This window comes from Pandoraea terrigena, from assembly GCF_902459705.1.
Taxonomy (GTDB): Bacteria; Pseudomonadota; Gammaproteobacteria; order Burkholderiales; family Burkholderiaceae; genus Pandoraea; species Pandoraea terrigena.
Genome location: NZ_CABPRU010000012.1, coordinates 1 through 57671, shown reverse-complemented (window position 1 = coordinate 57671; position 57671 = coordinate 1). Strand labels below are relative to the sequence as shown.

The 57671-nt window shown below is 63.6% G+C and carries 37 protein-coding genes and 1 tRNA gene; 19 read left to right on the top strand and 19 right to left on the bottom strand.

Annotated features, from left to right (window positions below; genetic code table 11):
- Nucleotides 1-64 precede the first annotated feature (64 nt).
- Entirely contained in the window at nucleotides 65-223 is a 159-nt protein-coding gene (locus tag PTE31013_RS24915) for a hypothetical protein (protein WP_174978646.1), read from the top strand.
- A gap of 88 nt (nucleotides 224-311) precedes the next feature.
- Here the strand turns inward: PTE31013_RS24915 and PTE31013_RS20145 are convergent, their stop codons facing one another.
- Nucleotides 312-1694 carry a sensor histidine kinase gene (locus PTE31013_RS20145; RefSeq protein WP_150614416.1) on the bottom strand — a complete coding sequence of 461 codons (1383 nt, stop codon included), beginning with the start codon at nucleotides 1692-1694 and terminating at the stop codon, nucleotides 312-314.
- A gap of 2 nt (nucleotides 1695-1696) precedes the next feature.
- Nucleotides 1697-2356 (bottom strand): response regulator, encoded by a 660-nt coding sequence (locus PTE31013_RS20140; RefSeq protein WP_150614415.1) that lies wholly within the window; start codon nucleotides 2354-2356, stop codon nucleotides 1697-1699.
- A 143-nt stretch (nucleotides 2357-2499) separates the two neighbouring features.
- On the opposite strand from PTE31013_RS20140, the gene PTE31013_RS20135 reads away from it, so the two are divergent.
- From PTE31013_RS20135 to PTE31013_RS20120, 4 genes are all read left to right on the top strand, one after another.
- Complete coding sequence (locus PTE31013_RS20135) at nucleotides 2500-2916, top strand: PepSY domain-containing protein (protein ID WP_174978651.1); 417 nt, start codon at nucleotides 2500-2502, stop codon at nucleotides 2914-2916.
- A 112-nt stretch (nucleotides 2917-3028) separates the two neighbouring features.
- Nucleotides 3029-3496 carry a DUF2271 domain-containing protein gene (locus PTE31013_RS20130; RefSeq protein WP_150614414.1) on the top strand — a complete coding sequence of 156 codons (468 nt, stop codon included), beginning with the start codon at nucleotides 3029-3031 and terminating at the stop codon, nucleotides 3494-3496.
- Between the two features lie 25 nt (nucleotides 3497-3521).
- Nucleotides 3522-5732, top strand: a complete 2211-nt coding sequence (locus tag PTE31013_RS20125; RefSeq protein ID WP_150614413.1) for a PepSY domain-containing protein — start codon at nucleotides 3522-3524, stop codon at nucleotides 5730-5732.
- The gene (locus PTE31013_RS20120; protein ID WP_150614412.1) at nucleotides 5713-6705 is read left to right on the top strand and encodes an FAD:protein FMN transferase; all 993 of its coding nucleotides are present in this window, start codon (nucleotides 5713-5715) and stop codon (nucleotides 6703-6705) included. Before PTE31013_RS20125 ends, PTE31013_RS20120 begins: the two co-directional genes overlap by 20 nt.
- A 413-nt stretch (nucleotides 6706-7118) precedes the next feature.
- Here the strand turns inward: PTE31013_RS20120 and PTE31013_RS20115 are convergent.
- From PTE31013_RS20115 to PTE31013_RS20100, 4 genes are all read right to left on the bottom strand, one after another.
- A tRNA-Val gene (locus PTE31013_RS20115) sits at nucleotides 7119-7193 on the bottom strand.
- A gap of 257 nt (nucleotides 7194-7450) precedes the next feature.
- A complete protein-coding gene (gene dnaQ, locus PTE31013_RS20110; protein WP_150614411.1) occupies nucleotides 7451-8191 on the bottom strand; it encodes a DNA polymerase III subunit epsilon in 741 nt (246 codons plus the stop codon).
- Nucleotides 8192-8294: 103 nt separating this feature from the next.
- Nucleotides 8295-8744, bottom strand: coding sequence for a ribonuclease HI (gene rnhA / locus PTE31013_RS20105; protein WP_150614410.1), 450 nt, complete (start codon nucleotides 8742-8744; stop codon nucleotides 8295-8297).
- Nucleotides 8745-8755: 11 nt separating this feature from the next.
- Entirely contained in the window at nucleotides 8756-9616 is an 861-nt protein-coding gene (locus PTE31013_RS20100; protein WP_150614409.1) for a methyltransferase domain-containing protein, read from the bottom strand.
- A 14-nt stretch (nucleotides 9617-9630) separates the two neighbouring features.
- Here PTE31013_RS20100 and gloB point away from each other — a divergent pair, with 14 nt between their 5' ends.
- Together gloB and PTE31013_RS20090 are read left to right on the top strand one after the other, a co-directional pair.
- On the top strand, nucleotides 9631-10458 hold the full coding sequence (gene gloB, locus PTE31013_RS20095) for a hydroxyacylglutathione hydrolase (RefSeq protein WP_150614408.1): 828 nt from the start codon (nucleotides 9631-9633) through the stop codon (nucleotides 10456-10458).
- Between the two features lie 325 nt (nucleotides 10459-10783).
- On the top strand, nucleotides 10784-12448 hold the full coding sequence (locus PTE31013_RS20090) for a transglycosylase SLT domain-containing protein (protein ID WP_150614407.1): 1665 nt from the start codon (nucleotides 10784-10786) through the stop codon (nucleotides 12446-12448).
- A gap of 330 nt (nucleotides 12449-12778) precedes the next feature.
- On the opposite strand, the gene PTE31013_RS20085 is transcribed toward PTE31013_RS20090, so the two are convergent.
- From PTE31013_RS20085 to PTE31013_RS20060, 6 genes are read right to left on the bottom strand one after another with little or no spacing between them, the layout of a single operon-like run.
- Nucleotides 12779-14356, bottom strand: a complete 1578-nt coding sequence (locus PTE31013_RS20085; protein ID WP_246174753.1) for an efflux transporter outer membrane subunit — start codon at nucleotides 14354-14356, stop codon at nucleotides 12779-12781.
- Nucleotides 14357-14362: 6 nt separating this feature from the next.
- A complete protein-coding gene (locus tag PTE31013_RS20080; RefSeq protein WP_150614406.1) occupies nucleotides 14363-16312 on the bottom strand; it encodes a MacB family efflux pump subunit in 1950 nt (649 codons plus the stop codon).
- A 3-nt stretch (nucleotides 16313-16315) separates the two neighbouring features.
- A complete protein-coding gene (locus PTE31013_RS20075; RefSeq protein WP_217426246.1) occupies nucleotides 16316-17563 on the bottom strand; it encodes an efflux RND transporter periplasmic adaptor subunit in 1248 nt (415 codons plus the stop codon).
- Between the two features lie 8 nt (nucleotides 17564-17571).
- A complete protein-coding gene (locus PTE31013_RS20070) occupies nucleotides 17572-19062 on the bottom strand; it encodes an efflux transporter outer membrane subunit (RefSeq protein ID WP_281351841.1) in 1491 nt (496 codons plus the stop codon).
- A 5-nt stretch (nucleotides 19063-19067) separates the two neighbouring features.
- Nucleotides 19068-22208: an efflux RND transporter permease subunit gene (locus PTE31013_RS20065; protein WP_150614404.1), complete on the bottom strand. Its 3141-nt coding sequence runs from the start codon at nucleotides 22206-22208 to the stop codon at nucleotides 19068-19070.
- Nucleotides 22209-22214: 6 nt separating this feature from the next.
- Nucleotides 22215-23471, bottom strand: a complete 1257-nt coding sequence (locus tag PTE31013_RS20060) for an efflux RND transporter periplasmic adaptor subunit (RefSeq protein WP_150614403.1) — start codon at nucleotides 23469-23471, stop codon at nucleotides 22215-22217.
- Between the two features lie 174 nt (nucleotides 23472-23645).
- Between PTE31013_RS20060 and PTE31013_RS20055 the strand changes: the two genes are divergently transcribed.
- The 3 genes from PTE31013_RS20055 (at nucleotide 23646) to PTE31013_RS20045 (ending at nucleotide 27963) form a co-directional block, all read left to right on the top strand.
- Complete coding sequence (locus tag PTE31013_RS20055; RefSeq protein WP_150614402.1) at nucleotides 23646-24347, top strand: response regulator transcription factor; 702 nt, start codon at nucleotides 23646-23648, stop codon at nucleotides 24345-24347.
- 42 nt (nucleotides 24348-24389) lie between these two features.
- Nucleotides 24390-25736 carry an ATP-binding protein gene (locus PTE31013_RS20050; RefSeq protein ID WP_150614401.1) on the top strand — a complete coding sequence of 449 codons (1347 nt, stop codon included), beginning with the start codon at nucleotides 24390-24392 and terminating at the stop codon, nucleotides 25734-25736.
- Between the two features lie 325 nt (nucleotides 25737-26061).
- The gene (locus tag PTE31013_RS20045; RefSeq protein WP_150614400.1) at nucleotides 26062-27963 is read left to right on the top strand and encodes a propionate--CoA ligase; all 1902 of its coding nucleotides are present in this window, start codon (nucleotides 26062-26064) and stop codon (nucleotides 27961-27963) included.
- A gap of 83 nt (nucleotides 27964-28046) precedes the next feature.
- Here PTE31013_RS20045 and PTE31013_RS20040 read toward each other — a convergent pair whose 3' ends face one another.
- Nucleotides 28047-28964 carry a LysR family transcriptional regulator gene (locus PTE31013_RS20040; protein ID WP_150614508.1) on the bottom strand — a complete coding sequence of 306 codons (918 nt, stop codon included), beginning with the start codon at nucleotides 28962-28964 and terminating at the stop codon, nucleotides 28047-28049.
- 216 nt (nucleotides 28965-29180) lie between these two features.
- On the opposite strand from PTE31013_RS20040, the gene PTE31013_RS20035 reads away from it, so the two are divergent.
- Both PTE31013_RS20035 and PTE31013_RS20030 read left to right on the top strand, forming a co-directional pair.
- Nucleotides 29181-30578, top strand: a complete 1398-nt coding sequence (locus tag PTE31013_RS20035; RefSeq protein ID WP_150614399.1) for a M20 family metallopeptidase — start codon at nucleotides 29181-29183, stop codon at nucleotides 30576-30578.
- Nucleotides 30575-31930 carry an MFS transporter gene (locus PTE31013_RS20030; RefSeq protein ID WP_246174752.1) on the top strand — a complete coding sequence of 452 codons (1356 nt, stop codon included), beginning with the start codon at nucleotides 30575-30577 and terminating at the stop codon, nucleotides 31928-31930. Before PTE31013_RS20035 ends, PTE31013_RS20030 begins: the two co-directional genes overlap by 4 nt.
- Nucleotides 31931-32153: 223 nt before the next feature.
- Here the strand turns inward: PTE31013_RS20030 and PTE31013_RS20025 are convergent, their stop codons facing one another.
- From PTE31013_RS20025 to PTE31013_RS20005, 5 genes are all read right to left on the bottom strand, one after another.
- On the bottom strand, nucleotides 32154-32390 hold the full coding sequence (locus PTE31013_RS20025; RefSeq protein WP_150614398.1) for a hypothetical protein: 237 nt from the start codon (nucleotides 32388-32390) through the stop codon (nucleotides 32154-32156).
- Nucleotides 32387-34636, bottom strand: coding sequence for a hemagglutinin repeat-containing protein (locus PTE31013_RS20020; RefSeq protein WP_174978645.1), 2250 nt, complete (start codon nucleotides 34634-34636; stop codon nucleotides 32387-32389). Before PTE31013_RS20020 ends, PTE31013_RS20025 begins: the two co-directional genes overlap by 4 nt.
- A gap of 213 nt (nucleotides 34637-34849) precedes the next feature.
- Entirely contained in the window at nucleotides 34850-35137 is a 288-nt protein-coding gene (locus tag PTE31013_RS20015) for a hypothetical protein (protein ID WP_150614396.1), read from the bottom strand.
- A 6-nt stretch (nucleotides 35138-35143) separates the two neighbouring features.
- Nucleotides 35144-45715: a two-partner secretion domain-containing protein gene (locus PTE31013_RS20010; RefSeq protein WP_150614395.1), complete on the bottom strand. Its 10572-nt coding sequence runs from the start codon at nucleotides 45713-45715 to the stop codon at nucleotides 35144-35146.
- 9 nt (nucleotides 45716-45724) lie between these two features.
- Nucleotides 45725-47554, bottom strand: a complete 1830-nt coding sequence (locus PTE31013_RS20005; protein ID WP_246174751.1) for a ShlB/FhaC/HecB family hemolysin secretion/activation protein — start codon at nucleotides 47552-47554, stop codon at nucleotides 45725-45727.
- Between the two features lie 460 nt (nucleotides 47555-48014).
- Here PTE31013_RS20005 and PTE31013_RS20000 point away from each other — a divergent pair, with 460 nt between their 5' ends.
- From PTE31013_RS20000 to PTE31013_RS19970, 7 genes are all read left to right on the top strand, one after another.
- Complete coding sequence (locus PTE31013_RS20000; protein ID WP_150614394.1) at nucleotides 48015-50357, top strand: bifunctional salicylyl-CoA 5-hydroxylase/oxidoreductase; 2343 nt, start codon at nucleotides 48015-48017, stop codon at nucleotides 50355-50357.
- 9 nt (nucleotides 50358-50366) lie between these two features.
- Nucleotides 50367-51179: an SDR family NAD(P)-dependent oxidoreductase gene (locus PTE31013_RS19995; RefSeq protein ID WP_150614393.1), complete on the top strand. Its 813-nt coding sequence runs from the start codon at nucleotides 50367-50369 to the stop codon at nucleotides 51177-51179.
- A gap of 35 nt (nucleotides 51180-51214) precedes the next feature.
- The gene (locus PTE31013_RS19990) at nucleotides 51215-52078 is read left to right on the top strand and encodes an enoyl-CoA hydratase family protein (RefSeq protein WP_150614392.1); all 864 of its coding nucleotides are present in this window, start codon (nucleotides 51215-51217) and stop codon (nucleotides 52076-52078) included.
- Nucleotides 52079-52091: 13 nt separating this feature from the next.
- Nucleotides 52092-53276: an acyl-CoA dehydrogenase family protein gene (locus PTE31013_RS19985; protein ID WP_150614391.1), complete on the top strand. Its 1185-nt coding sequence runs from the start codon at nucleotides 52092-52094 to the stop codon at nucleotides 53274-53276.
- Nucleotides 53277-53335: 59 nt separating this feature from the next.
- Entirely contained in the window at nucleotides 53336-54979 is a 1644-nt protein-coding gene (locus PTE31013_RS19980) for an AMP-binding protein (RefSeq protein WP_150614390.1), read from the top strand.
- Nucleotides 54980-55058: 79 nt separating this feature from the next.
- Entirely contained in the window at nucleotides 55059-55529 is a 471-nt protein-coding gene (locus PTE31013_RS19975) for an acyl-CoA thioesterase (RefSeq protein WP_150614389.1), read from the top strand.
- 2 nt (nucleotides 55530-55531) lie between these two features.
- Nucleotides 55532-55939, top strand: coding sequence for a RidA family protein (locus PTE31013_RS19970; RefSeq protein WP_150614505.1), 408 nt, complete (start codon nucleotides 55532-55534; stop codon nucleotides 55937-55939).
- A 524-nt stretch (nucleotides 55940-56463) separates the two neighbouring features.
- On the opposite strand, the gene PTE31013_RS19960 is transcribed toward PTE31013_RS19970, so the two are convergent.
- Complete coding sequence (locus tag PTE31013_RS19960; protein WP_150614388.1) at nucleotides 56464-57477, bottom strand: IS110 family RNA-guided transposase; 1014 nt, start codon at nucleotides 57475-57477, stop codon at nucleotides 56464-56466.
- Between the last annotated feature and the right edge of the window lie 194 nt (nucleotides 57478-57671).

Here is a 57671-nt window from a genome sequence, read left to right as displayed (position 1 = left end):
GATCACAATGTGGCGTTCGATCTGTCGAATCGGTCCGGATGGCGCGCGGGGGACGTTCAGCACCATGACGCAGAACGTGAATGGTGGCGCGTGCGCGGGCAATGCCTGCACGTTTTCGACGCAGGGCGTGCTCAGGGGCGCGGCGGCGAACAACGCGGGGATCGTCTATTCGCTGACGGGGCCGGAGGCACGAGTGATCGGCGCCGCGGGGTTCAAGCGCTGATTCCGGTGAAGGTTGGCCATTCCTTCGCATCGATCCCGGTATCGTTCAGTGGAATCCGGGTTGTCTCGCGTCACACCATCCCAACGGATCACGCTGGACCGGTGGTCTCGCGCATCGGCCTCGCGGACGCAAGCGGCAAACCATCGATGCTCACCTGCAGGCCGTCCTGCCAGCCCGGAACCGGTGAGCGCAGCGTAAGGACCGAACCCGCGCCGTGGACAATCGCTTCGACGATCGCCAGACCCAGCCCGCTGCCTGTGGCGATCGTCGCGCCGCGCTCGAACGGCTTCGTCAGACGCTCAAGTTCATCGTTCGGCATCACTGGTCCTTGATTCCTGACACTGAGCGTACCGGTGACCGACAGCACAATCTCCACCGGTTTCCCGGGCGCACCGTGCTTGAGCGCATTCTCAACCAGATTGCGCACGACGATGGCGAATGCGTCCGCGTCGATCCACGACGACACGGGCTGGTCGGGCACGTCGAGCTGGATCGGCTTCGCAGATGCAACGCGCCGAAAATCCTCGACGACAAGCTCCAGTACCGGGCGTAGATCCTGCGGCGCGTCTCCGAGCACGCGTCCATTTTCGGCCTTCGCGAGTTGCATGAGCCTTTCGCTGACCCGCGACAAGGTGTGCAGCGCTCTCTCGACATTCCGCACGCGTTCCCGCGTGGCGGCGGAAGGCATTTCGGCCATGAGGCGCTGCGTCTGCGCGAGGGCTGCGGCAATTGGCGTGCGCAACTCGTGCGCGCTGTTGGCAGTGAAGCTGCGCTCCGCAGCCAGCGCGCGGTCCAGGCGGGCCATCAGGTCATTGACTGCATCGGCGACCGGAGCGACCTCCGTCGGCAGTTCCTTCTTTTCGAGCGGCGTCAGGTCGTTCTGGCCACGTGCAGCGATGCTGTCGCAGAAGCGCCGGATTGGCCGTAGCCCGGTGCGGACAATCAGCCAGATGCCACACAGGCCGACGGGCAGAAACAGGATAAGGACCCTGGCGACCGCGAGCGCGGCTTCAATCACCGCATGCCGGCGCGTGGCGAGCGGCTCGGCGATCATCAGGGAGATCGTGCCCTGCAAGCCCGGTTCGGCGTAAATCCGGTGCGACGCCGTGGAAGTGAAACCCGCTTTCAGGTCTGGCGGGAAGATGGCGATATCGGCATCGTGCGATCGCAGCAGGAGCTTGCCGCTGTCATCGCGAACCGCGTAGGTCAACAATTCGTCGTGCGGGCGCACGGCTGCGATACGGCGGCTGCCATCGCCATCGCCATCGTCATCGCCATTCGCGTCGCGCCCGACGATATCCATGATGGCGAGCGGCAACAGGCGCTGCGCCGTTTCCTGCAACGCACTGTCCGACATCTGATCGACTTCGTGGCGCAGCACGAAGAATGAAGCGGCCGCAGCCGCGAGCGACAGTACGGCGAGCCCTGCCACCAGTGCTGCCGCGAATCGACTTTGTAGGCTGCGCAGCATGGTCAGTCCAGTTTCAGCCGATAGCCGAGCCCACGCAAGGTCTCGATGACATCGGCACCAAGCTTCTTGCGCAGCCGGCTCATATGTACCTCGATGGCGTTGCTGCCAATTTCCTCGTTGAAGGAATAAAGGCGATCCTCCAGCCGGCTCCTTGATACGATCATCCCCGGATGCTGGATCAGGGCTTCGAGGAGCGCCCACTCACTGGCCGTCAGGTCGATGCGCGCGGCATCGCGCATCACGCTGCGCCCTGCCGTATCGATACGCAGTTCGCCGAGCTTGACCAGGGGATTCGGATTGCCCGAATACCGGCGCGACACCGCGCTCACTCGCGCGGAAAGCTCGGACAGGTCGAACGGCTTGACGAGATAGTCATCCGCGCCGGCGTTCAGACCGGCGATACGGTTCGACACCTGATCGAGCGCTGTCAGGATGATGACGGGCACGGTGGATCCACTCGTGCGAAGCTGTCGCAGGAAGTCGAGTCCCCTACCGTCGGGAAGCAGCAGATCGAGCAGGAGCAGGTCGTAGTTGGCGGCCGCAAGGTGTCGGCGTGCCTCGGCGAGGGTGGTGACGAAGTCGGTCGGATGTCCGTCTTTCTCGATCTGGTCGCGAACGGCCTCCCCGAGCCAAGGCTCATCCTCGATGAGAAGGACTCTCATTAAGATCTCCCTGATGGGTGTCTCGCGTGACTTTGCCACGCTAACCTGTCGCGAACATGACGAAAATTTTCTGTGTCCGCAAGCTTGGCTTCAGGTTTCGGGTGCATTGTGGAGTCCAAGGATGCGAACGGGAGATGTTAGTCATGAAACAGTTGCGAATCGCCAGAGGCCTGGTGCTCACGATGTTTGCGTTTGTCGGCGCCGTCGGCATCCACCATTCCGCACAGGCACGCGACAGCGACGATTGCGAGGCGCCGGTCAACGCCTGGAAGCCGCGTGACGCCGTCCGGACGATGGCGCAGCAAAAGGGGTGGCAGATCGACAGGCTCAGGATCGACGACGGTTGCTACGAGGTCAAGGGGCGTGATGCCGATGGCCGGCGTTTCAAGGCGAAACTTGATCCCGTCACCCTTGATGTCGTCCGCACGAAGCGTGAAGACGACGACCACGACGGAGCACGCGGACGCCTGCCGGATGCGAATTCTGGCAAGCCACCGGCTGACGCACCCCCCGAAGGTTTGCTGAAGCCCGGCACGAAGCCCCAGGTCCAGATCCGCTGACCCTTTATTGCCGACGCACCGCGTACCTCATCGGCGTTGGCCCTGCTGAAGCAGCGGCAGGCCAATGCGATGGGTGCGATGCCCCCCTTTTGCCCAAATCAGGAGAATCCAGATGAAACACGCATTCCCGATCGCCGTGCTTGCCGGTGCGCTTGCTGCGCCTTCACTTGCATCCGCGCGTCAGGTTTCGTTCGAAACGCAACTGTCGAACTATGGGGGAGATGGCGCTTACGTTGCCATGTATGTCACCGATCGCACCGGACGGTATCAGGGCACGCTGTGGGTGGCGGGGCGCAAAGCCAAGTACTACCGACACCTGCGCGACTGGTATCGCGCCACCGGCGGCACCGCAAAGGTGGACGGCATTACGGGCGCCAGCGTCGGCGCAGGCAAGACGCTGCGTGCGACGCTGGATCTGTCCGACACGCTGCTCGACGCCGGATATGAGGTTCACATCGACACTGCGGTCGAGGACATGAACGAGTACCCATCCGAGGTCGTCGTGCCGTTGACCACCTCGGGCGCAAACAAGGCGGTCAAGGGGAGCGGCTATGTGAAGTCGTTCCGCTATTCACTGTAGCCAGGGGCCGGCGAGGAGGTGCCCGATGTTACGCAAGCTCCATTCAATCCCCGGTCTCATCGCTGCATTGCTGATGACGATCGTCGCCATGACAGGCGCGGTGTTGTCAGTGAATCCGGCGATTGAGCGCGCAAGTGCCGTCCGCTCAGACCTGACGCCGGTGAGCGTTGCAACGCTCGCCAGCCGCGTGAGCACCTCGGTGCCCGACGTCGAAACACTCATGCGCCGACCGTCAGGGGAGATCATCGCGTACTACCAGGCCGGCGGCGAACAGCATGCATCGATCATTGATCCCGCTACCGGCAAAGCGGTCGGTGATTATCGTTCATCGCCTGTCGAGCGTTGGGTGAAGAACCTCCACCGCAAGCTCTTTCTCGGTGACGCTGGCCGGATAGCAACAGGCGCGACTGCTGCCTTCATGCTGTTCGCGGTGTTGTCCGGGCTTGCATTGCTCGCACGCCGGATGGGCGGGTGGACACATATTCTGGCCCCGATCCGGGGTGACGGGTTGCAGCGACTGCATAACGAAACTGCACGAGCCGTGCTTGCCGGGCTCACGCTGTCGGCGATGACCGGGGTAGTCATGTCGTTGACGACGTTCGGCGCGATCCCGGAAGGTGGCGCGCAGGAGCCCAGCCTCAGCGTTTCGGCGATCACCAGGCCCCCGATGCCGCTGCGGCAGTTGTCTGCACTGGCAATCGACGTTTCCAGGCTGCGTCAGTTGACGTTTGCCAACGCGGCCGACCCGAGCAGCGTCATCGAAGTGAATACGACGGATGGCGCCGGTTATGTCGATCCATCGTCAGGCAAATGGCTTGCCTTTCAGCCGGTCGACGCCTGGCAACGTTTGCACGGGATGGTCCGAATGCTGCACACGGGCGAGGGGCTATGGTGGCTCGGGCTGATCCTCGGCGCATCGTCGGCATCGGTGCCGTTGTTGGCCACCACCGGCCTGTTGCTGTGGCTGCGTCGTCGACGGGGCATGCCGAAGCTCGCCTGCAACGTGCCGGCACGCGACGCAGATACTGTGTTGCTAGTGGGCACGGAGGGCAATAGCACGTGGGGCTTTGCTTCGGCACTGCATGCAGCGCTGACCCGGGCTGGCTTTCGCGTGCATGTTGCGCCGATGAACGATTTTGCTGTCGGTTACCGCAACCTGCGACGTCTGCTGGTCCTGACGGCGACCTACGGTGACGGCGATGCCCCGGAAAGCGCTATACGATTCCTGCCGAAGCTCGAGCGTCTGACGATCCCTGGCGGGGTGGCGTTCGGGGTTTTGGGTTTCGGCGACCGTCAGTTTCCTCGTTTTTGCGGGTATGCGCGAACGGTTCATGACGCGTTGACCGCCAAGGGGCTGGGCGCACTGACTGATCTGGGCACGGTTGACCGGCAGTCTGAACCCGAATTCCGGCAGTGGTGCACAGGGCTCGCCGAAAGGCTCGGTACGTCGCTCGATATTCGCTACACACCATTGCTGCCTCCCACAATACCGCTCAAGCTCGTCTCACGAGACGACTATGGCGCCGATACAGAAGACATGACTTCGGTGCTGCGCTTCATGCCTGCCGAGGGGACAAGCGTCTGGACCACCCTGCTACGGCCGCGGCTGCCTCGTTTCGAGACGGGGGATCTGCTCGGTGTCGTGCCGCCGGGCGCCACCTCGCCCCGGTACTACTCGCTCGCGAGTGCGACGGCGGACGGCTTGGTCGAGATCTGCGTTCGGCGTCACCCGAACGGCGTGTGCTCCGGGTATCTCACAGGCCTGCGGCCCGGCGAAACGATCGAGGCATTCATGCGGCCGCACGCGTGCTTTCGGCCGGGTGCCGGCAGCGCGCCCGTGATCCTGATCGGGGCCGGGACTGGGATCGGTCCGCTGATCGGTTTCATCCGGCACAACGCGTCCCGCCGTCCGATGCACCTCTATTTCGGTGCGCGCGATGCTGACGATGGTTTCTTGTATCGCGACGAACTCAAGCACCTGGTAGCCGACAGGCGACTGCAGGCGCTCACGACTGCCTTCTCACGTTCCGGGAGCCGGAGTTATGTGCAGGAGCGCCTTGCCGCCGATGCACAGAGCCTGCGCACTCTGGTTGCGCACGGCGCGCAAATCATGGTGTGCGGCGGCCGCAGGATGGCGGAGGGTGTCGCGCAGGCGTGGGAACGTATTCTGGCGGATACCGGCTTGTCCGTCGAACAACTGAGAGCGCAGGGACGCTATGTCGAAGATGTCTATTGAGGCGTTGCCAGACACGCAACTTAAGCTCTGGCGCGTGAGCGGCGCGACAATGGGAACCCGCTACACCGCGGCCTTCCATGCGTCGCCGAAGACGGACGAAAAGGAACTGGCGGCCCGGCTTGCGGCGGCGGTTGGCGCGGTTGACGAGCAGATGTCGAACTGGAAGGAAAGCTCCGACCTGTCGCGGCTGAATCGTGCCGAGCTGGACTGCTGGGTGCCGGTGTCCAGAAGTCTCGCGGTTTTGCTTGCACGTGCGCTGGAGATTGGCAGTGATACGCACAACGCCTTCAACATCGGCGTCGGCGACCTTGTCGGTATGTGGGGTTTCGGTCCATCGGGCGAGCGGCGTGCCCATTGTTCGGGCTCGGTGGATACGTCGCAAGCGAGCCCATGTTCGTCTGCGAGCGATCTGATCGACGTGGACGTGCAACAGTGCCGGGCGCGCAAGCGTGGACCCGTTGCGCTGGATCTGTGTGGCATTGCAAAAGGATTTGGCGTCGACGAGTTGGCACGCGTGTTGAACGAGCACGAGATCGACTCATGGCTTGTCGGCATCGACGGTGAAATGCGCGCGCGCGGAAGCAAGCCGGATGGGTCGCTGTGGGCGATTGCGCTTGAGGCCCCGGATGACGAGCGGCACTCAGCAATGGGCGTGATCGAATTGAGCAACGCCGCCATTGCGACGTCCGGCGACTACCGCCACTGGGCCGACATCGACGGTGCGCGTGTCTCGCACACAATGGATCCCAGAACCGGCAGGCCACTGTGCAGTTCTGTTGCGTCGGTGACGGTCATTGCACCGACATGCGCGGACGCGGACGCTTACGCGACAGCCTTGCTGGTGCTAGGTGTGCAGGCGGGGCGAGATTATGCTCAGCGCCGGCGCCTCGACGCACTCTTCGTCGTACGTGACGGCGATGCACTGCGCATGATCGGGACTGGCTGCTTTGCCAACGTGCAGCCGACAGATTGACAGCAAATGCGTCTGCCGACAGGGGAGCGGGCATCGATCTCGAGGCCTCGTTTTCCGCTTAGCCCGGGAGCCGCCGCGAAGTGAGGGGGCGCCTTGGGCGATGCGGCTTGAAGCCGGCCGGTGTGAAGGCAGGATGACGCGGTGGCCGGTGCGGTCTGCGATCTCAATCTGTGCGATAAGGGCGGCTTTGAATTTGCGGAGCTACAAGTTCTCCGGCGGGTCCCCCTTTTCCTTTGAGGAGATACCGCTTTTGCGCATCGCTGAAATGGATCTTTGAGTGAGCGTCGCTTTGCTAGCGATCTGCCGATGAAGCTGCCACGATCCATTTCAGATTCAATATGACGAGCCCATGTAAAAGAAAAAGGCCCTCGGCATTTGCCTGAGGGCCTTATTCCGCGCGGTTTGCGCAAATTTGGTGGGTGGTACAGGGATTGAACCTGTGACCCCTGCCGTGTGAAGGCAGTGCTCTACCGCTGAGCTAACCACCCAAATCATTAACTAAATCAATGACTTAGTGCTGATTGCTGAAGGTTTTGTCTCGCAATCAGGAGCAGAACTTTAACTGTTTTCGCAGAAGTCTGCAACGTTTCTTTTGTTCTTTTTTGCTGCCGCCGTGACGATATCTCTCGATCACTTCACGCCGTTTCTTGCGATGACTCGCAAGCAGCAAAGACAGCGATTATAGGGATGTTTTCTTTGCTTGGGAAGGCCTTCGCGCGAATTTTCCGTCTTGCTCGGCGCAAACTCACGCCGACGGTGCCGTGTCGCCTTCAGGGGCCGCCGGTTCGGTACGCCACACACACGTTCCCTTCATCCCCTTGTCGATGTCGTTGAGCACGCCGGCATGTTGCGCCACCTCGTCGTCTGCCGCCGCAATCACCGGCAGATCGAACTGACGCAGCGAAATCTTTTCTCGATGGCCACCCGCGTCGCCGTCGCCGTCGTCGCCGATCTCGATGACAAGGCTCTCCTGGCCGCGCGTCATGGCGAGATACACGTCGGCAAGCAGCTCGGCGTCGAGCAGTGCGCCGTGCAACGTGCGATGGGCGTTGTTCACGCCGAGACGCTCGCAAAGGGCATCCAGCGAATTGCGTCGACCCGGGAACATCTCCCGGGCCCGCAGCAGCGTGTCGATCAGGCTCGAGCAGTGCTGCATGAACGGCGGCCAGCCGAGGCGGCCGAACTCCATATCCAGGAAGCCCAGGTCGAACGCCGCGTTGTGGATGATGATCTCGGCGTCGCGGCAATACTCGCGCAACTCTTCCGCAATCTCCACGAACTTGGGTTTGTCGGAGAGGAATTCGGTCGTCAGTCCATGCACCGCCAATGCGCCCGGATCACTGTCGCGCTCGGGATTGATGTAGAAGTGCAGGTTGTTGCCGGTCAAGCGGCGATTGACCAGTTCGACGCAACCGATTTCCAGCAAACGGTCTCCCGTCTTGGCATTCAGGCCCGTGGTTTCGGTATCGAGGATCAGTTGTCGCATGCTGTTCGATGAATCTCGTGTGCTTTCGGAATTGACGCGCTGCGAGCCATGTCGTCTCACGCAATGCGCGGATGATGCTCAAGCGGCGGCGCTGGTCGCCGCCTCACTGGCCGCGACGCAGGCTGTCCACGCCGCGATTGGCCAACTGGTCGGCGGCCTCGTTGCCGTCGTGCCCGGCGTGGCCTTTCACCCAGCGCCAGTCGATCTCGTGTTTCTGCGAGACGGCGTCGAGTGTCTGCCACAGGTCGGCGTTCTTCACCGGTTCCTTGGCGGCCGTTTTCCAGCCACGGGCCTTCCAGCCGTGAATCCACTCGCTGATGCCTTTCTGCACATACTGCGAGTCGGTGTGAAGTACCACGCGACAGGGCTTGTTCAGGGCTTCGAGCGCGCGAATGACGGCCAGAAGCTCCATGCGGTTGTTGGTTGTGTTGGCTTCGCCGCCGAACATTTCCTTGCGGTGTTTGCCCGCGACGAGCAGGGCGCCCCAGCCGCCGGGGCCAGGATTGCCTTTGCAGGCACCGTCGGTGTAGATCTCAACTTGCGGCAAGGTCATCTCTCAAACAATCAATCGGGCGTGTCGGCCGCTTCCGCCATCTGGCGATGCGTGGTGTTGGGGGTGGCCACCGGTGCCGCCGCCGGCTGGAGGCCGAGTATACGCTTGCGCACTTTGCCGACCAAGCGCATGCCGCGCACGCGCTTGACCGCGCGTACCGCATAGAGCGCTCCGAAGATCGGCCACCAACGATCGCCGGCCGGTTCCATGAACTCGAAGCGCTGCAGCCAGTGCTCGCCGCGCAGGGGCGGGCGGTAGCAGCCGAAGCGGCCGCGATCGATGTCAAAGGACAGTAGCTTGAGCCAGTCCTTCAGACGCGTGAAGGCGATGAGATCGGCACCGGGCGGCAGGAACGGTGCGCCGGCCAGTCGGCCCAGCTCCTCGCGCGCGCCCCACAGGCTCAGATTGTTGAAGCCAGTGATGATGACCTGCCCCTCGGGCACGAGAATGCGCTCGACTTCGCGCAGGATGTCGTGAGGATTCTCGGCAAACTCGAGCACGTGCGGCAGGACCACGAGATCGGTGCTCGCCGTGGCGATGGGCAACTCGTCAAAGCGACTCACGAGAATGTCGCGCGCGACCGTGTCGGCCGCGCCCGCGTGGCACGATGGCGTGCCGCCAGTCGTGTCGCTGGCGGCCTTGGTGACGAGCGACGGGGCGTCGGGGCTGCGCGCAGCCGTCAGGATGAGGCCGCGATAGGGCATGCGGTTCTCGCGCAGCGTATCGAGTTCGGGCCGGCCGAGTTGCAGCGCGTGATAGCCGAACAGATCTCCGACCCACTGGTCGAAAAGGGCCTGCTCCCATGCGAGCGCGTAGCGGCCTGGCGGTGAGACGAGCCAGCGGGGCCAGTCTATAATCGGACGTTCTGACATGGTGGCGAGTATATATGGATGCGCACGCAGATGCGGTAAGTGAGGCGTCGGCCGGAACAATGACCGTCTTCCCCGTCCCCGCGTTCCAGGACAATTATCTCTGGGTCATCGACAACGGCAAAGATGCCGTGGTGGTCGACCCGGGCGACGCCGCACCGGTGCTCGCCTATCTCGATGCGCGTGGTCTCACGCTGCGCGCCATTCTCATCACGCACAAGCATGCCGATCACGTCGGCGGTGTCGATGCGCTGCTCGACCGGTTCGATGTTCCCGTGCACGGTCCGGCCGGCGAAGCGATCGCCTGCGTCGATCATCCGCACCGCGGCGGCGAGACCGTTCACATCGCTGCCCCGGCCTTGACGCTGGAAGTGATCGACGTGCCAGGCCATACCGCGGGGCACATCGCCTATTTCCTCGGCGCCGGTGTCGCAGGCGCACCGCATCTGTTCTGCGGCGACACGCTGTTCTCTTGCGGCTGCGGACGTCTGTTCGAGGGTACGCCCGCCCAGATGCTCGCTTCGCTGGACGCGATCGCCGCGCTGCCGCCTGCGACGCTCGTGCATTGCGCGCACGAATATACGCTATCGAACATTCGCTTCGCGCTGGCGGTCGAGCCGGATAACGCGGCGCTTGCGGCATGGCATCGGGAGGCAACGGCGCTTCGCGCTGCCGACCGTCCCACGCTGCCCACGACACTGGCCCAGGAGCGTCTGACGAACCCCTTCCTGCGCAGCGACGCGCCAGCGGTCATCGCGTCTGCCGAGCGCCATGCGGGACGCGCGCCGCTCACCCGCGAGGCGGTATTCGCCACCGTGCGCAGCTGGAAAGACAGCTTCCGTTGAACGTGACTCCGCCACGCTGTCAACAGCGTGTCGTGGCATGACATTGTCACAAAGCAGGCGTTGACAGGATCGTTCGTGCCTGCTCAGCCTTGCAGCATCCCAGCCCTGTGATGTTTTGGTCCGTTATCCATCGCATCGTGTACACCGTTGGGGCGTCTCGTTTCAGCCACATCGTGATCCATCAAGATCAGGGATAACCCTGGAAAACGGGGTGTATTTGCGTAAATTTTGCAAAAAATTTAGGCAGAATGGTTGACGCATCTGAAGGGTTTCCTTAACATCCTTGCCAATTTCATGAAGATGCAACCCAATTCGAGCCCGATCAATGCGACTTATCGTTAGCTTGCTACTGACGCTGCTTCTGGCGGCGTGTGCCGGCACAGCACCGACCAACGGTGCGTCGAGTTCCACGCCGACGGCGCAAGGCCAATCGCCTCTCGTCACGTCCGCCAAAGGCAAGCAGCGCGTCTCAAGCGATCAGACCATCGACCTCGACAACGACTCGATCAACGACCTGGCCTACGGCAGCGACGACGCTGATCTCTGGTCACGCATCCGCCACGGTTTCGCCATCCCCGACCTGGACACCGACCTTGCGCAGGACCGCACGCAGTGGTACGCGCAGCGTCCCGAATATGTCGAGCGCATGATCGATCGCTCGAGCAAGTACCTGTTCCACATCGTTGAAGAACTCGAGCGGCGTCACATGCCGACGGAACTCGCGCTGTTGCCCTTCGTGGAAAGCGCGTACAACCCGCAGGCGCTCTCGACGGCCAAGGCCGCGGGCATGTGGCAGTTCATTCCCAGCACCGGCAAGACCTACAACCTCAAGCAGAACATGTTCCAGGACGAGCGCCGCGACGTGCTCGCCTCGACGACTGCAGCGCTCGATTACCTCTCGAAGCTCTACGAGATGTTCGGCGACTGGCAACTCGCGCTCGCGGCCTATAACTGGGGCGAAGGCAACGTGCAGCGTGCGATCGACCGCAATCAGGCGCAAGGGTTGCCGACCGATTACCTGAGCCTGCGCATGCCGACCGAGACGCGTTACTACGTGCCGAAGCTGCAGGCGATCAAGAACATCATCGCGCACCCGGACATTTACAACGTCAAGCTGCCCGAGATTCCGAATCACCCGTACTTCGTCAGCGTGACCACCAAGCGCGACATCGACGTGGCATTGGCCGCGAAGCTGGCCGACCTGCCGCTCGACGAATTCCGCGCGCTCAATCCGTCGTTCCGCAAGCCCGTGATTCTGGGCTCGGCGCAGCCAAAGATTCTCCTGCCGTTCGATAGCGCCGAAGTGTTCCAGCGCCGTCTGAAGGGCTATGACAAGCCGCTGTCGAGCTGGACGACCTACACGTCCGCATCGCGTGAGCGTCCGGAAGACGTCGCGCGCAAGCTGGGGGTTGACGCTGCCGTCATCCGCTCGGTCAACAACATTGCGCCGCGCATGCGTCTCAAGGCGGGCTCGACGCTGCTGGTGCCGCGTTCGGACGACATGGACCAGGACATCAGCGCTTCGGTTGCGCGCAATGCCGTGCTCGCGCTGGAGCCGGATCTTCCCGATACACGCAAGGTAATGGTGCGCGCCCGCAAACGCGACACGCTTGCTAGCGTTGCGTCGCGCAATGGCGTGAGCGTTGCGCAGATCAAGAGTTGGAATCGTCTGCGTCGCAATACGTTGACGTCGGGCCAACTGCTGGTGCTCCACGTACCGGTCAGGGAGGCCACGCGCGTGGCTGCGGCGTCCGAGGCGCCGGCGGCCAGGAATGACGGCGAAGCACCGCGTACGCGTCTCGTGCGAGGCAAGCACGGCAAGATGATTCGCGTGGTCGAACGTCGGCCGACGAAGGCTGCCGTTGCCGGCAATCGGACCGCAAAGACCCGGGTGGCATCGAAGGCCCCTGCGAAGTCGGTCACCAAGGTGGCTGCGAAACCCGCCGCCAAGAAGGCGCCTGCTAAGGTGACCAAGACGGCACAGCGTTGAGCGCACGTTTTCCTGTTCGTTGGGGGGATCACTTCCCTGCCAGCGTCAGGCAATGCGCCTGCGAGGATTTCCCTCTCTGGCCTCAATGAGAGGGTCTGCGGCATACACGGTTCTGGCAGCGCTGGAATCGGGTGACGTGAACGGCTTTTCGGGGTGATGGATAACCCGTCAAAGCCGTTTGCTCCCGAAGCCGCGTCGTTTCTTGGGGCTGTACGCCTTGTGGTGCTAGCCCCCGCCGATAATGCTGCCGATCGGTAATCTCTCTTCTGGCCGCACATCCCGACATTACGTTGCCGCATGCCCCGCACGCGGCATCGCACTGTTGCCCGGCTACATCGCCGCCTCGGCGGTGGTCACCGGTAAAGCCAGCGAAGCCTGCGAGGCCCCCGTCACCACATCGCCGCCGAGCGCCTGATAGAGCGTGACCGTTTCGGTCAACTGATTGTAGCGGTTCTCGGCGAGCGTCCGCTCGGCCGAACGCACGCTCTCCTGTGCGTCGAGCCACACGCGCAGCGTCACCGCGCCGGTACGGTAACGCACGGCGTAGATCCGCTCGACTGCCCGGGCAGCCGCCAGCGACCGCGCCAACTGCTCGCCTTGTTGCAGGTATTGCGTGCGGGCGGACAGCGCGGTCTCGACATCGGTCAAGGCCGCATACAACGTCTGCCGGAAGGTTTGTACGGCCCTGTCGTAAGTGGCCTGGCTGGACTTGATGTTCAGATCGCGTTGATGCCAGTTCAGGAACGGCAGTGCAATGGTCGCCCCAAGCGTGCCCACGGGATTCTTGAGCAAGTCGACCAGCGCCGTGCTCGACGAGCCGAGCGCGCCGGTCAGCGACAGCGTCGGGTAATAGCTCGCACGCGTGGCGTTGACGTTGGCGAACTGCTCGCGCAGGCGCAACTCGGCCGCCCGCAGGTCGGGCCGGCGCGCCAGCACCTCCAACGGCACACCGGCGTCGATCACCGGCGTGCGCAGGGTGAACAGGTTCGGCGGTGCCGGCACACGCGCACCGGCCGGATCGGCCAGCAGCGCGGCCAGCGACATGCGCGTGGCGACCCGCTGCGCGAGCAACTGCGTGAGCGTCGAGCGCTCCGATTCGATGCTCTGCTCGGCTTCGAGCACTTCGAGCGTCGACGTGGCACCCGCATCGCGCTGCACACGCACGAGTGCCAGCACCTTCTCGAGATACGCAACGCTCTTTTGCTCGCTGTCGATACGCTCGTTGAGGTAGGCCAGCTTCCAGTACAGGTTGGTCGCCGTGCCGATCAGCGACAGGCGCGTGGTCGCCAGATCCTGTTGCGTGGCCAACGCTTCCCATCGCGCCGCGTCGGTCAGGCGTGCAAGCTTGCCCCACAGATCGGCCTCGTAGCTCACCGTGCCAGTCAGGGCGTGCGACGTCGTCGTGCCGTAGCCGCGCAAGGACTTGGCCTTCGCGCCGTCGTACTCGCCCGTGAGCGTCGGCAATTCGTTGCTGTGTGTGAGATCGGCACTCAACTGGGCCGCGCGCACCGCAATCGCGGCGGCCGCCAGATCGCCGTTGCGCGCGAGCACTTTGTCGATCATCCGGTTCAGGCCGTCGTCGTTGAACCGTCGCCACCAGCCATCGCCGCCGCCGGCCAGCACATCGGCAACACTGGTCGGCGGCGCGTTCGCCGCCGACACGCCGGCGGCGGGCACCGAACCGGCCTCGGGCACGACCGGCGTGGCCGTTGGCGACGCGTTGGGATCGGCTGGCGTGCCCTGTTGCCACTGCCCCGGCATGGCCACGTCGGGGGCCTGATATGGCTGGGCGACGAGACTGCCGCAACCGGCCAGCCCCACCGAGAGGATGGCGACGGCGCAGGCCAGCACGCCACGGCGTAGCGCCACGGGCAGCACCGCTTGCCGAGAAGAACGCATCATGTTCATCAATAGTTACTCCCGTGCCAGCGCGTCGACCGGCTTCATGTGCGCGGCATTGCGTGCCGGCAGATAACCGAACAGCAAGCCGATGGCCGACGAACACAGCAGCGCCCCGACGATCGAAGCCGTCGAAAACACCATCGAAAAGCCCGACACCATCTGGGCGAACGCCACGCTGCTCACCCAGGCGAGCAGTACTCCGCCGATGCCGCCGGTCAGGCACACGAGGGCCGCTTCGAGCAGAAACTGCATGAGGATGTCGCCGCGCCGCGCACCGACCGCCATGCGCACACCGATTTCGCGGGTGCGCTCGGCGACCGACACCAACATGATGTTCATCACGCCAATGCCGCCCACGACCAGCGAGATCACGGCAATCATCGAAATGAGCAGTGTCATCGTGGCAGTCGTCGATTCGATGGTCTGCCGAATCGTGTCCATATTGTTGACATAGAAGTCGGTTCTCCCGTGACGGCGCTTGAGCAGGTTCTCGATGGCCGATTGCGCGGCACCAGTCGACACGTTGTCGGCCACTCGCACCGTGATCGATTTCAGGTAGTTCTGGCCGAGCATGCGGGTCATCGCCGTGGTGTACGGCGTCCAGACGTTCAGGCTGTCGTTGCTGCCAAAGGTCGTCTGCTTCTTGATCGTGACGCCGACCACGCGGCATGGCACGTTGCCGATCACCAGAATCTTGCCTAGCGCCTGATCGGCGCTGCCGAAGAACGTCTTGCGCGTGTTGTCGTCGATGACGATCTCTTGCGCGCGTCGCGTCACGGCGTCGCTCGAGAACCATCGTCCGGCCGCAAGCGACAGGCCGCGCACGTCGGCGAATCGCTCGCTCACGCCGCTGATCGTCGCGGTGGCCGAGATATTGCGATATCGCACCGTGAGCGACGTACTCACCCCCGGCGACACGCTGGCCACGAACGGCTGTCCCGACAACGCATCGGCGTCGCGGGTGGTCAGCGTCTGAATGGCCGATGCACGCATATCGCCAAAGCCATTACCGGGGTAGATCTCGATGGTATTGGTGCCGATGGCGCTGATGTCCTTCAGAATGCGCTGGCGCGATCCCTCGCCCAGGGCCACCACCGACACCACCGAGGCAATGCCGATGACGATGCCGAGCATCGTCAGGAAGGTGCGCATCTTGTGCGTGCGCATGGCAATGCCAGCCATGCGTGCCGCCTCGATCACACGCAGCCAGACGGTGCCGGAACTGCTGTCGGTGAGCGCTGGGCTCGCGTCGGGTGCGAGCGCCTTTGGCTCGTCGCCCACACGCCGGTCGGCCTTGATGCGTCCGTCGGCAATCTCGACGATGCGCCGCGCGCGCGATGCCACATGCATGTCGTGCGTGACGATGATGACGGTATGCCCGGCGTCGTTGAGCGACTGGAGCGTGTCGAGCACTTCATCGCCGCTGGCCGAGTCGAGCGCACCGGTTGGCTCGTCCGCGAGAATCACCTGCCCGCCGTTCATCAGCGCGCGCGCGATCGAGACCCGCTGCTGCTGGCCGCCCGAGAGCTGCGACGGCCGATAGTCGAGCCGATGCGCGAGGCCCAGCCGGGTGAGCAAGGCATGCGAGCGCGCCTCGCGGGCGGCCGACGGTGTGCCGGCATAGACCGATGGCATGGCTACGTTGTCGGCAGCCGTCAGGTCGCCCAGCAAGTGATAGCGCTGAAAGATGAAACCGAAGTGTTCGCGACGCAGGCGCGCAAGCGCATCGTTGTCGAGCGTGCGAGTGTCTTCGCCGGCAATGCGGTAACTGCCGTCGGTGGGTTGGTCCAGGCAGCCGAGCAGGTTCATCAGCGTCGACTTGCCCGAGCCCGACGGGCCGACGATGGCGACCATCTCCCCGGCACGAATGGCCAGGTCGACATCGCGCAACACGGTCACCGTGCCGTCGCCTTCAGCGAAGCTGCGCGAGACGCCGCGCAGTTCAAGCAGTGGCTGGTCCATGCCTTACATCCCCATCGACGGCGGACCCATCGGACGTCCGCTTGATGTGCTCGGGGCGCTGTTGCCGTCGCCAATTACGACCTTGTCGCCGACTTTCAAGCCGGAAAGAATCTCGGCACTCACCGTGTTGTTGATGCCCACGCTCACGCGGTGCGGCTGCGGGCGTCCGTCGGGGCCGAGCACCAGTACCGTGTAGCGGCCGTCGTCGCCGCGTGCACCGAGCGCCGACGCGGGCAGCGTCATCACCTGCTTGTGCGAGGCCACCGTGATCGCCACCTGCGCCGTCATCGAAATGCGCAGCTTGCCGTTGGGGTTCGGCACGTCGAACAGGCCGTAGTAGTAAATCGCCGTGCTCGACGTGCTGCTGCTCGACGACGAACTGGACGAACTGCTGGTCGCGCTCGTCGAGCTGCTGGACAGCGATGAACTGTCGCTCGAATACGACTCGGGGCCCGGATCGATCGACGCGAGCCTGGCGTGATAGGCGTTATCGGGATCGCCAAGCACCGTAAACGACACCGGCATGCCGGGCTTCACGCGCAGCACGTCGGCTTCGGAGATTTCCGCCTTGACGGTCATCGTGCCCAGGTCGGCCATCGTCACGATGGTCGGTGCGGACTGCGACGCGTTGACGGTCTGCCCGGCTTGCACCGGCACGGCCACAATCGTGCCGTCCATCGGGGCCACGATGCGGGTGTAGCCCAGATTGACTTCAGCGGTATTCACCGAAATGCGGGCCTCGTCGATTTGCGCATCGAGCGAGGCGATGTCGGCGCGGGTGCTGTCGAGCGACGCCTTCGCGCTGTCGTAATCGGCCTTGCTGCCGGCGTCTTGCGCCAGCATTTCCTTCTGCCGCTCGAACGCCAGTTGATATTGCGCCAGCAGCGCTGCCTTCGATGCCCGCTGCGCCTGCACATCGGCCAACGATGCACGGGCGGTCTTGAGCGAATTCTGCTGCGTGAGCGAATCGATCTCGGCAATCAGGTCGCCGCGCTTGACCAACTGCCCGACCTTGACCGGCAGGGTCTTGATCTGGCCCGACGCCTGCGAGCCGACATACACCTGCTGGGCCGCCTTGATGATGCCGGTCGCCAACACGGTGTCCTCGATGTCGCCCAACATCACGGACGTACTCAGAAACACGGGGGGCTTGGGCCGGCCATGCCAGATCAGCCCGGCTGCGACCAGTGCCAGCGCAACGCCGCCGCCCACCAGCCAACGCCGGCGCGGCGTCGATACCCATGTCTTCATGTGCAAGCTCATGCCCCACCGCCCAGCACTTGATAAAGTGTGACCAGATTGCTCTGCCACGCGAGTTGCAGCGTGATGTCGTCCTGCTGCGCGGTATACAGCGTTCGTTGATTGGTCAGCACCGTCGTATACGCGTCGACGCCCGCCCGGTAACGTGCCAGCGACAGGTCGTAAGCGGCTTGCGCGGCGTCGACCAGCGTCTTTTGCGCGTCGCGCCGGGCCTGCATCGTGGCGCGCGTGGCCAATGCGTCGGCCACTTCCTTGAAGGCGCTTTGCACCGTGTGCTGGTACTGTGCGATATCGATCTTCTGCGTGACCTTGGCCGCGTCGAGCGACGCGCGCAGCGACCCGCCGTCGAAGATCGGCAAGCTGATGTTCGGCGCGAACGACCAGTAGCCCGTGCCCGCCTTGAACAGCCCGGACAGCCCGGAGCTTGCCGTGCCGCCCGCCGCCGTCAACGTGACGGTCGGAAACATCGCAGCGCGCGCGGCGCCGATGTCGGCATTGGCGCCGCGCAAGGTCTGCTCGGCTTCGAGCACGTCCGGTCGGCGCAGCAGTACCGTCGACGGCACCCCCGCGGCCAGCTCGCGTGCGGCCGTCACCGACGACACGACCGCCGGCGGCGCGAGTTCGGCTGGCACCGGCGCACCTAGCAGCAACGCGAGCGCGTTCTCGTCCTGTCCCACCTGGGCGGCGTACCTGGCCACATCGCCACGGGCCGACGCCACCGTCTGCTCGGCCTCTTTCAGGTCGAGCGCTGACGCGTTGCCGAGGTCGAAACTGCCCTTGGTGATGTCGTACGACGCCTGCTGACTCTCCAGTGTGCTGTTGGCCAACGCTTCGAGCGCGCGATCCGACGCCCACGTCAGGTACGCGGTCGCCACGTTCGCCACCAGCGTGATCTGCGCGGCACGCTTGGCCTCTACGGTATTCAGGTACGAGGCCAGCGCCGCGTCCGAGAGGTTCTTGACGCGGCCCCACAGGTCCAACTCGTAGCTGGTGGTGCCCAGCGTTGCCGTGTATTCGCGGGTGATGGTCGGTGAGCCGCCCGTCACCGCGCCCGGCGTGCGGTAGACCGAACCGGCTCCGCCGGCGTCGATCGTCGGCAACTCGGCCGCTTCGCGCACCCGGTAAGTGGCGCGCGCCTTCTCGATATTGAGGATGGAGACCCGCAAGTCGCGATTGTTCTCAAGCGCAATGCCGATCAGCTTGCGCACGTTGGCGTCGGCGAAGTAGTCCTGCCACGGCGTGTCGGCCGCCACCAGCGCCGCGTCGGCCTTTGCGATGGACTTCTGCTCGGCGAGGGGCGCCGTCGCGCCGCTCGCGGCCGCGGCGGCGGCCGACGTGGCGTGCGGGAACGTGTCAGGCACGCTCGGGGCCGGCTGCGTGTAATTCGGGGCGAGCGACATGCAGCCCGCGAGCGTCAGCGTCGCGGCTGCCGCGGCGCCCAGCAACGAGGTCCGCACCACACGACGCGCAGTCAATCGATTCGAATGCATCGTGATCATTCCTTTGTACTTGTCGCCGGTGCGGCGTGGCCAGCGGCGCGCTCGCGGCGACGGGCCAGCCAGCCGGCCACGGTGAAATAGAACAGCGGGGCGTAGAAGATGCCCAGCGCGGTCGCGGCGAGCATGCCGCCGATGACGCCCGTGCCGATCGCGTGCTGGCTGGCCGAGCCCGCGCCGTGGCTGATGGCGAGGGGCACCACACCCAGAATGAACGCCAGTGAGGTCATCAGGATCGGGCGCAGCCGCATGCGTATGGCTTCGAGCGTGGCGTCGAGCAGCGACTCGCCCGCCTCGTGCCGCGCCTTGGCAAACTCGACGATCAGAATCGCGTTCTTCGCCGACAGGCCGATGGTGGTCAGCAGCCCCACCTGGAAATACACGTCGTTGGACAGGCCGCGCAGCATCGCCGCGATCAACGCGCCGAGCACGCCCAGCGGCACCACCAGCATCACCGAGAACGGAATCGACCAGCTCTCGTAGAGCGCGGCCAGACACAGGAACACCACCAGCACCGACACCGCGTACAGCGCCGGCGCCTGACTGCCCGACAGGCGTTCTTCATACGACAGGCCGGTCCACTCCGAGGTAATGCCGGCCGGCAGTTGCGCGACGAGCTTCTGCATCGTGGCCATCGCGTCGCCGGTCGAATAGCCCGGTGCCGCGCCGCCCTGAATCTCTACCGATGACAGGCCGTTGTAGCGTTCGAGCTTGGGCGGGCCATAGGTCCACGACGCCGTGGCGAAGGCCGAGAACGGCACCATCTCGCCGGCGCTGTTGCGCACATACCATTTGTTCAGGTCGGACGGCTGCATGCGGCTCGACGCCTCGCCCTGCATGTACACCTTCTTCACCCGGTTCTGGTTCAGGAAGTCGTTGACGTACGTGCCGCCCCATGCGGTGGCAACCACCGAGTTGATATCCGATACCGCCACATCGAGTGCGCTGGCCTTGGTGTAGTCGATCGACAGTTGCACTTCCGGGGTGTCGTCCAGACCGTTGGCGCGCACGCCCGAGAGCGACGGTTCCTTGGCCGCAGCGGCCAGCAACTGGTCGCGCGCGGCCATCAACTTGTCGTGACCGAGGCCGCCGTTGTCCTGCAACTCCAGATCGAAGCCGTTGGACGTGCCCAGCCCCTGCACGGCCGGGGGCATCATCGCGAACGCGCGCGCGTCTCGAATCGTCGACAGGAAGCCGTTGGCGCGCCCGGCAATGGCCTGCGCCGTGTGGTCTGAATCGCGCTCGCTCCAGTCCTTGAGCTTGACGAAGGCCATGGCGACGTTCTCGCCGCTGCCCGCGAAGCTGAAGCCCGCCACGCCGAAGACCGACTCGACGGCACTGGCTTCCTTCTTGAGGTAGTACTGTTCGACTTCCGAGAGCGTCTGCACGGCGCGCTCTTGCGTTGCACCCGAGGGCAACTGGATCGAGGTCATGATGATGCCTTGGTCCTCATCCGGCAGGAACGAGGTGTTCAGATGCATCAACGAGATCACCATCACGCCAGTGAGCGCGACGAAGATGGCCAGATAGCGGCGCGTACGCGAGAGCACATGACGCACACCGCGCTCGTAACGTGTGGCGTTGCGCTCGAACATGCGGTTGAACGCGCCGAAGAAACCCGTTTGCGGCTTGGCGTGTCCGGGCGTCGGCCGGCGCAGGATGGTGGCACACAGCGCCGGGGTCAGCACCAGCGCCACCAGCACCGACAAGCCCATCGCCGAGATCATCGTGACGGAGAACTGGCGATAGATCACGCCGGTCGAGCCGCCAAAGAACGCCATTGGCACGAACACCGCCGCAAGCACGAGGGCAATGCCCACCAGCGCGCCGGTAATCTGCGCCATCGACTTGCGGGTGGCTTCGCGTGGCGACGAACCGTCCTGTTCCATCACCCGTTCGACGTTCTCGACCACCACGATGGCGTCGTCGACCAGCAGGCCGATCGCGAGCACCATGCCGAACATCGTCAGGGTATTGATCGAGAAGCCCAGCACCGAAAGCACGCCGAACGTGCCGAGCAGCACCACCGGCACCGCAATGGTCGGAATCAGCGTGGCGCGCAGGTTCTGCAGGAACAGGTACATCACGAGGAACACCAGCACGATGGCTTCGACCAGCGTCTTGATGACTTCCTCGATGGAGATCCTCACGAACGGGGTTGTATCGTACGGATACACGACCCTGATGTCTTGCGGCAGGTTCAGGTCTTTCAAGCGCTGCTTGACGGCGGTGGCCGTCTTCAGCGCATTGGCGCCGGTGGCGAGCTTGATCGCAAGGCCCGTGGCGGGCATGCCGTTGTAGCGCGAGGTCGTGCTGTAGCTCTCGCTACCGATTTCCACACGGGCGACGTCTTCCAGATGCACGGTCGAGCCGTCGGTGCCGCTCTTGAGCAGAATCTTGCGGAACTGGTCGGGGGTCTGCAAACGGCTTTGCGCCGTGACCGTCGCCTGAATCTGCTGGCCCGGGGCCGCAGGTGCGGCGCCGACCGAGCCCGACGAGACCTGCGTGTTCTGCGCTTCGAGTGCGGTCTCGATGTCCGACGGTTCGAGCGAGTATTTCTGCAGCTTGGCCGGATCGAGCCAGATGCGCATGGCGTACTGACCGCCGAACAGCGTCACATCGCCCACGCCGTCGACCCGCGAGATCGGGTCTTGGACGTGCGCGGCCACGTAGTCGGACAAGTCAGCCTGCGTCATCTTGCCGGACTTCGACACGAAGCCCGCAATCAGCAGAAAGCTCGACGACGACTTGGTCACTGTGATGCCGGTCGTCTGCACCGTGGTCGGCAGCGATGCCTCGGCCAATTGCAGCTTGTTCTGCACCTGCACCTGCGCGATGTCAGGGTTGGTGCCCGCGTTGAAGGTCAGCGTGATCTGGGCGTTGCCCGCCGAGTCGCTGGTCGAGGACATGTAGCGCAGGTTGTCGATGCCCTTCATGTTCTGCTCGATGACCTGCGTGACGCTGTCTTCGATGGTCTTGGCTGATGCACCGGTGTAGGTCGCGGAGATCGACACCGAGGGCGGCGCAATGTCCGGATATTGCGCCACCGGCAGCGAGCTGATCGACAGCGCCCCCGCGAGCGCAATCACAATGGCGATCACCCAGGCGAACACCGGCCGGTCGATAAAGAACTTTGCCATGGCTGCTTACCTCGCCGCGGTCGTGGTCGCCATTGCCGTGGCCGCGCTGGCGGCCGCCGGCGTGTCCGACAGCGCCGAGGCGACTTCCACGGGCTTCACGTGCATGCCAGCGCGCACATTCTGCAGGCTGTCGACAAGCACCTTGTCTCCGCTGGCAAGGCCACTGCCCACCAGCGCGTTGTTGCCGACGTTGCGGGTCAGGGTGATGTCACGCGAGGCGACCTTGCCGCTCGCGTCCACGACCATCACCGATGCATTGCCCTTCGCATCGCGCTGCACGCTCTTTTGCGGCACGAGCAGGCCTTGTTCGTCCACCCCTTCCTGCAATTCGGCCCGCACGTACATGTTGGGCAATAGCGTGCCTTCCGGATTCGGGAACTGCGCACGCAGGGTGACCGAGCCGGTCGTGGTCGAGACCGTGACGTCGGCGAAGGCCAGCTTGCCGGCGTGCGCGTACAGGCTACCGTCTTCGAGGCGTAGTTGCACCACGGCCGCATTGCCCGATGCCTTGAGCTTGCCCGCTGCCAGTTCCTTCTTCAGGCGCAGCAAGTCGAGGCTCGATTGCGTGACGTCCACATACACGGTCGACAGATCGTTGATGGTGGCAAGCGCCGTGTCCTGACTGGCGGTCACCAACGCGCCGGCAGTCACGCTGGACGTGCCGATGCGCCCCGAGATCGGTGCCTTGATACGGGTGCGATCGAGATCAATGCGGGCCGTTTCCAGCGCAGCGCGATCGGTCTGCACAGCACCGGCGTCCGCCTTGGCCGTGGCCTGCGCGTTGTCGTAGTCCTGCTGGCTCACGCCGTTGATCTTGAGCAGGCCGGCATAGCGTGCGGCCTTGATCTTCGCGGCATCGAGGTTCGCCTCTGCCTGGGTGAGCGTGCCTTGTGCGCTGTCGACGGCGGCCTTGTAGGTGGCGTCGTCGATCTGATAGAGCACGTCGCCGGCCTTGACCAGCGAGCCTTCGGTGAACAGTCGCTTGCGCACGATACCGCTGATTTGCGGGCGAACCTCTGCGCTCTGGATGGCGGATACGCGGCCCGGCAGTTCGGTGGTCAGCGTTGCGGGCGAGGCCTTGACGGTTACCACACCGACTTCGGGCGCGCCTGACGCGTCCGGCGTACCGCGCTTGTTACCGCATGCGGCGAGCGCCAATACGAGGGCGAGCGTCGTGGCGCACGCGAGCGCGCCCTTGACGGGCGTCTGCCAATGTTCGCGGGCGAGGCCGCTCCGACCGGCCGGCCGGTGGGAAACTGTCATGCCTTCTCTCCTTGCAACGAGCGATAATTCCATGTCGTTCATTTTCCCGAGGCATGGACGATGCAGGGGTAAGGGGCTGGCAATGAAGTTGTAAAGAAGCTGTAAAAGTGCTGGAAAAGCCTTTGTAGACAACGATCTGCGACCCATAATGGCCACGCAAGACGAGACCGAACCGTGAAAATCCTGCTCATTGATGACGATGCCGAACTGTGTACGATGCTGGCCGAATACCTCGGAGCCGAGGGCTTTGAGGTCACCGTATGCGGCAATGGCGAGACCGGCGTGGCGAGCGCCGTCAGTGGCGAATTCGTCGCGGTGGTGCTCGACATCATGTTGCCGCGAATGAGCGGTATCGACGTGCTGCGCGCCATTCGCCAGCGCGCCAGCGTGCCGGTCATCATGCTCACGGCCAAGGGCAGCGACATCGATCGCGTCATCGGTCTGGAACTCGGCGCCGACGACTACCTGCCCAAGCCCTGCTATCCGCGAGAACTCGTCGCCCGGCTGCGCGCCGTGCTGCGCCGCACGCAAGGCGTGCCGGCCGGCAGCACCCCCGAGCAGGCGGACACGCTTGCTGCGGCCGGCATCACCGTGCACGCGGCCCAGCGCATTGCGCGTCTGGGTGATACGCCGCTCGAACTCACGGTGACCGAATTCAATCTGCTCGAATTCCTGATGCGCAACGTCGATCGTGCGGTCTCTAAAGACGAACTGTCCGAGCGCATTCTCGGGCGTGCCAGAGAAGCCTACGACCGCAGCATCGACGTGCATATCGGCAACCTGCGCCAGAAGCTGGGTGCGGCCGGCGGCCCCGATGCCCAAATCGCCACGGTCTGGGGCTTCGGCTACCGGCTCGATTCGCAACCGGCACGCTGAGCCTCACCTGCACAGCCTTATCGGCGTCAAGGAACCCCTCGCATGCACATGGGACGTCTGTTCTGGAAAATCTTCGTCGGCTTCTGGTTGACGGTCATCCTCGTGTCGGCAGCCACTGCGCTATGGTTCACGCTGCAACGCCTGCGCCCGCCGCAGGACATCGTGATCGAGGAAATGGCGGCACGCACCAGCATGGCCGTCGTGCGCAGCGCCGCGCTGGCGCTCGCCGTCGGTGGTCAGGACACGCTTGCCCAATGGCAGGAGACGCTTAGCCCCACCCAGCGGCGCAATTTCTCGGTCGAGGCCGCCGGCTTCGACAAGGTGCCCGTGCCGGCGCTGGCGGCGTCCGATGCCGTTGCGCTCGACCGGCATGAGGTGCTCGCCCCGCAGGCGAGCATCCGCGCCACCGCCCCTGACGGGCGCACCTATGCACTCAAGTACCGCGAAACCGTCGAGGGGCTGCCATACAGCGACGATCACGGGCCACCGGCTCAACTGGTGATCTCATGCTTGCTGGGCAGCCTCGCGTTCGCGGCGCTGCTCGCGTGGTACGTGACCTCGCCGATTCGCCGCCTGAGCCGCGCCTTCGATCGGCTCGCGGCCGGCGACATGAGCGTGCGCACCGCGCCGTCGCTGGGGCGCCGACGCGATGAACTGGCCGACCTGTCACGCGATTTCGACCAGATGGCCGAGCGCATCCAGGGGCTGGTCGACGCGCGCGAGCGCCTGTTGCACAACGTCTCTCACGAGCTGCGCTCGCCGCTCGCCCGGCTGCATGTGGCGGTCGATCTGGCACGACTCGATCCGGCCAAGACCGAAACCTCGCTCACGCGTATCGAACGCGAAGCCCAGCGGCTCAATGCGCTGGTCGGCGAGTTGCTCACGCTGTCGCGCATCGAGCACGGCAGCCTGCGGCTTGACGCCCATGTCGATCTCGCCGCGCTGTGTGCCGCAGTAGTCGAAGACGCCGGTTATGAAGGTTCGATGAGCGGCAAGCGCATCCACATGACGACGATGCCGCCGGCGGCGCCCCCGCCGGAGCTGATGCTCGGCAGCCCCGAGTTGCTGCGCCGCGCGATTGAAAACGTGGTGCGCAACGCACTGCATGTCTCGCCGCAAGGGGTGCCGGTAGAAGTGTTGTTTACTCACGACCTTGCCGCGAACGCGTACACCATTATGGTCAGTGACCGGGGGCCGGGGGTGCCGCCGGAGTCGCTCGGGGCCATGTTCGAGCCGTTCGTGCAGGCACACGACGGCAAACGTGAAGGCTTCGGGCTGGGGTTGGCGATCGCAGCGCGCGCGGTGGCCGCCCATGGCGGTGCGATGGCGGCCGTCAACCGCGCCGGTGGCGGGCTGACGGTGACGATCCGGCTGCCGATGAACCGATGAACCGGTCACTCAGGTCATCGGGCGCGAACCACGAAGCCATCTTCGGATCGTCGATCGAGCCCGAATCAGCGTAATCCCCTAGCGTTTTCGGTGGTGAACGGGGCCGTCCGGTAAGCCTTCCGTAAGCGTCAACGCGCACACTGATCGCGAGGCACGGCACCCGTGTCCGACGATTTCATTGCACCGAAACGCATTGACGGTCGACGGCGACTCGCCGTTCGACCCTGCCGGCTCGATCCGGCGCCGCGCCAGCCCCGTACTCCACCGGCACCGCCGGCTCGGTACGCTGGGCGCGCGAGCCAATCCCTATATGCAAGGAGACACCATGACTTCGTATGCGTCGTTTCACGCCCGTTCGATTGCCCCTGATGCGCGGGCCGCCTTCTGGGAGGAGCAGGCCCGTCTGATCGACTGGGAGACGCCTTTTACCCAGGTGCTCGACTACGACAAGCCACCGTTTGCGCGATGGTTCGTCGGTGGCCGAACGAATCTGTGTCATAACGCCGTCGATCGCCACCTGCCATCGCGCGGCTCGCAAAATGCGCTGATCTGGGTGTCGACGGAGACCGAGCAGGAGCGCGTCTATACGTACGACGAACTGGCGGCGGAAGTCAATCGCATGGCGGCATCGCTGCAATCGCTGGGCGTTGCGCGCGGCAAGCGGGTGCTGATCTACATGCCGATGGTGCCCGAAGCCCTCTTCGCCATGCTTGCATGTACGCGGCTCGGTGCGATCCACTCGGTGGTGTTCGGTGGCTTCGCCTCCGTCAATCTGGCAGCACGCATCGACGACGCGCAACCGACCGTCATCGTCTCGGCCGACGCCGGCTCGCGCAACGGCAAGGTCGTGCCCTACAAGCCGCTGCTCGACGAAGGCATCGCACTCGCGCAGCACAAGCCATCGAATGTGCTGCTGATCGACCGGGGCTTGGCGCCGATGACGCGCGTGGCGGGGCGTGACGTCGACTACGCACCATTACGCGAGCAGTTTCTCGACGCCGCCATCCCCTGCGAATGGCTCGAGTCGAACGAGCCGTCCTACGTGCTCTACACCTCGGGCACGACAGGCAAGCCGAAAGGGGTACAGCGCGACACCGGCGGATATGCGGTTGCGCTGGCGGCGTCGATGCAGCACATCTTCTGCGCGAAGCCGGGCGACACGATGTTCTGCGCGTCTGATATCGGCTGGGTGGTGGGGCACAGCTACATCGTGTACGCGCCGTTGCTCGCCGGCATTGCGACCGTGATGTACGAGGGCACGCCGATCCGTCCTGATGGCGGGATCTGGTGGCGCATCGTGGAGAAGTACAAGGTCACGCAACTATTCACCGCACCGACGGCAATTCGCGTGCTCAAGAAGCAAGACCCGGCGTATCTGACGCAATACGACCTGTCGTCGCTGCGGCTGATCTTCCTCGCGGGCGAGCCGCTCGATGAACCCACGGCGCGCTGGCTTACCGACGGCGTGGGCAAGCCGGTCGTCGACAACTACTGGCAGACGGAGACCGGCTGGCCGATTCTCGGCATGGCGCGTGGCGTGGAGATCCTGCCGGGCAAGCTCGGCTCGCCGGGCAAGCCAGTGTACGGCTACGACGTGAAACTCGTCGACGAGGTCACCGGCGAGGACTGCGGGCCGAACCAGAAGGGCGTGCTGGCCATTGAAGGGCCGCTGCCGCCGGGGTGCATGAGCACGCTGTGGGGCGACGACGCACGCTTCGTCAAGACCTATTGGCAAACGGTGCCAGGCCGCACGCTGTATTCGAGCTTCGACTGGGGCGTGCGCGATGTAGACGGCTATTACTACATTCTTGGACGCACCGACGACGTGATCAACGTGGCCGGCCACCGACTGGGTTCTCGCGAGATCGAAGAGAGCATCGCGAGTCACCCGGCCGTGGCGGAAGTGGCCGTTATCGGCGCGCAGGACGCCCTTAAGGGGCAGGTCGCCGTGGCGTTCGCGGTGCTGCGTCAACCGGAGTTGGCGGCCACGCCCGAGGCGCGTCTGGCCTTGGAGGGCGACGTCATGAAGACGGTGGACAAGCAGTTGGGGGCGGTGGCGCGTCCGGCGCGCGTGTTCTTCGTTGCGATGCTGCCCAAGACGCGTTCGGGCAAGCTGCTGCGTCGTGCCATCCAGGCCATCTGCGAAGGCCGCGAAACGGGCGATCTGATTACGCTGGAAGATCCGGCTGCGCTCGATCAGGTACGCGATGCGGTGAAGGGCGCCTAGTTCGAATCATCAAGGGCATGGCGCACGCGCGTGCCCTTGATGGGGCAACGCCGATTGACGTGGCGTCGTCCAATCCGGCCGCGTCAGGCGAACGGCTTGTCGAGAATTTCGGGCGCGCGAATGGCGTCGATCAGCAGGCCTAGAAAGGCTTCGACGGGGGCGGGCAGTGTGCGTCCGGCCATGGTTTGCACTTGCAGTGAGCGTTGGTGCAGCGCGGGATTTCGAATCGGGATGGCGACGAGCCCCTCGGGCGCGAGGCGGCTGCGTACCGTGAGCAGGCCAGTCAGTGTGACGGCATTGCCCGAGCGCACGAAGCTGTGCAGCGCGGCGTGATAGTTGCTCACGAACACCGGTTCGAACAGCAGGCCTTCGAGAATGCAGCACAGGTCGAACATCTGGCGGATGGTCACGCCGGCATTCGATAGCGCCATCGGGAACGGCAACAAGTCGGCCAGTGCGATGTCGCGTCGTTTGGCGAGCGGGTGCTTTTTGGCCATCAAGGCATAAATCGGCGCCGGTTGCGTATGAACGACCTGCACCCCTTTTTCCGGGGCGACGCTGAAGCACACGGCGATGTCCGCTTCGCCGTCGCGGACGCGCTCCGTGGCGACGAATGGCGAGACGACATCGAGCAGGAAGTGTGCGCCAGGGTACGTTTCGCGAAAGCGGGCGAAGACCTGTGGCAGGAAATCCCGCGCGACACCCTCTGCACTGGCGACGCGAATCGTCGCGCGCCCCACTTCCGACAGTCCCCGGATTTCCGACGTGACGCGCTCCGCATCGAGCAGCATGCGACGCGCATGATCGGCAAGCAACGCACCGGCTTCACTCAACACCATGCCGCGTGGACGACGCTCGAACAACGGCGTACCGAGATCTTCCTCGAGCTTCGCGATCTGGCGGCTCAAGGCGGAGACGGCCACGTGCAGGCGCTCGGAGGCGCGACTGAGCGAGCCGGTACGGGCGACTTCGAGAAAGTAACGTAGCGCGTGAGTTTGCATGGGCGGATGGGCGGATGACGCCGCCTGGAGCGTGGACATTTGCTGTGATTCCCGCTTTGCCGAAACGGCAAAGAAAGCTTCGAAATATTATCATTGTTGTCAAAATCACCCCCTCCTAGAATGGCCTGAACGGTTGTGCTGCAGCGTGCCACCGACACGCGTCGCCGTTTGTGCGAGACAGCAGCCGTGCCCTCACAAGCCATCTGGAGACAAGCAGTGACACGCAGCGCAGCAATTGTCCAAGCCACCGCCCAATACGATTCGGGCGCGTTCCTCGATACCCTCAACCGCCGCGTCGCCTATAGGACCGAGAGTCAGGAGGCGGCGAGCGGCGATGTCCTGAACGCTTATCTTGCTGACGAAATGACGCCCGCGCTTGCGGCGCTCGGTTTTACGTCGCGCATCGTGCCCAATCCAGTGCCAGGGGGCGGCCCATTCCTGATTGCGCAACGTCACGAGAGCGACGATGCGCCCACGGTCCTCACCTACGGTCACGGCGACGTGGTGCGAGGCTACGACGCGCAATGGCGCGACGGGCTGAAGCCCTGGGAGATCGTGGTCGAGGGCGATCGCTGGTACGGGCGGGGCACCGCTGACAACAAGGGGCAGCACACGATCAACCTGTCGGCGTTGGCGGAGGTGCTGGCGTTGCGTGGCGGCAAGCTCGGCTACAACGTGAAGATGATCGTGGAGATGGGCGAGGAGATGGGGTCGCCGGGTCTGCACGCGATCTGCGAGCAACTACGTGACGAACTGCGCGCCGACGTGCTGATCGCCTCTGACGGGCCGCGACTGGGAGCGGAGCATCCGACGGTGTTTCTCGGCTCGCGCGGTCTGGTCAACTTCAAGCTCAGTTTGAAGTTGCGCGACGGTGGGCACCACTCGGGGAACTGGGGCGGCCTGTTGCGCAATCCGGGCGTCGTACTCGCGAATGCGATTGCCTCGATTGTCGATGGGAACGGCAAGATTCTCGTCGCCGGGTTGCGTCCGCCTGAGGTGCCGGCGTCGGTGCGTCGTGCGCTGGCTGGGCTGGAAGTGGGCGGCGGACCGAACGATCCCGAGGTCGACGTCGATTATGGCGAGCCGGGATTGACGCCGACCGAGCGCGTGATCGGCTGGAACAACATCGAAGTGCTGGCGTTCAAGACCGGCAATCCGGAAAAGCCTGTCAACGCGATTCCGCCATATGCCTATGCGCACATGCAGATGCGCTTCGTGGTCGGCACCGACTGGGAGCGGCTGGGCGAGATCCTGCGTGCGCATCTCGACGCGCATGGGTTCTCGATGGTTGACGTGGAGGTCGAGCGCGGCGTGATGGCGACGCGTCTCGATCCGGACGATCCGTGGGTGCGGTGGGCGTTGGCCTCGATGCGCGAGACGACCGGCAAGCCGCCGGTGCTGCTGCCGAATCTGGGGGGCACGCTGCCGAACGACGTGTTCGCGGACGTCCTGGGGCTGCCGACGCTGTGGGTGCCGCACTCGTACCCGGCCTGTTCGCAGCACGCGCCGGACGAGCATTTGCTGGGATCGGTGGCGCGCGAGGCGTTGCAGATCATGGCGGGTCTGTTCTGGGATCTTGGGGAAGTCGACTTGAAAGAGGGGAAGCCGCGATGAACAGCTCAGTGACCGCCGCCGGAGCGGATCAAACGAACGGTGCGTTGAGTGCCGGCAATGAGGGGGCGCGCGCGAGCGTGCCGGTCTACAAGCTGATTGTCGCGACGTCGATTGGCAATGCGCTCGAATGGTATGACCTGATCGTCTATGGCTACTTTGCCGTGACGATCTCGAAGTTGTTCTTTCCGGCGCACGACGCGACGGTGTCGCTGCTCATGGCGCTCGGGACGTTTGCGTTGTCTTATCTCGCGCGTCCGCTGGGGGCGTTTGTCCTGGGTGCGTATGCGGACCGCAGTGGGCGTCGTGCGTCGTTGATGCTGTCGATCGCGATGATGACCGTGGGCACCGGGCTGATCGCGTTCATGCCGACATACGCGGCGATCGGTGTTTGGGCGCCGATAGGCATTTTCTTGTCGCGCTTGTTGCAGGGATTCTCGGCGGGCGGCGAGTTTGGCAGCTCGACGGCGTTTCTTGTCGAGCACGTACCGAACCGGCCGGGCTTCATGTCGAGCTGGCAGTTTGCGAGCCAGGGGGCGAGCACATTGCTGGCGTCGGCGTTCGGGGCGGTGCTCACGGGGGCGCTGACCCAGCCGCAACTGGAATCGTGGGGATGGCGCATTCCGTTCCTGTTCGGGATGCTGGTCGGGCCGATCGGGCTTTACATCCGGAAATACGTGGACGAGACGCCGGCGTTCGAGCATGACGTGGCGCACAAGCGCCAGGCGCAGGTGGCGGGCGGCGAGGCGAGCCAATCGCCAGTGCGGGAGGTGCTGGCAACGCAGAAGTCGCGTCTGTTGGTGTCGATTGGAGCGCTGGTGCTGACGACGACGGCGAACTACATGATCTTGTACATGCCAACGTACGCGACGAAGCAGCTCGGTTTGCCTCCGGCGCAGGGCTACATTGCAACGCTGGTGACGGGCTTCGTCATCATGACGCTGACGCCGTTCGTCGGTCATTGGTCGGACAAGGTGGGGCGTATTCGCATCATGCTGACGGCGGGGGCATTGTTCTTCTGCACGGTGTATCCGGCGTTTGCCTACATGAATGCGCATGCGTCGCTGCTGACGATGATGGTCGTGATGCTGTGGGTAGGCACCTTGAAGGCGGTGTACTTTGCGCCGATTCCGGCGTTGATTTCATCATTGTTCCCGACACGAACGCGGGCGACGGGCATGGCGGTCGGCTACAACCTGGGGACGACGATCTTCGGCGGCTTTACCCCGCTGGCGGTGGCGTGGCTGATTGCTTCGACGGGCAACAAGCTGGCGCCGGGGATGTATCTGATGGTAGGGGCGGTAGTCAGTCTGACGACGTTGGTGATCGCGAAAACGCGGATGGGAGTGCGCTGAGGCGAGACGATTTGCCGTGGAATGAAGAGGCGCCCGGCGGCGTCGCGTGTGAGGGATGCATGCGAGGCCGGCGTGGCGCCTTTTGGGTTTGTGGTGGGCGGCCTGGATGGCGTGTTCTTGCGTCACGAAGCGGAGGCGTTGTGCGACCATACCGAGCTTGGCGCTGATTCCGTTGCCGGTTTTGATGCGGTACGAATTCGCCTCGAAAATGGAGATGATTGATCTATTTTCTAGCGCGAATCTTTATCAGAACCCATGCGCCGACACCGAGTGATGGACCTCCTGCAATGGCGGCTCTCAATCCAAAAATCAGATCGTCACAATTAAATGGTAGTTCGTTGTATTTTAATAATGAGACAAGCGCAACTGCGAATCTTGCTCCAATCGCAGAGAGAAAGAATAAAGCGAATGAAAGTGCTATGAGTAATATAATTATCTTTATTTCAATTTTCGCATTCATTGATTTTTTTCATTTAGTTTGTTTTCTGTTGAATTGGCGGTTGTTTCGCCTAAAAAGGCGCCAATTACTGCGCCGAAAATATCTGAAATGCTCTTGTTCGGTATTAGTGCTCCAGCCTCTCGGGACGCCGCGTTCCCAACCGTGCCTCCGACTAGCGCGCCTGCACCAGCTCCGAGTATTGCGCTGGTGGTGTCCTCCCCTTGGAGATAGGCGCCGGTCGCGGCTCCGCTGATTGCTATGGTGGCTGTCGTAGGTAGAGTTTTCCCTTGGCTCAATGCTCCGGTGACAATGGCTGAGAGTGCGTCGACATAATTGATCTCTCCGCTCTCGTTTGTTGCTACCTGAACAGCAACGTTCACCCCGCCGCCGACGATTCCTCCTGTCGTAACGCTGGCCAGACCGAGTGAGGGTCCGGTACCTACTGCCCCCCCGGTGGCTATAAGAATTGCCCAACTTTTCAACAACTCCGTCGCAGGCTGGGCCGCATCCGTCCCCAATCCGCGGAGCAAGTCTGTCTGAGCTTGCTGAATTTCTTCAGCGGATGCGCCGTTCTTCGCCATGAATTCCCCCAGCGACGTTGAGGCGGCTCCGGCCCTCACGATTCCCTGAGGAAGCTCGAACTGATTGTTCTCCAGATCTAGCCGTGACGCGATGCTCGTTGCGGTAGCGTCCCCACCGGTTCCGGCCGTGATGCCGGCGACGACGGATTCAATCAAGTTCATTCGGGCTTCCTTCTCGGGCTGCGAGAGCCCGTCATTGCGGGTATCCGCGACGGCGTTAAGCAAATTGCCGAGAACCACACTCGCCGCCCCACCCATTGCCCCTGCGCCACAGGTGCTCCCGACGGCTGCCGCACCGGCACAGCCAACGATCCCATGCAAGGCGGTGCGAGCCGTTTCGCTTTTAAGGTCATCTGCGATCTCCTTAACCTTCTCCACCGCGAGTGTCTGCAAATAGCCCACGGCGGCGCGCTGGAGAAATTCCCCAGTGCCAGCAGTTACGTTCCCACCGGCTGCGGCAGCAATCACTGTGACGATCTGACGGTACCGTCCACCGGGTGCCCATTTCGCCGCGTCATCGAGCTGCCTATCCAACTCTGCCAGCTTCGTCGGGTCAGTCTCCTTCTTGCGCGCCTGTTTAAGCGCTTCATATTCTTTAGCCCGATTCCCCACAAACGTCCCCACCTCGCGCTGCAACGTCCGCATGATCTCGAAGCTGGTTTCGATTTGCTCCTTGTCGAATTGATTGGCGAGTGCGCCGCTGCCGTCTTTGTCTGAGGACACATCTCGGTTGACGGCAGCCACCGTCTCTTCCGCTGTCTGGCCGGTTCGCTCGCGTTGGCTAGCCTCATCGGTGATCTCGATCACGCCCGCGCTGATGCCGCTGCGAGTCGTGCTCGATGCGCTACCGCCAGCCGCCACCACAACCGGCGGCGTAATGCTCACCGGCCCCGTCTTCGGCAGATCGCTGCCGGGTGTGGCGTTCGCGCCGGTTTGCGCGTCGCCCTTTTGATCCGTGCCAACCTTGGCGTTGTCTCCGAAGCCTGTGCTGATACCGCCACCCAGGCTGATGCCGAAGGCGTCGTACTCTGCGTGGTTTTCGATATCGCGCGTCGTCAACGAGCCGGTTTTCAGACGGTTCCTATTCTCGTCAGCGGCGTTGTCGGTCGAGGCGATGACGGCGCCTGTCAGGTCGGTGTTGCCCTTGATGGTGACGTCGAAACCGCCATCGCCTGCCTTGATCCCAGACTGCTCCGTCACGCTGGCGAAATCGCTGTTGACCTGCTGATGGCTGACGTTGATGCTGCCCGACGCGCCACCAAAACCCACCGTGGCGCTTCCGCCGATCGACTGATCCTTGGATGCGTAGACGCTCGTGTCCTGCAAGCTCTCGATGTTCAAGTCGCCGCCGATATTGGCAACGACCCGCTCGCCGACGACCGTCCCGCCGCGAATATTGGTGTCGCCGCCCGAGGCAATCTCCGCCACGCCGCCCGCCACGATATGGCTGTTGCGTTGGGTAACGTCCTTGCCGTCCGCCTTGCCACGGGACGCGCTGGCATTGGCCGTCACCCCCATCGTCATGCCATTGGTGCCCATGGAAATGCCAAGCCCGATACCGCCCGACACGCCGGTGGATCGGCGGTGGTGCTCCGAGGTGTCTGCCGCGGCGAGGATGTCGAGCGTGCCGTCGGACGTGAGTTTGACGTCCCGCCCGGCGTCGATCTCGCTGCCGCGGATGAGCAACGACGACTGATCGCCGATCGCACATTACATTCCGATTGAGAGATTTATCGCCACGTCCGCGACCTAAATCATTGCCAGGAAGAATGATTGTTAGTTCGGAAAAACCTCTGGTTGCGTAAAATAAAGATTAATGTCAGTTTAAATTCGTAATTTTCGGTGAAATCAAGATGTATGGTTGTTTTTATCGGTTATAAATGGATTATTTTTTATATTTCATGCCGAGAATGTCTTGTGGTCATCAAAAAAATCACAAATATCGTCCATGGCTTCGTTTACCAAATTATCGCAAATCATTTTGTCCTCAATAATGCGGAAATCAAAAAATATATGTCGTCTTACATTCTTCATTGCGCGCATGTCATTATTCATTAGAATATTCTTTGATTTGATTATTTCCTTGTAATCAAATATATCCTCTCCGGCATTTTCGAGTGCCGCAATGAGTCTATCAACAAGAATCAATAGATTGCTCGTCTCTATTAACGTTGGTTTTTCAGGCATTTTGTTTTATCTCCCGCTAAATTGATCTGTAAATTCAACTCTAAATTCATCAAGCGTATAAGTCTTGCCGGTTTTCCCGTCACGCACTGATCTTACCCAGTCCACAGGATAGCCTCGTGGCAACAGAACCTGATCCTCTCCTCCTCTATACTTGGGGCTATCGCTTTCCGTTGGTTGTTTGCCAACTTTTCCGACATTCAACTTCTGCCCTTGAGGCACCTCGATGACAGCTTCAAATCGAGTGGAACTCCATTTTGGATATACCGCTGTATCTTGCCTGCTCGCATTTTCTTTCGTGGCGGCGAATCCTCCATCCAATTTTGCCTGATTTCCTCTGCCTCCGAATTTTCTATATAGAGTGACGGCTTCCGTTGTTTCTACGGTAAAATACTTTCCGTCCTTGAACGTTTCCGCCGTGCTTGATCGCAATTTTTCTTGCGCCACCAACTTTACTTTTGCGTCAATTCTGGTCCCGACGGCAGGTCGAGGTGCAATATTCGGCAGCGTCGAGGTTCCGCTGATTCCGCGCGAATCATTGTCGATGCGTGCTGATCCAACTCTCCCTACTTTCCCTGCACCAGAGTTGGTTGGCTGGCGACTCGAAGACGACTTTCCACTGCTCCCCAAACTAGCCTGAACTAGCAAAGTGATTGTCGCTGCTGCTTCTTCACTAACGCCATAACTTTGGCGAAGTTGGTTCGCAAATTCAGCACTGCCCAGTGCAACTACAGCGTCGCTATAGTTTGCCAAGTGTGCTCCCAAGTCGTTCTTTATATCTCCGGGAAGATCTAGGCCGCTCGCCTCGTCGAGAGCCTTACGGAAATCTTCTTGCGCATAAACATAGTCGCCGAAAGCACTTTTGCACACCGCTGGATCGGTGGAACAGACAGCAGCAACTTTCTCCTGGTTCTCCAGACTTAACTTGCGGTATTTCTTCGTTACGGCATCACAGCTATTCGCTGCTCCGCAAATCTTCGCCTCGTCAAGCAGCGCCTTGAATTCATTGACGTTTAGTGCATTGTTTTCCGTTTCTATTTTTGCGCTCGTGCTTGCCGTGGCTATATTTGCGCCGGTCGCACCAGCAATCCCCGCCACCACACTTGTCACCAGATTCGCGTGCGCTTCCTTCGCCTTCGCGCTCAGGTCTTTACCTGACTTCCCACCCGCCTTGTCCAGCAGGTTGTTAAGCACGACGCTTGCCGACGCACCCATCGCCCCCGTGCCACAGTTGCCGCCCGAGGCCGCCGCTCCCGCACAACCCACGATGCCCTGCAAGGCCGCGCGCGCCGTCTCGCTATTCAGCCCATCGGCAATCGCCTTGACCTTCTCTGCGCCCAAGCTCTGCAAGTAATTCACCGCGCCGCGCGTGATCATGTCGCCCATGCCGGCCGTTACGTTCCCCGCAGCAGCGGCAACAATGGCCGTCACGATACGTCGGTAATCGCCACCCGGACCCCATTTCTGCGCGTCGACCAGTTGTGAGTCCAGCTCGGCCCGCTTGGTCGGATCTGTCTCCTTATCGCGCGCCTTTTTCAGCTCATCAGCCTCCTTAGCCCGATTCCCCACAAACGTCCCGACCTCGCGCTGCAACGTCTGCATGATCTCGAAGCTGGTTTCGATTTGCTCCTTGTCGAATTGATTGGCGAGTGCGCCGCTGCCGTCTCTGTCTGACGACACATCTCGGTTGACGGCGGCCACCGTCGCTTCCGCCGTCTGGCCGGTTCGCTCGCGTTGGCTGGCCTCATCGGTGATCTTGATCACGCCGGCACTGATGCCGCTGCGAGTCGTGCTCGACGCGCTGCCACCGGCCGCCACCACCACCGGCGGCTTAATGCTCACCGGCCCCGTCTTCGGCAGTTCGCTGCCCGGTGTCGCGTTCGCGCCAGTCTGAGCGTTTCCCTTTTGATCCGTGCCGACTTTGGCGTTCTCTCCGAAGCCCTTGCTGATACCGCCCCCCAGGCTGATGCCGAAGGCGTCGTACTCTGCGTGGTTTTCGATATCGCGCGTCGTCAACGAACCGGTTTTCAGACGGTTCCTATTCTCGTCAGCGGCCTCGTCGGTCGAGGCGATAACGGCGCCCGTCAGATCGGTGTTGCCCTTGACGGTGACGTCGAAACCGCCATCCCCGGCCTTGATCCCAGACTGCTCGGTGACGCTGGCGAAATCGCTGTTGACCTGCTGATGGCTGACGTTGATGCTGCCGGACGCGCCACCAAAACCCACCGTGGCGCTTCCGTTGATCGACTGATCCTTGGATGCGTAGACGCTCGTGTCCTGCAAGCTCTCGATGTTCAAATCGCCGCCCACATTCGCAACGACCCGCTCACCGACGACCGTCCCGCCTCGAAGGTTCGTGTCGCCGCCGGAGGCGATCTTGGCCACGCCGCCCGCCGTGATATGGCTGGACCGGTTCGTCACGTCCTTGCCGTCCGCTTTGCCGCGCGACGCGCTCGCCTTGGCCGTCACCCCCATCGTCGTGCCATTGGTGCCTACGGAAATGCCAAGCCCGATACCGCCCGACACGCCGGTGGACCTGCGGTGGTGCTCCGAGGTGTCCGCCGCGGCGAGGATGTCGAGCGTGCCGTCGGACGTGAGCTTGACGTCCTGCCCGGCGTCGATCTCGCTGCCGCGAATGAGCAACGACGACTGATCGCCATCGCCCGTGGCCGAAACGGTGACGTTGCCACCCGCACGCACGCTAGAGCCAATGGCCGTTGTGCTGTCGTTGGTCTCGCGGCTTTCATGCTTAGATCCGCCGACGGTGACCGAGATAGTGACGTTGGCGGCGTCCTTGAGGTTCTTGACGGTGTCGGCGGCATTTTTCACCGCGAGTCCGCCGGCGGCGACACCGAGCGCCTTCATGCGCGGGTCCTTGACCTTGCCGACCGCCTTGCCCATCTGACCGACGGTCTCCGCGGCATCCAGCAGCGGGCTGGAGACGGCAACGGTCAATCCCGCCTGCTTGACTTCCCGTTCATGGACGCTCTGCTCCCTGTCTTTACTCTCGACGATGGCGACACGCTTGCCCGCAATCGTCACGTCACCGTCGCGGGCAACGACCGTGCTGCCTTCCTGCCGGTAGTCGTTGCCGGCCTGAACAGTGACGTCTCCGGTCACCGAACCGACCACACTCCCGGTTTGCGTGACCTGCTCGCGACGTTGCTTTTCCTTCTCCGAGCGGCTGCCGATGGTGAAGCCAAAACCGCTGCCGAAGACGCCACTGGTCTGCTTCTCCGTAACGCTCAGTGAGCTGCTGCGGTCCTCAGCCGACGCGATCGTCACGTTCCGGGTCGCGCTGATCGTCATGTCGTCATCGGCCACGACCTGCGACCCGGTAATCGTGACGTCCCGTCCCGACGCGACCGTGACGCCATCGCCCGATAGCGTGCTGCCCGTCGTGCGCGTGCCATGCGATTCGCGCAAATGTTCTTCCGTCGTGGAGGAGAGCAGGCCCTGCTGGGTGGTTCGCGACCAACGGGTGTCGTCGTAACGGGCCGAAATGCCGCCGATGGTCACATCGCCGGTCGCGACGACGGTGACGTCGGACTTGCCCGCGTTGGCCTTGGCCGATGTCGATGCCGTCCCGGATGGCGTGCCATCGCCGGAACCACCGCTCAGATACGAGCCGAGTATCTTCACCTCACCGGTCGTCGCGTCCCCCGACGTCACATACGCGGTGACGCCTCGCTCATTGAGCAGCCGCTCGACAGCCGCGGCTTGCCCGGCGGCGACGGTGATCCCGCCGTCGGCCTGAACCTGACTGCCGCGCACCGTTTCCGCATACGAGTCCACCGACGCCGCGTAGGTGTCGGTGTCCACGCGACCCGAGTCCGTGATGCTGCCAATGGCCGCGCCAATCTCCACGTCGCGGGCCGCCGCAACGACGACTGTCTTGCCCGCGTCGATACGGGTGCCCGCGGTGGACGCGTCTCCTCCTGCCAGGACGGTAACGTTGCCGCCAGTGTTGACGGTGGCCGTCAGTTGGTCCGTGACCTGCGTGTAATTGTGGTTGTCGCGCGTTCCGCCGCCGAATTCGCGGCTCAACGCCACCGCGCCCAGCGAGACGTCGCGTCCCGCAGCGAGGTCGACGTCGCCGCCAGCGTCAATTTCCGCTCCGTTGACCGTGAGGTCTCGCCCGGCAGTGATCACCAGCGAATCCTGCGCACCGATGCGACCTCGGGATTCGACGGTGGTCGCCGAACCGGACTGCGATCCGTTCACCCACTCGGTGGTATGGGTCTGACTGGCGACGACAACGTCTCGTCCGGCCGCGACATTGACCTGCTTGCCCGCGATTTCGCCACCGATGTTGCGCACATCGCGTTCGGCAACGACTTCCACCTGGCCAACACTGCCCAAGCCGCTCGTGCCGCCGATCACGCCGCGATTCTCGACATCGCGCCCCTGCACCCGAGTGCTGGCGTCGCCGACGATCTGACCGCTGTTGATGAGGTCGTTCGTTGCCTCGACAATGACGTCCCGGCCAGTGACCAGCGCGCCGCCCGGTTGCATTGCGACGCGTTTGCCATGCGCCAGATACACTGTGGGCACCAGCACGGTCGCCGTGCTGCCGTCCGGCAAGGTGACCGTTTGGCGAACCAGCCAGACAATGTCGTCGGTGAGGGCGCGCATTTGCTCAGGCGTGAGTCGAATGCCAACGCGCAGTTCGAGATCGCGACCCGCGCGGGCGCCTTGCGCCAGCAGCGCGCGGAACTCGGCGTCGGCCGCCGCCGTGGCGCTACTGTCTCGGATGCCCAGCGACGCGCGTCCCGTCAGTGCCAGCACCTGCTCGCGCACCAGTTTCCCCTCGTAGAAGCCGTCCCCGATACGACGCTCGATACCGGCTGGGTCGACCCCCAGCAACTCGAGCAGGTAGTTGCTGGAGACGAACGTGCCGTAATCGGTGAATCGCGAATCGGTCTCGACGAGATAGGGTTGATCGGGGGCGGTCACCACCTTGAACAGGGCGCTGCGCGGAAGCTTGAGATCGGGGATGCCGCCGGAGATGCTATCCAGTGTCTGAATGACCCCCGAGACGTTGGACGTCGCTGGCGTCGCGGTCACGGGATCGACGCCCGCCTGCGTACCGGTTGCGACCGTCGTTGTGTCCGTGTCGACGGCAACGCGCGCCGATGTGCCGACCGCACTATCCGTTTGCCGGCTGCCGATGATCGTGCCATCGACGGTGCCGGTCTCGATGGTCACGTCGCGACCGCGAAGGCTTGTCGTCTGGTTCGACGTGATCAGGCTGGGCAGCCCCTCGACGATGGCGCGCCGTTCCGTCACGTCGAGATCGACCGTCGTGAACCAGCTATCGCTGTTGCCGCTCTTCTCGTGCCAATAGAGATCCGACGATTGCGCGATGCGCTCCACGCGCTCGAGTGCCACGCTGCGGCTCGTGATTTGGCCGTTGTTGCCGCGAACCTGCAGGTCGCCGCCGGCGCTGATCGTCGACGCATGATTCAACGCGGTGCCGTTATCCACGTTCAGGCGGATCGTGCCTTGCGACGTGATGATGCCCGGCGCGGCAACGTCGCCCAGGACGTCGGTCGCGCTGCGAACGGTAATGCGGCGACGATATTCGTTGGTGTCGCGGCCGTCCTCGATGCCGTGTCCACGGCGGAAGATCCGCACGCCTTCCTCGGAATCCCCGGTAATGGTTTGGCGGGACTGATCGACGAACGTTGGCCGGATGTGCGCATCGGGATCGTAGTCGGGCCAGAACTGGATGACCCAATTTCCCTGGCCGTCGTCTGTGATCGACTCGAAATGCTGAACGGCGCGTTGGGTGATGTTGCGGGTGCTGTAATCTTTCGAGAAGAAATTCCGCTTGTACAACTCGATGATGGGGTGCTCCAGCGAGAACGTCTTCCCGTCGGTGTCGAGCGCCGTCACCCCGCGTTTTGCGATCGTGACGCTGATGGGGCTGTTCGCCACGTGGAGCTTCTCTGCAGAGAGTGCCGCGCGCGCTTCACGTCCCCAACGCCACTGCGTAAAGGCTTGGTTGCGCGGATTCGGGACCAGTCGTGTTTGTCGCACGACTTTGCCGAACTGGTCGGTCTCTTCGTACGTCTCCTCGATCATCGCCGGTTCGCCGTTCACGCCAAGGCTGTGGCTCGTATGCTCGGTCGGCAATTCTTCGCAGGCGGATGCCGTGTTGGCAGCGCAGCGTGCCCGGCTGCCTGATTCGTTCGGCAGCGCCACGTAGCCGGCGATCCAGACGTCGCGCACCGTCTGTGTCTCGCCCTCGCCGACGCCTCGCACAATGTTGATGTAGCTGCGGTCGTTCACGAACTCGCGCGTTGCGATGTCGACATCGCCACCGGCTTCGACGATGGCCGAGCGGTTGATGAAGCGACCAGTTTGCTGCGTCAGATGGCCCTGCGCATCGCGCGTCTCGCCCGCGGCGACACGCAGGTTGCCCAGGCTGTAGAGCGTCGCGCCGTTCTCGTTGAGAACATCGCCCGAGACGAAGAGGTCCAGTTGCTGCGTCGCCGCCAGCACGGCACGCTCTCCGGTGTTGACGAAGGTCGCACCATCGAATCGGAGACGTCCGCCGATGACGGCGCCGGTGTTCGTGAAGCGGGCGCCGATCAGCCTGACGTCGTCGCCATCGATGCGCGTTTCGTTGGTGATGTCGTCCACCACGTTGACGAGAACTGACCCTCCTCGCAGGCGGCCTTGCGCCGTGTTGACGACGCGGGCGGCGTTCACCGTGAGTTGCTTGATGGCCCCAAGTGCCCCGTGAACGCGCAACAAGCCGCCGACGTCGAGCTTGAGACTGCCATTCGCTTGCCAGGCGTGGTCGGCGCCGTAGGTAAAGTCGCCCGGCAACGAGACGTGCAGATCGTTGCCCGCCCGCAATCGGGCGGTGCCGAGCAGGCTTTGGGTACGCAAGACCAGGTTCTGGCTCACGGCGATTTCGCCCGAGCGGTGAGCCAGTTCGGTCACGGCGAGGGACGCATCGCGTCGCGCCTGAACGGTCCCGGTGTTCTCGAACGCCCGCGTTCGTTGCGCATCCCGCCACGTCACGCCGAGGTCGGCCCCCGAAAACAGGGTCCCCGCATTGCCGAGGGTGTCCCGTACGGTCAGCGATAGATCCGCGCCCGCACTGATCAGCGCGTTCGGGCCGTTCATGAGCGCGAACGTTGTGATGGAGACGCGACCGTTACCGCCCACCCGTCCGGCAGGGCGATTCGATCCCGAACGGTGGGTCCGCGCATTCGTGATCGCGTTCGCCGTGATGGTGAGGTCGCCGCGCGTGCCGTTGACGATCCGGCCGTCGGTGTTGTCGAGCGTGCCGGATGACAGGGTGACGACTTCATGGCCGACGGTCGACGGATCGCCTGCGGTTTCCATGCTGCCGCGCGTGTTGTCGAGCCTGCCGCCTGCTGCGACGTACAGCGCTTTGCCGGCATGCATCGCGCCGTCGACATTCGTGATGTCCTGGTTCGCTGTTGCGGTCAAAGGGCCATCCGCTTGGAGCCGCCCGGATCGATTGTCGATGTCACGGGTCGAGGTGAGCCTGAGCGATCCGCCGGCGGCGATCCGTGCGCCATCGAGGTTGTCGATGCCGTTCGCCGACACGTTGACGGCACCGTTGCCGGCAATGCTGCCGACGGACTCCGCCGCGTTCGCGGGCGAGGCGCGATTGCGTAGCCGTTCGCGCAGCAGGATGTCGACGGCACCGATGCCGGCGTTCGCGACGCGGCCGCCGGCGTTGTCCAGTTGTCGCCCGGATATGCGCAGGTAGCCATAGGGCGCGCCGACGTCGAACGTCCCCAACCCGTTGTCGAGGTTGCCGGTGGCTGCGATACGCAAGGCGTCTCGGGCGCTCACATGGCCGGCGCGGTTGACGATGCCGCCACCGGCGTTGATCTCGAGGCGCTCGCCCGCCGTGAGGCAGCCCGCCGTGTTGAGCAGATCCGAGGCGACCGTCAGCGCAAGGGACTTGCCCGCATGCAGCCGACCGGTCGTGTTGTCGAAGGTGCCTGCCGTGACGGTGACATCCGCATTGGCCGCGATTCGGCCGCCTTGCGTGTTGGCTAACTTGTCTTGAACAGCCAAGGCCGTTGGCGATTGACCGCTGTTGAGCAGGGCCCCCGCCGCGTTGTCGACATTCCGAGCCTTTACCAGCAGCGCGTCGCTGGCTTCGACCGAACCCGCGCGGTTATCTAGCGTCTCGCCCACCTCCAACGTCACGGACTTCCCCGCCAGCAGCCCCGACGCGTTGTTCAGATTCGCATCGATACTGGCGTTCAGGTGTCGCAATGCCGTCATTCGACCGATGGCGTTCGTCAACCACTTCACACGCAACAGCAGGTCGCCGTTCGTGCCAACACGTCCCTCGCGATTGACGAACGACTGCTCCTTGATCGACAACGTGCCGTGTCCGGCATGCGCCACGGTGCCGCCCGTGTTGTCCAATTCGGTGGCGGCGATCGTAGCGTCACCGGCAGCGAAATGGATCTCGCCGCCGTGATTTTGCAGACGCTCGTCGACGTTCAATCGCGCGAGGTGATCGTCGCCGGTGCCTGTCTGGCGAATCGCCCCGGACCCGTTGTCCAGGTGCCGGGCGTTCACGGCGAGCGAGGCCGATTGCATCAGCCCGCGCGTGTTGCGGATCGTGTCCGCTCGCAGCGAAAGCAGGCCTCCGGATTGCATCAGCCCGCCTGTGTTCGTCACCTGGCCGCGTATTCCGGCCGTCAGCAAACGTTTCGCGGAGACGGTGCCGTGATCGTTGCGCCAGGCGCTCGCGTCGATGGACAGGGTGCCGTTGGTGGCAAGCGTTCCCCGCGTGTTCTCGACACGCCCACTGGCAAGGCGGAGGTCACCCATGCCAGCGTGCTCGATCCTGCCCGACGTGTTGTCGATGTGCCCGGACGTCAGCGAGAAGTGGCTGCCGTTGGCATGTATCTGCCCCTCGCGATTGCTCAACAGGCCGGACAGCGAGAGTCGGAACGGGGATACGCCCCATTGCGAGATTCGTCCGCCGCGATTGCTCAGTCCGGAGGCGTCGACGACGAGGCCGGACGTCCTGAGCGTTGCCCCGTCGTGGATCACGTCGTGGTGCGCTGTAATCTGCGTCGCGCCCCCGACTTGCGTCGTCGCGCGCGCCAACGTGATGGCACCGCTGCGCGCACGCATCCGCAGTCTGCGCAAGGTGGTCGACGTGGCGCCGGTGAAATCGAGGGCGCCGCCGATCACGGCGATATCGCCGGTGGCCGAATGGGTACCACCGGCTTGCATCCGGCCCGCTGTGGTGAGCGACAGATTCCCCGTTTCCCCGCGGGTGCCGTCGGCGTTGGCGCCCGCGGCCATGGCGCCGGACGACGCCATGGCCGCCGCGTCGGCGATCAGGTGCCGTCCGGCGGACACCGTGCCGGTATGGCGCCAGGTACTGCCGACATCGAGCTTTACGTCACGCGCCCCGCGAAGGGTTCCCGAGCTGACGAGGTCTCGCGAGCTTCGCAGCGCCAGCGCGCCGTCGGCCACTGTCTCGCCACCGATCGACAGGTCGCCGGCGGCAGTGGCGCTCAGGTCCTCGCGCGCGTGCAGCCGTCCGCCAATCTGAAGTTGCCCGGCGCTGTTCAACACCAGTGAACCCTGACTGGCGGTGACGTGCCCGTGCAGGTTGACGCCCACGCCGACTTCCGTGCCGATGAGCCGGATTTTCCCGGCATACATGCCGCCAAGACGAGAGACGTCGAGCGCGAAGGACGGCGCGCCGCTCGTGGCGGTGGCACTGCGGGTGACGCCGAACGTGCTCGCGTCGATGTCGTTCAGTCCCGCGATGACATCGAGTTGTTGGGCGTGAACGGCAGCGTTCACCTCGACGGCGCGGGCGAGCAGGGCTGCGTGCGTCAGGTTGCTGGCGTTCAGGCCCTGACCGGTGATTTGCACGCGTCCACCGGTCACGCGAAAGGCGTCAAGCGAACCGCTGCCGCCAAACACGGGCAGGCCGGTCGTGAGCACCCCGCGAGCCGTGTTGATGAAACCGCAGCCGTCGCAGGTCAGCCCGTTGGGGTTGCTGACGATGACTTCGGCGCGATGCCCGGCCACCTCGAGATAGCCGGCGAGGCTTGACGGCAACGTCCCAGTCACTTGGTTGACGATAATGCGTGCCGGCGCCCCCGTGAGGTTGGGGTTGCCCGGCACGAGTCCACCGATTTGCGTCTGCACGATGGTGCGCGAGTTGTTGAGAATCGCCCCCTGCGTGGGAACGTCGAACTGCTGGTACTGGTTTTGCGATACGCCTGACGCGCTGGGCGTCGTGATGTTGACTAGCGGCAAGCCATTCGGCGTCGTGCCGACGCCGGGGGCGTGAGGGCCGGGGGTGGCAACGATTTGCGATGCCGCAGTGATCGGGAAACCGAAGGCGAGCAGCGCCGGCAGGAGCGCTGACCAAAGCGGGCGCAGATCGCGCTGTCGCGGCGCCACCGCGTGCGCGCTGCCCGGTTGGCGACGACGCGAACTGCGCCCGCATCCTGGTGTTTGGCCGCGACGGACGTTTTCCCCGACCGCGACCCACTGGCGTTGGACATGGCTGAAGATCAGACGAAAGCAACGTGTGTTCATGGTGGGGACTCAGTAGCGGAGGGCGATCGACACGCCGGCAACGGCGGCATTGACAGGAAAACGGGCGGGGTGGCTGAGGGGTTTGGCGAGGAACACGTCGTAGCTGGCGTTGCCCCACCGGCCGCCGTACGTGCCGATTTGTCCGCGCAGGCCGATGACCGCACCGGCGAGTTGGGTGCCGGGGAGGTAGCGAGCGCTCGGGCCGAACACACGCCCGTAGTCCACACCCGCGTACACGGCGTGGGCACTCGCCGCGATCGGCACGTGCAACTCATTGCGAAGGAAAAAGCCGCGCTCGGCGCTCAGGGTCTGGTCGCCGGTGAAGCCGCGTACGCTGTAGCGGCCGCCGATCGCTATCTGGTCGACAGCCCACAAGGCGTTGGCCGTGGTCTGCCCGTGGAGCGTGCCGACATACCGGACGGGGAAACGGCCCACGGGGAGCGGCACCGACCACTGCAAGTCCAGAGTGAACATGCGGTAGCGATACGTTTGCTTCGTCGGCTGTCGGGTGATGGGGTCGCGCAGTTCGTCCTGCGCGCCGAACCACGGCATGCCTTGCCGATAGTTCAGGGCAAGGTCCGCCTGCGCCGTGCCGAGGTATTGCCGGTGCGTTGCACCGATCTGCAGATAGGTGTTGTTCCGGTACTGCTGGGAGATCTCGAAGTCTTGGATGAAGCTCTTGCCGAAACGGCGTCCCAGCCGAGCGTCCAGTGCTGTCTTGCCACGGCTGTCGCGATGGATGACGCGCTCCAGCCGCAGTTCGACTGTCTGGTTGCGCCCGCTCGACACGAACGATTCGTTGGCGCCCGCAATGCGCTGGAAGTACGCGCGCGTGCTGCCGAAAATCGAGACGGTGTGGTAGCCCCAGGGCAGCGAGTAACTGGCGCTCGCGCCCCGGGTGCCGAACCGGTTGTCGCCGGTCGACAGGTCGTGTTGAACGGCAATGTCCAGCAGGTCGTTCAAGCCGAGCGGATTATCAAGGCCGATCGCCAGTTGACCCTGCAAGCGCCCGGTGTCGCGCGTGCCGCTGTTATCGACGGAGGCCAGCAGGCGCCATGGCCTTTGCCGTTGCACGTCGATCAACACCTCGCTCGATCCGGGCGTGTCACCGGGCTCGATGCGGATATCGGCATCCTGGCTCGGCAGGCGTTTGAGTTGTTCGAGTCCCTGCTCGAGCGCGCTCAGCGAGAGCAGGTCACCGTCCCGCAAGGGAACGGCAGAGCGCCAGGTGCCGCGTGTGGCCGGATCGGAGAAGCGGACCGACGAGACGGTGCCGGGGATGACCTGGAGCGTCAAATGCCCATCGGCCACGTCCTGTTCGGGAACGATCACGCGTGTGGTGACCCAGCCCTCGGCCAGGATCGCTTCGGTGGCCACGGCGGCCACTTTGGCCACCCCGTTTGTGCCCGCGCACTGTCCGGCGAATGGGATCAGCGCGGTTTCGACCGAAGCAAAGGGCACCGGCAGCGGGGCGCCGCCCAGTCCCGTCACCGTGATACCGCGAAGCACAACGCAGGGCGATTCGGCTGGGAGCTGCCGGATGTCTTGTGAGGCTGGCGTGCCGTCGGCAAGGGCGGGCAGGCGCACGTCGGGTGCTTCAGCGCGTTGTTCGCGCTCCTCGGCCTCCCGGCGTTGGCGTTCCAGTTGTTCGTCCTGCACCCCTTGCCGCACGGCGTCGCGCACCGTGGGCGGGTAGCCTTGAGCGACGCCTGTCGGGCATTGAAGCGCGAGTCCGCACGCCAGCAAGCTCGTGCGAAGGACGACCGGCGTGTGGGGGACTAGGGCGCCAAGGCCGCGATTGAGAAATGCGATGAAGACCGGCCGGTCGCGATGTGCCACGGATGATGTTGCCCTTTCTTGTAGTCGAAACGGTGCATCGCGTCATCACCCACGCGCCGGAATCCGCCATGACGTGATGGCGGTGATCGGCGCGTGCGAAGACGCGAATGCGCAAAAAGGGCGCAACAGTGAGCACGGTGAACATGCAGCAGCCGGGGGGGCTTACACCCTGGCGTCAGGCCAGAGGTTGGAGAGAACCGTGAATGACACGACGTCGAGGAGTCTGGCAGATGCGCCGCGCCAGAGATTTCGGTTTTGGACACATCGGCGAATTTTCGGAATCGTCCGATGGCAGCCTCGGACAATGCCCCCCTCTAGGGGCTTTCCCGACCCCGTCGCAGGTCAGGGTCCGCCGACCTTGCCGGCCGTAATTTTTTTCGCTAGTATTTTAGGTATAAACTATTTACGATTTAACAAAGATCGGCAAACGCGACGCGATCTGTGAATCCGGAGGCTGGAGATGAATATCGTCTGTATCGGTGGCGGTCCCGCGGGCCTGTATTTCGGCTTGTTGATGAAGCTGCGCGACCCGGCGCACCGTGTGGTGGTGGTCGAGCGAAACCGCCCCTATGACACGTTCGGCTGGGGCGTCGTGTTCTCCGACGCCACCATGGACAACCTCCAGGAGGCGGATCCGGAGAGTGCCGCGCAGATCAACGCCGCCTTCAACCGGTGGGACGATATCGATATCCACTTCGAAGGCCGCACGATCACGTCGGGCGGTCACGGCTTCATCGGTATCGGCCGCAAGAAGCTGCTCAACATCCTGCAGGCGCGCTGCGAGGCGCTCGGCGTCGAACTGGTGTTCGAGACCGACGTTGCCGACGATGAGGAGATTGCCCGCCGCTATCAAGCCGACCTGGTGATCGCGTCCGACGGCCTGAACAGCCGCATCCGGACCCGCTACGCCGACAGCTATCGCCCGGACATCGATACGCGGCAGAACCGTTTCGTCTGGCTCGGTACGCATCAGCGCTTCAACGCCTTCACGTTCGCATTCGAGAAAACCGAGCACGGCTGGTTCCAGGCGCACGCCTACCAGTTCGATGCCGACACGTCGACGTTCATCGTCGAGACGCCGGAGGAAGTCTGGCGCGCCCACGGCATCGATGAGATGAGCCAGGAAGAGGGCGTGAAGTTCTGCGAAAACCTCTTCGCGAAGTACCTCGGCGGCCATGAACTCATGAGCAACGCCAAGCACCTGCGCGGCTCGGCCATCTGGATCCGTTTCCCGCGCGTTATCTGCGAACATTGGGTGCACTGGCGCGGTGTCGACGGCAAGCGCGTGCCCATCGTCCTCATGGGCGACGCCGCGCACACCGCGCACTTCTCGATCGGCTCGGGCACCAAGCTCGCGCTGGAAGATGCCATCGCCCTCGCCGACGGTCTGCGCGCGCAGGACATCGATGCATTGCCGCGCGTGCTGGCCGACTACGAAGCCACGCGCGGCATCGAAGTGCTCAAGATTCAGAACGCGGCTCGGAATTCGACGGAGTGGTTCGAAACCGTAGCGCGCTATGCCCGCTTCGCCCCGGAGCAATTCGCGTACTCGCTGTTGACGCGCTCGCAACGGATCTCTCACGAGAACCTGCGGGTGCGCGACGCCGCCTACGTCGAAGGCTTCGAAGACTGGCTCGCCGCGCGCGCCGGTGTGACGCGCGCCGCCGGCCAGCACGCGATTCCGCCCATGTTTACGCCGTACCGAGCTCGCGAGCTCACGCTCAAGAACCGTATCGTGATGTCGCCGATGGCGATGTACTCGTCGGTCGACGGCGTACCGGGCGACTTCCACCTCGTGCACCTGGGCAGCCGCGCGCTGGGCGGTGCGGGCATGATCGTCGCGGAGATGACCTGCGTGTCGCCCGACGCACGTATCACGCCGGGATGCCCCGGCCTGTGGAACGATACGCAACGCGATGCGTGGAAGCGCATCGTCGACTTCGTGCATGCCGGCAGCGACGCCAAGATCGCCATGCAGATCGGCCACGCCGGTCGCAAGGGCTCGACGCGGCTGGCCTGGGACGGTATCGACCAGCCGCTCGACGATGGCAACTGGCCGCTGATCTCGGCTTCGCCGCTGCCCTACATCGACGGCGTGTCGCAGACGCCGCGCGAGATGACCCGCGCCGACATGGACCGCGTCAAGGACGACTTCGTACACGCGGCCCGCCGCGCCGCGGAGGCGGGGTTCGACTGGCTCGAATTGCACTGCGCGCACGGTTATCTACTCTCGAGCTTTATCTCCCCGCTCACGAACCAGCGTCAGGATGCGTACGGCGGCTCGCTCGAGAACCGGTTGCGCTATCCGCTGGAGGTCTTCGATGCGGTGCGCGATGTCTGGCCAGCCGCCAAGCCGATGTCGGTGCGGATTTCGGCGCACGACTGGGTCGAAGGCGGTATCACGCCCGACGACGCCGTGGCGATCGCGCGCGCCTTCAAGGATGCCGGTGCGGATCTCATCGACTGTTCGTCGGGCCAGGTCAGCAAGGACGAGAAGCCGGTCTACGGGCGCATGTTCCAGACGCCGTTTGCCGACCGTGTGCGTAACGAGGCCGGTATCCCGACGATGGCCGTCGGCGCGATTTTCGAGGCGGATCACGTGAACAGCATCATCGCGTCGGGCCGTGCCGATCTGTGCGCGCTGGCGCGACCGCACCTCGCCGATCCGTTCTGGACGCTGCATGAAGCCGCGAAGATCGGCTACAAGGATCTGCCGTGGCCGGCGCAGTACTATGCGGGCAAGCGGCAATACGAGACCAATCTGGAGCGTGCGGCCGCCTACGCTCAACAGATCGGTAAATAAGGACAGTTCATGACGTCAACGACAATCTCGGCCAGCGCTTCGCCAGCCTCGCTTGAGGGTGTGCATGCGCTGGTGACGGGCGGCGCGCGGGGCATCGGTGAGGCCGTGGCCCGCTCACTGCTGGCGCAGGGCGCACGCGTCACGCTGCTCGGCCGCAACGAAGCCACGCTCGCGAACGGCGCTCAGGCGTTGGCCGCGCGTGGCGAGGTGGCCTGGGTCAGTGCGGATATCTCGGATGCCGCCGCCGTCGGCGCGGCCTTTGGGCGCGCGGCCGAGCGTTTCGGCCCGGTGCAAGTGCTTGTCAACAACGCGGGGCAAGCGCTCAGCGCGCCGTTCGGCAAGACGGACACTGTGCTCTGGCAGCAAATGATCGACGTCAACCTGACGGGGACGTTCCACTGTATTTCCGCCGCGCTGCCCGCGATGCTGGCGGCCGGGTGGGGCCGGATCGTGAACGTGGCGAGCACCGCCGGGCTGATCGGTTATCCCTATGTCACCGCGTATTGCGCGGCCAAGCACGGCGTGGTCGGGCTTACGCGCGCGCTGGCGCTCGAAGTGGCGAAGAAAGGGGTGACGGTCAATGCCGTTTGCCCGGGCTATACGGAAACGGATATCGTGCGCGACGCGGTGGCGAACATCGTCGCGAAGACGGGACGCAGCGAAGACGATGCGCGTGCCGAGCTGGCCCGCCGCAATCCGCAGGGACGCCTCGTGCAACCGCAAGAGGTTGCCGACGCGGTGCTGTGGCTTTGCCAGCCGGGCGCCAGCGCGGTGACGGGACAGTCGGTCGCGGTGGCGGGCGGCGAAGTGACCGTCGGCTAAGCGCCAATGCACAACCTATTCAAGGAGATCGGCCAATGAGTGACGTGAAACTGACGATGGCGCATCACAAGCGCCCGTTCGCGAACTATGAAGCCAGGCACTTTCTGTGGTCGGTGTCGAACGACGCCCAAGGGCGGCCGAGCGTGGGTACGATCACGCTGAATCGTCCCGACAAGAAGAACCCGTTGACGTTTGACTCGTACGCCGAGTTGCGCGATCTTTTTCGCGCGCTGGTCTACGCGACGGACATCAAGACGGTCGTCGTGACTGGCGCGGGCGGGAATTTCTGCTCGGGCGGCGATGTCCACGAGATCATCGGCCCGCTCACGCAGATGAGCATGCCGGAACTGCTCGACTTCACGCGCATGACGGGCGATCTGGTCAAGGCGATGCGTGCCTGTCCGCAGCCGATCGTCAGCGCCATCGACGGGATTTGTGCCGGGGCCGGGGCGATGATGGCGCTCGCCTCTGACATGCGTCTGGGCACGCCGCAGGCGAAGACGGCGTTCCTGTTCGTACGCGTGGGGCTGGCCGGTGCCGACATGGGCGCGTGTACGTTGCTGCCGCGCATGATCGGACAAGGCCGCGCGTCGGAGTTGCTTTTCACCGGTCGTGTGATGACGGCCGAGGAAGGGCTGCAATGGGGGTTCTTCAACGCGTTGCATGACGGTGGCGCGGTGCTCTCGGCGGCGCAGACGCTGGCCGATCAGATCGCGTGCGGCCCGACCTTCGCGCACGGGGTGACCAAGAAGCTGCTGCATCAGGAGTGGAACATGGGCGTGGACGAGGCCATCGAGGCCGAAGCCGAGGCGCAGGCCATCTGTATGCAGACGAAGGATTTCCGCCGCGCTTACGATGCCTTCGTCGCCAAGCAAAAGCCGGTGTTCAAGGGCGACTGACGCGAGCGAGACGATGAGCGATATCACTCCCCACAACGCGCGCAACGGCGATTTTCTGGCGTGGCCTTTCTTCGACGAGGCGCATCGGCGCTTGGGTGCGGAACTCGATGCCTGGTGCACGCGCGCGCTGAAGGTCGATCACCAGGCGGATACCGACGCGACGTGCGTGTCGCTGGTGCGCGAACTGGGCCGCGCGGGCTGGCTGAAGTATTGCGTGAGCGCGAGTCATGGCGGCGCGCTGGATCAACTGGATTCGCGGGCGCTGTGTGTGTTGCGCGAGACGCTCGCGCGTCACGACGGTTTGGCCGACTTCGCTTTCGCGATGCAGGGACTGGGCAGCGGCGCGATCACGCTGGCGGGCAGCGAGGCGCTCAAGCAGCGCTATCTGCCGCGCGTGGCATCGGGCGAGGCGATTGCGGCGTTCGCGCTTTCGGAACCGAACGCCGGGTCCGACGTGGCCGCCATGGCTTGCTCGGCCACGCGCGATGGCGACGACTATGTGCTCAATGGCGAGAAGACGTGGATTTCGAATGGCGGTATCGCGGACTTCTATTGTGTTTTCGTGCGCACGGGCGAGGCGCCGGGCGCACGCGGTATCAGCGCATTCGTGGTGGATGCCGACACGCCGGGGCTGACGATTGCCGAGCGGATCGACGTGAGTGCGCCCCATCCGCTGGCGCGTCTGAGGTTCGAGGACTGTCGCGTGCCGGCGTCCGCGCGTCTGGGCGAGGCGGGGCAGGGCTTCAAGGTGGCGATGATGACGCTGGATATTTTCCGGGCGTCGGTGGCGGCGGCGGCGCTGGGCTTTGCCCGTCGTGCACTCGACGAGGGGCTGGCGCGCGCGAAGTCGCGCGAGATGTTCGGGCAGACGCTCGCCGATTTCCAGATCACGCAGGCCGCGCTGGGCGAGATGGCGACGTCGGTGGACGCCGCCGCGCTGCTGACGTATCGGGCGGCCTGGCAGCGTGATGTGCAGGGGCAGCGCACGACACGCGAAGCGGCGATGGCGAAGATGTTCGCGACGGAATCGGCGCAGCAGGTGATCGATCGTGCGTTGCAGATGTTCGGCGGCGCGGGGGTGGTGTCGGGCGCGATCGTGGAGCGGCTGTATCGCGAGATTCGTTCGCTGCGGATCTACGAAGGGGCAACGGAAGTACAGAAACTGATCATCGCGCGCGAACTGTTGAAGGACGGCTGAGCGCGGTCTGTGGCGGCGCGCAGGCGTCATGCTTGATTACCGGGGGCAAGGAGAAGCACATGGAACGATCTGGACATCTCGACACTTTCGCGCGCGACAATCTGCCGCCTGTCGATCAGTGGCCCGAGTTTTTGCTGGACAATCCGGACGTGGCGTACCCGGCGCGTATCAATTGCGCCGCCGAACTGCTGGATCGCGCGATTGCGCAAGGTCGCGGCGAGGCGCCTGCGATTTATTCGGTGGAGAACGGTCAGCCGACGGTGACGACGTATCGTGGTTTGCGCGAGATGGTGGATCGCATCGCACACGTGCTTCGCAACGACATGGCGCTGGTGCCGGGCAATCGTGTGCTGTTGCGTGGGCCGAATAACCTGTTCATGGCGGCCGCGTGGCTGGCGGTGATCAAGGCGGGTCTGGTGGGCGTGCCGACGATGCCGTTGTTGCGTGCGAAGGAGCTCAAGCAGATCATCGACAAGGCGGAGATCGGAGCGGCACTTTGCGATGGACGTTTGAAGGATGAGCTGGAGTTCAACCGTCGGGCGGACCATGAGTATTTCTGTCCCGCGTTGACGCAGGTGGTGTACTTCCACGACGTGGGTGAGGGTTCACTGGAGGCCCGCATGGCCGGCCAGCCGGCGAGCTTCGAGGCCTGCGATACGGCGGTGGACGATGTCTGCCTGATCGCCTTCACGAGCGGCACGACGGGCCAGCCGAAGGGCACGATGCATTTCCATCGTGATGTGCTGGCGATGTGCGATCTGTTTCCTCGTCATGTGCTCAAGCCGGGGCCGGATGACATCTTCTGCGGCACGCCCCCGTTAGCGTTCACTTTCGGCACGGGCGGCTTGTTGACGTTCCCGTTGCGTGTCGGTGCGGCGACGGTGCTGCTGGAGAAGTTGACGCCGGACAGTCTGTTGCAGTCGATCGAGCAGTATGGCGCGACGATCTGTTTCACGGCGCCGACGTTTTATCGTCAGATGGCGGCGCTGGTGGACAAGTATGATCTGTCGAGCTTGAAGAAGACGGTGTCGGCGGGTGAGGCGTTGCCGGATGCGACGCGCCAGATCTGGAAGCAGGCGTCGGGCATCGAGATGATCGACGGCATTGGCGGCACGGAGATGATTCATATTTTCATCTCGGCGGCGAACGGTGACGTGGTGCCGGGCGCGATCGGCAAGCCGGTGCCAGGTTATATCGCGATGATCGTGGACGATAAGATGCAGCCGCTGCCGCCGGGCAAGGTGGGCAAGCTGGCGGTGAAGGGGCCGACGGGGTGTCGATATCTCGCGGACTCGCGTCAGACGAATTATGTGAAGAACGGCTGGAATCTGCCGGGCGATACGTTCAGTTGTGACGAGGCCGGTAATTATTACTATCAGGCGCGCTCGGACGACATGATTGTCTCGGCGGGGTACAACATCGCGGGCCCGGAGGTGGAGTCGGCATTGCTGAAGCATCCGGCGGTGGCGGAGTGCGGGGTGGTGGGCGCGAGCGACGAGGCACGCGGTCAGGTCGTGAAGGCGTATGTGGTGCTCAAGGCCGGCGAGCCGCGCGACGATGCGATGGTGAAGGCGCTTCAGGAGTATGTGAAGGCTAACATCGCGCCGTACAAGTATCCGCGGGCGATTGAGTTCGTCGATGCGTTGCCCCGCACGGAGACGGGCAAGCTGCAGCGTTTCAAGCTGCGGCAGATGGCGCATTGAGGCGCGGGTAGGGCGCTCCAGTTGGCGCCCACTCACACTGACGCGGTGTGGCGATTTGGCACGCAGGGGAGGAGAGGATATGTCGGAGGCTGAGGTGGCGGCGCACGCGTTCGTGAAGCCGTTGTTGGTGCGATTCAAGCATTGCGATCCGGCAGGGATTGTGTTTTATCCGCGCTATTTCGAGATGATTAACGATCTGGTCGAGGACTGGTGCGCCGAAGGGCTCGACCTGTCGTTTGGCGAGATGCATTTGCGCAATGCGATGGGCGTGCCGACGGCGAACATTGAGTGTCGTTTCAGTGCGCCGAGTTTTTTGGGCGAGACGCTCCAGCGTTCGCTGGAGGTCTCGCGTCTGGGTCGTTCGTCGATGACGTTGCGCATTCGGTTTTCGGGTGCGAACGACGAGACGCGTTTGCAAGCTACGCTGGTATTGGTTTGGGTCGCGAAGGGTGAGGGCGGCAGGCCCGCCCCGATCGCGGTACCCGATGCCCAGCGTGCGGCGATTGTGCGCTTTGCCGCACCTGATTCTGTGATTGAAGGAGTGTCTTGATGCTGCAAGTTCTGCAACCCCCTGAATGGGCGAAACCGCGCGGCTATGCGAACGGCATGGCTTTCGAGATGACGGCCGGCAGCCGCATCGTGTTTGTTGGCGGTCAGATCGGCTGGAACGGGCAGCAACGTTTCGAGACGGATGATTTCGCGCTGCAGGTGCGTCAGACGCTGGAGAATATCGTGGCGATTCTGGCAGAGGGCAATGCGAAGCCGGAACATATCGTGCGCATGACGTGGTATGTGAAGAATAAGCGCGAGTATGTGGAAAGTTATCGCGCGATTGGTGAGCATTATCGTGCGGTGATCGGTCGTCATTTTCCGGCGATGACGGCGGTGGAGGTGGCGGATCTGGTGGAGGACGAAGCGAAGGTGGAGATTGAGGTGACGGCGGTGGTGCCGGCTGTCTAGTGGTTTGGGATGTAGGTGAGTGGTGGCGGGAGGCGGGCTGGCATGGGGTGACGATGCCGGTTTCTCTTCTTGAAATGCGGCTTATGGGCGAATCCGGCAGGACTGGGCTTTGTCCATAGGCCGTTTTGTTGTCTGCGACATATAGTCGTTACAGGCACACGTTGCGTGAGCGATCGGTGGTGATCCCGTCGGGAGGTACGCAATCATGAGTGAAAATGCGTCGCTATCGCGCGGCAGGGGTTGGCTGTGGCTGTTGTTATTGCCTTTTGCTGGCGTTCTGTGGGGGCCGTTCTACATATATGGACTGCCCTGGATAGCAAGTTGACGTTTCGATGAGCACGAGAGTCGATTGCGTACATATATCCGGCGTCATGGGTAAGCCCTGCGCCTAACTGGAAATCCGCACGAACAGGCCTCAACAACTGGAAGACCTCAAGGGCCGTTATAAAAATCAGGTTCCCTGTTCGCCGGATCGACCGGTGTGCCACTTGTCAATCATCAACGCATCGTCGGTGGAAGTAAGGTTACGCAGGGTGATAAGGCTGGCCTGAGGCGAGCACTGCCCAGATGGTCCGAGCCATCTTGTTGGCCATTGCGACAATCGCACGATTTGCGCCACGCCGCTCCTGAAGCGCCAAAGCCCAAGCATGCTTTCTATCTTGTTTTGTGGGGGCAGTTCGCAGTACCGCTCGTGCGCCATGAATTAGTAATGTTCGCAGATGTCGATCGCCACGCTTGCTGATTCCCTGGAGTCTCGTTTTGTCGCCGCTTGAGCACTGGCGAGGCACCAAGCCCAGCCATGCGGAGAAATGACGCCCGTTTTTGAAGTCCTTCGGATCCGAGACAGCGGCCACAATGGCGGTGGCCGTTTTGGGGCCGACACCTTCGATCTTCGCGATGCGCTGACATGTTTCACTGGCCTTGAAGACTGCATCAATGCGCTTGTCAAAGCCGGCGATTCGACCGTCAAGCTCGCGCAACTGGTCCATGAGATCGGACAGCATTTCGCGCGCGAGTGGTGTGAGCGCATTGCCGGTGTCAGCAACAATGGTTGGAATCTCTCGACGCGCCCGCGTGATCGACTGAGCAAACACGATGCCACGCTCGGCCAAGATGCCTCTCATTTGACTGACCAAGCCAGTTCGATTGTTGACCAGGCGGCTACGAGCACGATGCAGACTTTGAACATCCTGTTGTTCAATAGACTTCACCGGAACAAATCGCATTGAAGGGCGTTGCAATGCCTCGCATATGGCCTCTGCATCATTGCTGTCGGTTTTGTTTCCCTTGACGAAGGGTTTGACGAACTGTGGACTGATCAACCGAACCGCGTGGCCCAGCTTGGCGAACTCCCTGGCCCAGTGGTGGGCGCTGCCACATGCCTCCATGCCGATGGTGCATGGCGTGAGCCTCAGGATGACTTCCATGAGTTGTGACCGCGCGACACGGCGTCGTAGCGTGATTTTCCCAGACGCGTCGACGCCGTGCAGTTGGAACACATTTTTTGCCACATCGATTCCGAGAAAAGAAATTGCCATGATGGCCTCCGAAAACGAGATGAGTCACTAGCACGATACCCCTTCGGGGGCAGTCCATCCCATTAACCGGCTGACGCCGTCTCTCTTCGGTTTCCCGTTTTTCTACTGGTTTTCGCTTTTTTTTTTTGCAGGGTTGTTGTGGGGGAGGGCCCCTCTACACCTCCCCCCCCGGAAGAACCGGGACCCCTTTCCCC

What these genes read in the sequence shown, in the direction of transcription:
- PTE31013_RS24915 (WP_174978646.1), top strand. Translation starts at nt 65, where the DNA reads ATGACGCAGAACGTGAATGGTGGCGCGTGCGCGGGCAATGCCTGCACG.
- PTE31013_RS20145 (WP_150614416.1), bottom strand. Translation starts at nt 1,694, where the DNA reads ATGCTGCGCAGCCTACAAAGTCGATTCGCGGCAGCACTGGTGGCAGGG.
- PTE31013_RS20140 (WP_150614415.1), bottom strand. Translation starts at nt 2,356, where the DNA reads ATGAGAGTCCTTCTCATCGAGGATGAGCCTTGGCTCGGGGAGGCCGTT.
- PTE31013_RS20135 (WP_174978651.1), top strand. Translation starts at nt 2,500, where the DNA reads ATGAAACAGTTGCGAATCGCCAGAGGCCTGGTGCTCACGATGTTTGCG.
- PTE31013_RS20130 (WP_150614414.1), top strand. Translation starts at nt 3,029, where the DNA reads ATGAAACACGCATTCCCGATCGCCGTGCTTGCCGGTGCGCTTGCTGCG.
- PTE31013_RS20125 (WP_150614413.1), top strand. Translation starts at nt 3,522, where the DNA reads ATGTTACGCAAGCTCCATTCAATCCCCGGTCTCATCGCTGCATTGCTG.
- PTE31013_RS20120 (WP_150614412.1), top strand. Translation starts at nt 5,713, where the DNA reads ATGTCGAAGATGTCTATTGAGGCGTTGCCAGACACGCAACTTAAGCTC.
- dnaQ (WP_150614411.1), bottom strand. Translation starts at nt 8,191, where the DNA reads ATGCGACAACTGATCCTCGATACCGAAACCACGGGCCTGAATGCCAAG.
- rnhA (WP_150614410.1), bottom strand. Translation starts at nt 8,744, where the DNA reads ATGACCTTGCCGCAAGTTGAGATCTACACCGACGGTGCCTGCAAAGGC.
- PTE31013_RS20100 (WP_150614409.1), bottom strand. Translation starts at nt 9,616, where the DNA reads ATGTCAGAACGTCCGATTATAGACTGGCCCCGCTGGCTCGTCTCACCG.
- gloB (WP_150614408.1), top strand. Translation starts at nt 9,631, where the DNA reads ATGGATGCGCACGCAGATGCGGTAAGTGAGGCGTCGGCCGGAACAATG.
- PTE31013_RS20090 (WP_150614407.1), top strand. Translation starts at nt 10,784, where the DNA reads ATGCGACTTATCGTTAGCTTGCTACTGACGCTGCTTCTGGCGGCGTGT.
- PTE31013_RS20085 (WP_246174753.1), bottom strand. Translation starts at nt 14,356, where the DNA reads ATGAACATGATGCGTTCTTCTCGGCAAGCGGTGCTGCCCGTGGCGCTA.
- PTE31013_RS20080 (WP_150614406.1), bottom strand. Translation starts at nt 16,312, where the DNA reads ATGGACCAGCCACTGCTTGAACTGCGCGGCGTCTCGCGCAGCTTCGCT.
- PTE31013_RS20075 (WP_217426246.1), bottom strand. Translation starts at nt 17,563, where the DNA reads ATGAAGACATGGGTATCGACGCCGCGCCGGCGTTGGCTGGTGGGCGGC.
- PTE31013_RS20070 (WP_281351841.1), bottom strand. Translation starts at nt 19,062, where the DNA reads ATGCATTCGAATCGATTGACTGCGCGTCGTGTGGTGCGGACCTCGTTG.
- PTE31013_RS20065 (WP_150614404.1), bottom strand. Translation starts at nt 22,208, where the DNA reads ATGGCAAAGTTCTTTATCGACCGGCCGGTGTTCGCCTGGGTGATCGCC.
- PTE31013_RS20060 (WP_150614403.1), bottom strand. Translation starts at nt 23,471, where the DNA reads ATGACAGTTTCCCACCGGCCGGCCGGTCGGAGCGGCCTCGCCCGCGAA.
- PTE31013_RS20050 (WP_150614401.1), top strand. Translation starts at nt 24,390, where the DNA reads ATGCACATGGGACGTCTGTTCTGGAAAATCTTCGTCGGCTTCTGGTTG.
- PTE31013_RS20045 (WP_150614400.1), top strand. Translation starts at nt 26,062, where the DNA reads ATGACTTCGTATGCGTCGTTTCACGCCCGTTCGATTGCCCCTGATGCG.
- PTE31013_RS20040 (WP_150614508.1), bottom strand. Translation starts at nt 28,964, where the DNA reads ATGCAAACTCACGCGCTACGTTACTTTCTCGAAGTCGCCCGTACCGGC.
- PTE31013_RS20030 (WP_246174752.1), top strand. Translation starts at nt 30,575, where the DNA reads ATGAACAGCTCAGTGACCGCCGCCGGAGCGGATCAAACGAACGGTGCG.
- PTE31013_RS20025 (WP_150614398.1), bottom strand. Translation starts at nt 32,390, where the DNA reads ATGAATGCGAAAATTGAAATAAAGATAATTATATTACTCATAGCACTT.
- PTE31013_RS20015 (WP_150614396.1), bottom strand. Translation starts at nt 35,137, where the DNA reads ATGCCTGAAAAACCAACGTTAATAGAGACGAGCAATCTATTGATTCTT.
- PTE31013_RS20010 (WP_150614395.1), bottom strand. Translation starts at nt 45,715, where the DNA reads ATGAACACACGTTGCTTTCGTCTGATCTTCAGCCATGTCCAACGCCAG.
- PTE31013_RS20000 (WP_150614394.1), top strand. Translation starts at nt 48,015, where the DNA reads ATGAATATCGTCTGTATCGGTGGCGGTCCCGCGGGCCTGTATTTCGGC.
- PTE31013_RS19995 (WP_150614393.1), top strand. Translation starts at nt 50,367, where the DNA reads ATGACGTCAACGACAATCTCGGCCAGCGCTTCGCCAGCCTCGCTTGAG.
- PTE31013_RS19990 (WP_150614392.1), top strand. Translation starts at nt 51,215, where the DNA reads ATGAGTGACGTGAAACTGACGATGGCGCATCACAAGCGCCCGTTCGCG.
- PTE31013_RS19985 (WP_150614391.1), top strand. Translation starts at nt 52,092, where the DNA reads ATGAGCGATATCACTCCCCACAACGCGCGCAACGGCGATTTTCTGGCG.
- PTE31013_RS19980 (WP_150614390.1), top strand. Translation starts at nt 53,336, where the DNA reads ATGGAACGATCTGGACATCTCGACACTTTCGCGCGCGACAATCTGCCG.
- PTE31013_RS19975 (WP_150614389.1), top strand. Translation starts at nt 55,059, where the DNA reads ATGTCGGAGGCTGAGGTGGCGGCGCACGCGTTCGTGAAGCCGTTGTTG.
- PTE31013_RS19960 (WP_150614388.1), bottom strand. Translation starts at nt 57,477, where the DNA reads ATGGCAATTTCTTTTCTCGGAATCGATGTGGCAAAAAATGTGTTCCAA.